Annotated in this window: 53 protein-coding genes (2 of these 53 running past the window's edge); 28 read left to right on the top strand and 25 right to left on the bottom strand. The window is 72.8% G+C overall.

All coding sequences use genetic code 11. From position 1 onward, the window contains the following. On the bottom strand, positions 1 to 394 hold the 5' end (the start) of the coding sequence (locus RF647_RS06600; RefSeq protein ID WP_368811033.1) for a PAC2 family protein. 515 nt of this gene lie to the left of the window's left edge; the window shows 394 of its 909 coding nt (coding positions 1–394); its start codon is at positions 392 to 394; its stop codon lies beyond the left edge, outside the window. A gap of 75 nt (positions 395 to 469) precedes the next feature. Here RF647_RS06600 and RF647_RS06595 point away from each other — a divergent pair, with 75 nt between their 5' ends. The 16 genes from RF647_RS06595 (at position 470) to RF647_RS06520 (ending at position 19699) form a co-directional block, all read left to right on the top strand. Further along, positions 470 to 1180 (top strand): HAD family hydrolase, encoded by a 711-nt coding sequence (locus RF647_RS06595; RefSeq protein WP_368811032.1) that lies wholly within the window; start codon positions 470 to 472, stop codon positions 1178 to 1180. Next, positions 1177 to 2310: a site-2 protease family protein gene (locus RF647_RS06590; protein ID WP_368811031.1), complete on the top strand. Its 1134-nt coding sequence runs from the start codon at positions 1177 to 1179 to the stop codon at positions 2308 to 2310. Before RF647_RS06595 ends, RF647_RS06590 begins: the two co-directional genes overlap by 4 nt. 125 nt (positions 2311 to 2435) lie before the next feature. After that, entirely contained in the window at positions 2436 to 3560 is a 1125-nt protein-coding gene (locus RF647_RS06585) for a tRNA (adenine-N1)-methyltransferase (RefSeq protein ID WP_368811030.1), read from the top strand. 74 nt (positions 3561 to 3634) lie between these two features. After that, positions 3635 to 5368 carry a proteasome ATPase gene (gene arc / locus RF647_RS06580; protein WP_368811127.1) on the top strand — a complete coding sequence of 578 codons (1734 nt, stop codon included), beginning with the start codon at positions 3635 to 3637 and terminating at the stop codon, positions 5366 to 5368. Next, positions 5365 to 7002 (top strand): depupylase/deamidase Dop, encoded by a 1638-nt coding sequence (gene dop, locus RF647_RS06575; protein ID WP_368811029.1) that lies wholly within the window; start codon positions 5365 to 5367, stop codon positions 7000 to 7002. The genes arc and dop overlap by 4 nt, the downstream gene beginning before the upstream one ends. 35 nt (positions 7003 to 7037) lie before the next feature. Continuing rightward, a complete protein-coding gene (locus RF647_RS06570) occupies positions 7038 to 7247 on the top strand; it encodes a ubiquitin-like protein Pup (protein WP_368811028.1) in 210 nt (69 codons plus the stop codon). A 5-nt stretch (positions 7248 to 7252) separates the two neighbouring features. Continuing rightward, positions 7253 to 8698, top strand: a complete 1446-nt coding sequence (gene pafA / locus RF647_RS06565; protein ID WP_368811027.1) for a Pup--protein ligase — start codon at positions 7253 to 7255, stop codon at positions 8696 to 8698. Positions 8699 to 8822: 124 nt separating this feature from the next. After that, the gene (locus tag RF647_RS06560; protein ID WP_368811026.1) at positions 8823 to 9782 is read left to right on the top strand and encodes an FKBP-type peptidyl-prolyl cis-trans isomerase; all 960 of its coding nucleotides are present in this window, start codon (positions 8823 to 8825) and stop codon (positions 9780 to 9782) included. Positions 9783 to 9872: 90 nt separating this feature from the next. Further along, entirely contained in the window at positions 9873 to 10268 is a 396-nt protein-coding gene (locus RF647_RS06555) for an FKBP-type peptidyl-prolyl cis-trans isomerase (protein WP_017833513.1), read from the top strand. An 11-nt stretch (positions 10269 to 10279) separates the two neighbouring features. Further along, complete coding sequence (locus RF647_RS06550) at positions 10280 to 12355, top strand: helix-turn-helix transcriptional regulator (RefSeq protein ID WP_368811025.1); 2076 nt, start codon at positions 10280 to 10282, stop codon at positions 12353 to 12355. Positions 12356 to 12378: 23 nt separating this feature from the next. Continuing rightward, complete coding sequence (locus tag RF647_RS06545; protein ID WP_017833515.1) at positions 12379 to 12747, top strand: hypothetical protein; 369 nt, start codon at positions 12379 to 12381, stop codon at positions 12745 to 12747. After that, the gene (gene tatA / locus RF647_RS06540) at positions 12740 to 13048 is read left to right on the top strand and encodes a Sec-independent protein translocase subunit TatA (RefSeq protein ID WP_368811024.1); all 309 of its coding nucleotides are present in this window, start codon (positions 12740 to 12742) and stop codon (positions 13046 to 13048) included. Before RF647_RS06545 ends, tatA begins: the two co-directional genes overlap by 8 nt. 132 nt (positions 13049 to 13180) lie before the next feature. Continuing rightward, complete coding sequence (gene tatC / locus RF647_RS06535) at positions 13181 to 14074, top strand: twin-arginine translocase subunit TatC (protein ID WP_368811023.1); 894 nt, start codon at positions 13181 to 13183, stop codon at positions 14072 to 14074. Positions 14075 to 14145: 71 nt separating this feature from the next. After that, positions 14146 to 16983: a DEAD/DEAH box helicase gene (locus tag RF647_RS06530; RefSeq protein WP_368811022.1), complete on the top strand. Its 2838-nt coding sequence runs from the start codon at positions 14146 to 14148 to the stop codon at positions 16981 to 16983. Positions 16984 to 17061: 78 nt separating this feature from the next. Then, positions 17062 to 18765, top strand: coding sequence for an amidohydrolase (locus tag RF647_RS06525; RefSeq protein ID WP_368811021.1), 1704 nt, complete (start codon positions 17062 to 17064; stop codon positions 18763 to 18765). 196 nt (positions 18766 to 18961) lie between these two features. Continuing rightward, the gene (locus RF647_RS06520) at positions 18962 to 19699 is read left to right on the top strand and encodes a polyprenol monophosphomannose synthase (RefSeq protein ID WP_368811020.1); all 738 of its coding nucleotides are present in this window, start codon (positions 18962 to 18964) and stop codon (positions 19697 to 19699) included. Between the two features lie 84 nt (positions 19700 to 19783). Here the strand turns inward: RF647_RS06520 and RF647_RS06515 are convergent, their stop codons facing one another. The 3 genes from RF647_RS06515 to RF647_RS06505 all read right to left on the bottom strand — a co-directional run bounded on the left by RF647_RS06515 (position 19784) and on the right by RF647_RS06505 (position 21930). After that, on the bottom strand, positions 19784 to 20119 hold the full coding sequence (locus tag RF647_RS06515; RefSeq protein ID WP_031283042.1) for an RNA polymerase-binding protein RbpA: 336 nt from the start codon (positions 20117 to 20119) through the stop codon (positions 19784 to 19786). 139 nt (positions 20120 to 20258) lie between these two features. Next, the gene (locus RF647_RS06510; protein WP_368811019.1) at positions 20259 to 21374 is read right to left on the bottom strand and encodes an SPFH domain-containing protein; all 1116 of its coding nucleotides are present in this window, start codon (positions 21372 to 21374) and stop codon (positions 20259 to 20261) included. A gap of 64 nt (positions 21375 to 21438) precedes the next feature. Continuing rightward, entirely contained in the window at positions 21439 to 21930 is a 492-nt protein-coding gene (locus RF647_RS06505; protein WP_133410170.1) for an NfeD family protein, read from the bottom strand. 263 nt (positions 21931 to 22193) lie between these two features. Here RF647_RS06505 and RF647_RS06500 point away from each other — a divergent pair, with 263 nt between their 5' ends. After that, positions 22194 to 22568, top strand: a complete 375-nt coding sequence (locus RF647_RS06500) for a hypothetical protein (RefSeq protein WP_368811018.1) — start codon at positions 22194 to 22196, stop codon at positions 22566 to 22568. A 10-nt stretch (positions 22569 to 22578) separates the two neighbouring features. Here RF647_RS06500 and RF647_RS06495 read toward each other — a convergent pair whose 3' ends face one another. Next, positions 22579 to 24000, bottom strand: a complete 1422-nt coding sequence (locus RF647_RS06495; protein ID WP_368811017.1) for an alanine racemase — start codon at positions 23998 to 24000, stop codon at positions 22579 to 22581. A 366-nt stretch (positions 24001 to 24366) separates the two neighbouring features. Next, positions 24367 to 24555 carry a hypothetical protein gene (locus RF647_RS06490; RefSeq protein WP_368811016.1) on the bottom strand — a complete coding sequence of 63 codons (189 nt, stop codon included), beginning with the start codon at positions 24553 to 24555 and terminating at the stop codon, positions 24367 to 24369. A gap of 448 nt (positions 24556 to 25003) precedes the next feature. Between RF647_RS06490 and RF647_RS06485 the strand changes: the two genes are divergently transcribed. Both RF647_RS06485 and RF647_RS06480 read left to right on the top strand, forming a co-directional pair. Then, positions 25004 to 25420 carry a DUF3054 domain-containing protein gene (locus RF647_RS06485; protein WP_368811015.1) on the top strand — a complete coding sequence of 139 codons (417 nt, stop codon included), beginning with the start codon at positions 25004 to 25006 and terminating at the stop codon, positions 25418 to 25420. Between the two features lie 50 nt (positions 25421 to 25470). Next, entirely contained in the window at positions 25471 to 25749 is a 279-nt protein-coding gene (locus RF647_RS06480) for an Lrp/AsnC family transcriptional regulator (protein ID WP_017833527.1), read from the top strand. Positions 25750 to 25881: 132 nt separating this feature from the next. Here the strand turns inward: RF647_RS06480 and trpD are convergent, their stop codons facing one another. Continuing rightward, a complete protein-coding gene (gene trpD / locus RF647_RS06475; RefSeq protein WP_368811014.1) occupies positions 25882 to 26940 on the bottom strand; it encodes an anthranilate phosphoribosyltransferase in 1059 nt (352 codons plus the stop codon). A gap of 249 nt (positions 26941 to 27189) precedes the next feature. On the opposite strand from trpD, the gene RF647_RS06470 reads away from it, so the two are divergent. From RF647_RS06470 to RF647_RS06455, 4 genes are all read left to right on the top strand, one after another. Continuing rightward, the gene (locus RF647_RS06470) at positions 27190 to 27828 is read left to right on the top strand and encodes a heme-copper oxidase subunit III (RefSeq protein WP_368811013.1); all 639 of its coding nucleotides are present in this window, start codon (positions 27190 to 27192) and stop codon (positions 27826 to 27828) included. 59 nt (positions 27829 to 27887) lie between these two features. Beyond that, entirely contained in the window at positions 27888 to 28679 is a 792-nt protein-coding gene (locus RF647_RS06465) for a c-type cytochrome (RefSeq protein ID WP_017833530.1), read from the top strand. A 73-nt stretch (positions 28680 to 28752) separates the two neighbouring features. Further along, positions 28753 to 29847 carry a Rieske 2Fe-2S domain-containing protein gene (locus RF647_RS06460; RefSeq protein WP_368811012.1) on the top strand — a complete coding sequence of 365 codons (1095 nt, stop codon included), beginning with the start codon at positions 28753 to 28755 and terminating at the stop codon, positions 29845 to 29847. Then, positions 29847 to 31508 (top strand): cytochrome bc complex cytochrome b subunit, encoded by a 1662-nt coding sequence (locus RF647_RS06455; RefSeq protein WP_368811011.1) that lies wholly within the window; start codon positions 29847 to 29849, stop codon positions 31506 to 31508. The genes RF647_RS06460 and RF647_RS06455 overlap by 1 nt, the downstream gene beginning before the upstream one ends. Positions 31509 to 32594: 1086 nt before the next feature. On the opposite strand, the gene RF647_RS06450 is transcribed toward RF647_RS06455, so the two are convergent. The 5 genes from RF647_RS06450 to RF647_RS06430 form a co-directional block, all read right to left on the bottom strand. Beyond that, positions 32595 to 32999, bottom strand: coding sequence for a cytochrome c oxidase subunit 4 (locus RF647_RS06450; RefSeq protein ID WP_368811010.1), 405 nt, complete (start codon positions 32997 to 32999; stop codon positions 32595 to 32597). A 2-nt stretch (positions 33000 to 33001) separates the two neighbouring features. Then, a complete protein-coding gene (ctaD, locus tag RF647_RS06445; protein ID WP_368811009.1) occupies positions 33002 to 34714 on the bottom strand; it encodes a cytochrome c oxidase subunit I in 1713 nt (570 codons plus the stop codon). A gap of 9 nt (positions 34715 to 34723) precedes the next feature. Continuing rightward, entirely contained in the window at positions 34724 to 35605 is an 882-nt protein-coding gene (gene coxB / locus RF647_RS06440; protein ID WP_368811008.1) for a cytochrome c oxidase subunit II, read from the bottom strand. Positions 35606 to 35854: 249 nt separating this feature from the next. Beyond that, positions 35855 to 36226: an iron-sulfur cluster assembly accessory protein gene (locus tag RF647_RS06435; RefSeq protein WP_017833990.1), complete on the bottom strand. Its 372-nt coding sequence runs from the start codon at positions 36224 to 36226 to the stop codon at positions 35855 to 35857. Between the two features lie 84 nt (positions 36227 to 36310). Continuing rightward, positions 36311 to 37732, bottom strand: a complete 1422-nt coding sequence (locus RF647_RS06430; protein WP_368811007.1) for a dipeptidase — start codon at positions 37730 to 37732, stop codon at positions 36311 to 36313. Between the two features lie 62 nt (positions 37733 to 37794). Between RF647_RS06430 and RF647_RS06425 the strand changes: the two genes are divergently transcribed. Next, positions 37795 to 38400, top strand: coding sequence for a DUF3043 domain-containing protein (locus RF647_RS06425; protein ID WP_368811006.1), 606 nt, complete (start codon positions 37795 to 37797; stop codon positions 38398 to 38400). A gap of 150 nt (positions 38401 to 38550) precedes the next feature. Here the strand turns inward: RF647_RS06425 and RF647_RS06420 are convergent, their stop codons facing one another. Beyond that, positions 38551 to 39639, bottom strand: coding sequence for a quinone-dependent dihydroorotate dehydrogenase (locus tag RF647_RS06420; protein ID WP_368811005.1), 1089 nt, complete (start codon positions 39637 to 39639; stop codon positions 38551 to 38553). A 96-nt stretch (positions 39640 to 39735) separates the two neighbouring features. Here RF647_RS06420 and RF647_RS06415 point away from each other — a divergent pair, with 96 nt between their 5' ends. Next, positions 39736 to 40794 carry an alpha/beta hydrolase gene (locus RF647_RS06415; RefSeq protein WP_368811004.1) on the top strand — a complete coding sequence of 353 codons (1059 nt, stop codon included), beginning with the start codon at positions 39736 to 39738 and terminating at the stop codon, positions 40792 to 40794. Here the strand turns inward: RF647_RS06415 and RF647_RS06410 are convergent. The 8 genes from RF647_RS06410 to RF647_RS06375 form a co-directional block, all read right to left on the bottom strand. After that, complete coding sequence (locus tag RF647_RS06410) at positions 40746 to 41540, bottom strand: isoprenyl transferase (RefSeq protein WP_017833985.1); 795 nt, start codon at positions 41538 to 41540, stop codon at positions 40746 to 40748. The two genes, RF647_RS06415 and RF647_RS06410, sit on opposite strands and share 49 nt — an antisense overlap. A gap of 2 nt (positions 41541 to 41542) precedes the next feature. Beyond that, positions 41543 to 42295 carry a DNA repair protein RecO gene (gene recO / locus RF647_RS06405; protein ID WP_368811003.1) on the bottom strand — a complete coding sequence of 251 codons (753 nt, stop codon included), beginning with the start codon at positions 42293 to 42295 and terminating at the stop codon, positions 41543 to 41545. A 126-nt stretch (positions 42296 to 42421) separates the two neighbouring features. After that, positions 42422 to 44167: a 2-isopropylmalate synthase gene (gene leuA, locus RF647_RS06400; protein ID WP_017833983.1), complete on the bottom strand. Its 1746-nt coding sequence runs from the start codon at positions 44165 to 44167 to the stop codon at positions 42422 to 42424. Between the two features lie 178 nt (positions 44168 to 44345). Then, entirely contained in the window at positions 44346 to 45815 is a 1470-nt protein-coding gene (locus RF647_RS06395) for an LCP family protein (protein WP_368811002.1), read from the bottom strand. A gap of 153 nt (positions 45816 to 45968) precedes the next feature. Beyond that, a complete protein-coding gene (locus RF647_RS06390) occupies positions 45969 to 47045 on the bottom strand; it encodes a GTPase Era (protein ID WP_368811001.1) in 1077 nt (358 codons plus the stop codon). Further along, positions 47038 to 48366 (bottom strand): hemolysin family protein, encoded by a 1329-nt coding sequence (locus RF647_RS06385; RefSeq protein ID WP_368811000.1) that lies wholly within the window; start codon positions 48364 to 48366, stop codon positions 47038 to 47040. Before RF647_RS06385 ends, RF647_RS06390 begins: the two co-directional genes overlap by 8 nt. Positions 48367 to 48372: 6 nt before the next feature. Next, complete coding sequence (ybeY, locus tag RF647_RS06380) at positions 48373 to 48879, bottom strand: rRNA maturation RNase YbeY (RefSeq protein WP_368810999.1); 507 nt, start codon at positions 48877 to 48879, stop codon at positions 48373 to 48375. After that, positions 48879 to 49964 (bottom strand): PhoH family protein, encoded by a 1086-nt coding sequence (locus RF647_RS06375; protein WP_368810998.1) that lies wholly within the window; start codon positions 49962 to 49964, stop codon positions 48879 to 48881. The genes ybeY and RF647_RS06375 overlap by 1 nt, the downstream gene beginning before the upstream one ends. Positions 49965 to 50254: 290 nt before the next feature. Here RF647_RS06375 and RF647_RS06370 point away from each other — a divergent pair, with 290 nt between their 5' ends. Beyond that, on the top strand, positions 50255 to 51181 hold the full coding sequence (locus RF647_RS06370) for a GerMN domain-containing protein (protein ID WP_368810997.1): 927 nt from the start codon (positions 50255 to 50257) through the stop codon (positions 51179 to 51181). A gap of 16 nt (positions 51182 to 51197) precedes the next feature. Here RF647_RS06370 and RF647_RS06365 read toward each other — a convergent pair whose 3' ends face one another. The 3 genes from RF647_RS06365 to hrcA all read right to left on the bottom strand — a co-directional run bounded on the left by RF647_RS06365 (position 51198) and on the right by hrcA (position 54205). Beyond that, positions 51198 to 51977, bottom strand: coding sequence for a 16S rRNA (uracil(1498)-N(3))-methyltransferase (locus RF647_RS06365; RefSeq protein ID WP_368810996.1), 780 nt, complete (start codon positions 51975 to 51977; stop codon positions 51198 to 51200). Next, a complete protein-coding gene (dnaJ, locus tag RF647_RS06360) occupies positions 51974 to 53125 on the bottom strand; it encodes a molecular chaperone DnaJ (protein WP_368810995.1) in 1152 nt (383 codons plus the stop codon). The genes RF647_RS06365 and dnaJ overlap by 4 nt, the downstream gene beginning before the upstream one ends. Positions 53126 to 53197: 72 nt before the next feature. Continuing rightward, the gene (gene hrcA, locus RF647_RS06355; RefSeq protein ID WP_368810994.1) at positions 53198 to 54205 is read right to left on the bottom strand and encodes a heat-inducible transcriptional repressor HrcA; all 1008 of its coding nucleotides are present in this window, start codon (positions 54203 to 54205) and stop codon (positions 53198 to 53200) included. A 174-nt stretch (positions 54206 to 54379) separates the two neighbouring features. On the opposite strand from hrcA, the gene RF647_RS06350 reads away from it, so the two are divergent. Both RF647_RS06350 and RF647_RS06345 read left to right on the top strand, forming a co-directional pair. Then, on the top strand, positions 54380 to 55243 hold the full coding sequence (locus RF647_RS06350) for a DUF3097 domain-containing protein (protein WP_368810993.1): 864 nt from the start codon (positions 54380 to 54382) through the stop codon (positions 55241 to 55243). Positions 55244 to 55398: 155 nt separating this feature from the next. Continuing rightward, positions 55399 to 55863 carry a DUF4870 domain-containing protein gene (locus RF647_RS06345; RefSeq protein WP_017833972.1) on the top strand — a complete coding sequence of 155 codons (465 nt, stop codon included), beginning with the start codon at positions 55399 to 55401 and terminating at the stop codon, positions 55861 to 55863. A 94-nt stretch (positions 55864 to 55957) separates the two neighbouring features. Here RF647_RS06345 and hemW read toward each other — a convergent pair whose 3' ends face one another. Beyond that, on the bottom strand, positions 55958 to 56902 hold the 3' portion of the coding sequence (hemW, locus tag RF647_RS06340; RefSeq protein WP_368810992.1) for a radical SAM family heme chaperone HemW. Its footprint extends 300 nt past the window's final position; only the last 945 of its 1245 coding nucleotides appear in the window; the start codon falls outside the window, past its right edge — the gene reads right to left on this strand; it ends in the stop codon at positions 55958 to 55960.

The following is a 56902-nucleotide window of genomic DNA, read 5'->3' as shown; positions in this document are numbered from 1 at the left end:
GCAGCTCAGCGGTGAAGGAGCGCCACCGGTAGGAGGGCTCCCAGCCGTGCAGCAGCACGAGGTCGAGGTTCGTGCCTGGCACGGTGGCGGTGGAGAGCCGGGTCGTGGGCCAGACGATCTTCACGTCGCCGGTCGCCCCCCGGCGCACGAGGGGCCGGGAGAACTGGTAGTCGTAGTAGTCGTCCGACGTCACCTCGAAGACGTCCTTCGCCCCGTAGTGGGCGGCCAGGAACTGCACGGCGTCGGTGGCGGCGTCACCGGCGTCGTTCCACCCCTCGAACGCGGCCACCAGCACGGTCACGCGCTCCTGGTCACCGTCCTCGCGGACCACGCCGAACGGCCCCGCCTGGGGGCGGGGGAACGTCTCGTCGAAGTTGTTGCTCACGGAACCCACACTACGCGCCGGGACATCGACGGCAAGAGGCCCCGGCACGGGGACCCCCGTGTTGCGGCCACTACGATGGAGGCCATGTCCAGCCTCCCGTCCGCGTCCCCCGACGACCTCCTGCCCACCGCCGTGCTGTTCGACATGGACGGGACCCTGGTGGACACCGAGCCGTACTGGATCGAGGCCGAGATCGAGCTGGTCCGCTCCCACGGGGGCACCTGGACCGAGGCCGACGCCCTGGCCATGGTCGGCACCGGGCTGGAGGACGCCGCCGCCGTGTTCCAGCGCCAGGGGGTGCGCCTGGGGATCCGGGAGATCGTGGACCGGCTCATCGGCCGGGTCGCGGCCCGCACCCGGGAGCGGGTCGTCTACAAGGAGGGGGCGCCGGAGCTGGTCGACGCCCTGCGCGAGCGCGGCGTGCCCCTGGCCCTGGTCACCAGCAGCGAGACGCTCCTGGCCGAGGTCGTCCTGGACGCCTTCGGCGGCCCGGGCGTCTTCGACGTCGTCGTCACCGGCGACCTCGGCCACCCGGCCAAGCCGGCCCCCGATCCCTACCGGATCGGCGCCGCCGGTCTCGCCGAGCGCGCCGGCCGGCCGCTGGCGCGCGCCGGCATGGTGGCCGTCGAGGACTCCCGCACGGGCATCCGCTCCGCGACCGCCGCGGGGATCTTCACCGTGGGCGTGCCCAACATGGTCCCGCTCGACGACGCCGGCGCCGACCTCGTGCTGCCGAGCCTCGCCGGCGTGGGTCCCGAGGACCTCGGCCGCATCGTGGCCGGGGCCCGCACGTGAGCCGCCCCCGCAGCGAGGGCATCCCCCTGGGCCGGATCGGCGGGGTGCCCATCACGCTCTCCTGGTCGTGGTTCGTGATCGCCGCGGTCACCGTGCTCCTCTACACCCCCGTGCTGATGACCGCCTACCCGCGGCTCGGCGCGCTCAACTACGCCGCGTCCCTGGGCTTCGCCCTGACCCTGGCCCTGTCCGTGCTCCTGCACGAACTGGCCCACGCCTGGACGGGCCGGGCCTTCGGCTGGCCCACCGGCCGGATCGTGCTCAGCCTGCTCGGCGGCCACACCCACTTCGGGGACGTGCGCAGCACCCCGCTGGCCTCCGCCGTGGTCTCGCTGGCCGGACCGGCCGTGAACCTCGCGCTCGGCGCGGCCGGCTGGACGCTGCTGCGCACCGGGGAGCCGTCGCCCACGCTCGGCTGGGTGCTGCTCGACCTCACCACGTGGGCGAACCTCATCGTCGGTGTCTTCAACGTGCTGCCGGGCCTGCCCCTGGACGGCGGCCGCGTGGTGGAGGCCCTGGTCTGGGCGGTCACCGGCCGGGAGCACCACGGCACAGTGGTGGCCGCCTGGACGGGCCGGCTGCTCGCCGTGGGCCTCGTCGTCGGGGCCGGGGTCACGGGCCTGTGGAACCAGCCCGTCGCCCTCGTGCTCGTCGTCCTCATCGCCGGCTTCATGTGGCAGGGCGCCGGCGCCTCCCTGCGCGGGGCGGCCGTCCTGTCCCGCGTGCACGGCGTCAGCGCCGCCGCGCTGGCCGAGCCCGCCGTGGCGGTGCCGGAGGGCGCCTCCCTGGCCCACACCGACCGGCTGGTCACCGACCACCTCGCCCGCGCCGCCGCCCCGGGCGGCCCGGTCCCGCACGTGCTGGCCGTCTCCCCGGACCGGCAGGTCGTCGGTCTGCTCCTGCCGGCCGCGGCCGACGCCGTGCCCCCGGCCCGGCGGGCCGGGACCCCGCTGACGTCCGTGCTCCAGCACCTGCCCGCCGACGCCGTGCTCGACGCCGGGCTGCGCGAGGAGTCCCTGCTGCGGGCCGTCGCCGCCCGGGAGTACTCCCACTACGTGGTGACGGGACCCGACGGCGCCCTCGTGGGCGTGCTGCGCACCGCCGCCCTCGAGCGCCTGCTCGCCGGCTGACGCCGGGCCCCCGCCCCGGCCCCCCGCGCCGCGGTGACACAATGGGGGAGGACCCCGGGCCGGCGGAGCCTCCGCCGGCCCCCGCACGACCAGACCAGACCACGCCCTGCCCCGAGAGTGAGCCGATGACCGGAACCGCTGACCACACCGCCGCCCCTGCACCCGCGTCCCCGCGGGGCGCCGCCAACCGGCGCGGGCCCTTCCGGGCCGGGGAGCGCGTGCAGCTGACCGACGAGCGCGGCCGGATGAACACGGTCACGCTCGCGGACGACGGCGAGTTCCACTCCCACCGCGGCGTACTCAGCCACGGCGAGCTCATCGGCCGCCCGGAGGGCACCGTGGTCGAGAACTCCGCCGGGTTCCGGTACCAGGCCCTGCGCCCGCTGCTCAAGGACTTCGTGCTGTCCATGCCGCGCGGCGCCGCGGTGGTCTACCCCAAGGACGCCGGCCAGATCGTCACGATGGCCGACATCTTCCCGGGCGCCCGGGTGGTCGAGGCCGGTGTCGGCTCCGGCGCGCTGTCCATCTCCCTGCTGCGCGCGGTGGGCGACGAGGGCCGGCTGCACTCCTTCGAGCGGCGGGCGGAGTTCGCCGACATCGCCCGCGGCAACGTGGAGACCATGTTCGGCGGCCCGCACCCCGCGTGGCAGATCAGCATCGGGGACCTCGCCGAGGAGCTCGGCGAGCACGAGGCGCCCGGCTCCGTGGACCGTGTGGTCCTCGACATGCTCGCCCCGTGGGAGTGCCTCGACGCCGTGGCGACGGCCCTGACCCCCGGCGGGGTGGTCATGTGCTACGTCGCGACCGTCACCCAGCTCTCCCGCACCGCCGAGGCGATGCGCGCCGACGGCCGCTTCACCGAGCCCGACGCCTCCGAGACCATGGTCCGCGGCTGGCACGTCGAGGGCCTGGCCGTGCGCCCCGACCACCGCATGGTCGCCCACACCGGCTTCCTGCTCTCCGCCCGCCGGCTGGCCGACGGCTCCGAGCGGCTGGCACCCAAGCGGCGGGCCTCCAAGTCCGAGTACAGCGAGGAGGACCTGCAGGCCTGGACCCCCGTGGCCCTCGGCGAGCGGGACGTCACCGACAAGAAGCTGCGCCGCGCCGGCCGCGATGCCCTCGGCCTGGCCGAGCGCGCCGCCCGCGCGACCGCGCCGGCCGACGCCCCCGGCACGACGCCCCCGCCGGCACCGGCACCGGAGTCCGCACCGGCTCCCGCGCCCGAGCAGCCCCACGAGGAGCGCCCGTGAACGAGACCTCCCCGCAGCAGACCACCGGACCGGCCGGCACCGGACCGGCGGACGCCGAGCAGACCCGCCGGGCCCTGACCAACGCCCAGCGGCAGGTCAACATCCTGCGCGACCAGAAGCGCGCCCTCGACAAGCAGCTCGCCGCCGCCGGCACCCAGAACCAGAAGCTCGTCCGGCTCCTCGACGCGACCCGCACCGAGATCGCCCAGCTCAAGCGCGCCCTCGAGAACGACCTGGTCCCGCCCCTGAGCCAGGGCACCGTGCTGCAGGTCAACCCCGGGCGCACCCCGGTCGGCGAGCAGACGGGCAGCGGTCCCGCCGTCACCGACCGCACGCTCGACGTCCTCGTGGCCGGTCGCCGCATGCGCGTGGCCCTCAGCCCGCTCGTGAGCTTCGCCGCCTGCGAACCGGGCCGCCAGGTCCTCCTCGACCAGAACTACACCGTCGGCGCCGTCCTCGACTACGAGCAGACCGGCGAGATCGCCACCGTCAAGGAGATCGTCGACCACGACCGCGTCCTCACCGTGGGACGCTCCGACGAGGAGCGCGTCCTGCTGCTCTCCGGGCTCCTGCGCCGGAGCCGCCCGGAGATCGGAGACGCGGTGTCCATCGACCACCGCACCGGCTTCGCCCTCGAGCCCATCGAGCGCTCCGACGTCGAGCAGCTGGTCCTCGAGGAGGTCCCCGCCGTCTCCTACGACGACATCGGCGGCCTCGGCCCCCAGATCGAGCAGATCCGCGACGCCGTCGAGCTGCCCTTCGTGCACCCCGAGCTCTACCGCGAGCACGGGCTCACCCCGCCCAAGGGCATCCTGCTCTACGGGCCCCCCGGCAACGGCAAGACGCTCATCGCGAAGGCCGTCGCCCGCTCCCTCGCCGAGCGAGCCGCGGACCGCGCCGGGCGCGGGAAGGCCCTGGGCTACTTCCTCAACATCAAGGGCCCCGAGCTGCTGGACAAGTACGTGGGGGAGACCGAGCGCCAGATCCGCTCCATCTTCCTGCGCGCCCGCGAGCAGGCGGCCCGCGGCATCCCCGTGGTCGTGTTCTTCGACGAGATGGACTCCCTGTTCCGCACCCGGGGCTCGGGGCTGTCCTCGGACGTGGAGACCACCATCGTCCCGCAGCTGCTCACCGAGATCGACGGCGTGGAGCGCCTGGACAACGTTATCGTCATCGGCGCCACGAACCGCGAGGACATGATCGACCCCGCCGTGCTGCGCCCGGGCCGGCTCGACGTGAAGATCCGCATCGACCGCCCGGACGCCGAGGGCGCCGCTGAGATCCTGCGGCTCTACGTCACCGAGGACCTGCCGCTGCGCCAGGACGAGGTCGACGCCGCCGGCTCCCGCGCCGGGGCCGTCGCCGCCCTCGTGGACGCCGCCGTGGCCCGGATGTACGAGAAGAGCCCCGGCACCCGGTTCCTGCACCTGAGCTACCGGGACGGCACCGAGGAGACCCTCTACTTCAGCGACTTCACCTCCGGGGCGGTCATCCGCAACGTGGTGGACCGGGCCAAGAAGCAGGCCATCAAGGACCTGCTCACCACCGGGGTCCGCGGCCTGGGCCGCGACCACCTGGTCCGCGCGGTGGACGAGGAGTTCCACGAGCAGCAGGACCTGCCCAACACCTCCAACCCGGAGGACTGGGCCCGCATCTCGGGGCGCCGCGGCGACACCATCACCGACCTGCGCGTGGTCCTGCACCGCGACCCGCACCCGGCCGGCCCCGGCGGGCGCCACGCCCCGGCCGGACCGGCGCCGACCGGTCCGACGCCGGCCGGACCGGTCCCGGGGGAGGGGCCCGCGTGAGCGTGCGCCGCGTCATGGGCGCCGAGACCGAGTTCGGCGTGCTCGCCACCGGCAGCCCGCACGCCAACGCCACCGTGCTCTCCAGCCAGGTGGTCACCACCTACGCCGCCCTCGTGCGGCGCCGCCTCGGCGCGTCCCGGACCGCCGCCGGGTGGGACTACCACGGCGAGACCCCCCTGGAGGACGCCCGCGGCTTCACCGTCCCCCGCGAGCAGGCCGACCCCTCGCAGCTCACCGACGTCGCGCCCGTGCTCACGGCCGAGGAGGTCGCCGCCGAGGCCCTCCGGGAGATCGGGTCCCACGCCGAGTCCCTGGACTGGCGCCAGGTCGTGATGAACACCGTCCTGCCCAACGGCGCCCGCCTCTATGTGGACCACTCGCACCCCGAGTACTCCTCCCCGGAGGTCACCACCCCCCGCGACGCCGTCCTGTGGGACGCCGCCGGGGACCGGGTGGCCCTCGACGCGGTCCGGGCGATCGCCGCGAGCGCCGCCACGACCGGCCTCGACGTCGTGAACCTCTACAAGAACAACACCGACAACAAGTCCGTCTCCTACGGCGCCCACGAGAACTACCTCGTGCCCCGCGCCGTGCCCTTCGCCGCCCTCGCCGCCGGGCTGCTGCCCTTCTTCGCCTCCCGGCAGGTGGTGTGCGGCGCCGGTCGCGTCGGCATCGGGGACCGCGGCGGGCGCCCGGGCTTCCAGATCAGCCAGCGCGCCGACTTCTTCGAGCGCGAGGTCGGCCTCGAGACCACCGTCCACCGGCCCATCGTCAACACCCGCGACGAGCCCCACGCCGAGCGCACCCGCCACCGGCGCCTGCACGTCATCATCGGCGACGCCAACCTCTCCCACACCTCGAGCCTGCTGAAGTTCGGCACCACCTCCCTGGTCCTCGGCCTGATCGAGGCCGGTGCCGCCCCGGACATCGCCCTCGCCGACCCGGTGGCCGCCCTGCAGGCGATCAGCCACGACCCGGGGCTGACCGCCACCGTCCTGCTCCGGGACGGCCGGCGGCTCACGGGCGTCCAGCTGCAGCGGCTCTACCTCGAGGCCGCCCGGGCGCACGAGCACGCGACCGGGGGCCCCGACCCGGACACCCGCGAGGTGCTCGAGCTGTGGGCGGAGGTCCTCGACGCCCTCGAGACGGACCCCCTGTCCCTCGCGGACCGCCTGGACTGGGTCGCCAAGCACGCCCTGCTGCTGGGCTACCGGGAGCGCGACGGTCTGGCCTGGGACGACCCGCGCCTGACGCTGATCGACCTGCAGTACGCGGACGTGCGCCCGGAGAAGGGCCTGCACCACCGGCTGGTCGCGGCCGGCCGGATGCGCACCCTCTTCACCGCCGACGAGGTGGAGCGCGCCGTCGGCCTGCCCCCCGCCGACACCCGGGCGTGGTTCCGCGGCCGGCTGATGACCCGCTTCCCCGACGACGTCCTCACGGCCAACTGGGACTCGGTCTCGCTCACCCTGCCCGGCGTCCGCCGCGGCGCGCGGATCGCGATGCCCGAGCCGCTCGAGCTGAGCCGCGAGGACGTCGACCCCCTGCTGAGCGCGGCACCCGACGCCGAGCACCTCGTCCGCGCCCTCGCCGCCGCCCGACCCGCCCTCGTGCACACCGGCTCCCTCAGCTGAGCACCCCGACCACCATCCCCAGGAGGAACCCCGTCATGGCCCAGGAACGCATCTTCGGCACCGGCGCCCAGCGCCGCGAGGAGTCCGAGCTCCCCGAGCCCGGAGCTCCCGCCCCCACGGCACCCACCGCCCAGTCCCAGACCAGCGCCACCAGCGCCGACGACCTGCTCGCCGAGATCGACGGCGTGCTCGAGTCCAACGCCGAGGAGTTCGTGAAGGGCTTCGTCCAGAAGGGCGGCCAGTAGCCCCCATGGACCGCAGGATCTACGGGGTCGAGACCGAGTTCGGCCTCACCCACAGCGCCCCGGGCGCCCGTCCGCTCAGCCCGGAGGAGGCCGCGCGCACCCTCTTCCGCCCCGTGGTGGCCTGGGGCCGGTCCTCGAACGTGTTCCTGCCCAACGGCGGGCGCCTCTACCTGGACGTGGGCTCCCACCCCGAGTACGCCACCGCGGAGTGCGCCACGCTCGAGGACCTCGTCGCCCAGGACAAGGCCGGCGAGCTGATCGTCGACGACCTCCGGCGGCAGGCCCAGGACGCCCTGGCGGAGCAGGGGGTGGGCGGGCAGCTGTACCTGTTCAAGAACAACGTGGACTCGCGCGGCAACTCCTACGGCTCGCACGAGAACTACCTGATCGCCCGGCGCACCGAGTTCGCCCGGCTCGTGCAGATCCTCATCCCGTTCCTCGTCACCCGCCAGCTGCTCGTCGGCGCCGGCAGGGTGCACCCCGCCGGGCCCGAGGACTTCGGCGCCGTCCGGATGGGCGACGACGCCCGGACGCCCAGCTACTCGTTCTCCCAGCGCGCCGACCACATCTGGGAGGGCTCCTCCTCGGCCACGACGCGCTCCCGGCCCCTCATCAACACCCGGGACGAGCCGCACGCCGACGCCGAGCACTACCGCCGGCTGCACGTCATCGTGGGCGACTCGACGATGTCCCAGACCACCACGGCGCTGCGGATCGGGACCACCGACCTCGTGCTGCGGATGATCGAGGCCGGGCAGATCCTGCCCGACCGCACCATGGCGGACCCCGTCCGGTCCCTGCGGGAGGTCTCCCACGACCTCAGCGGCACCCGCCCGGTCCTGCTCGCCGACGGCACCCGCCGCTCCGCGCTGGACCTGCAGCACGAGCACCTGGAGTCCGTGCGCCGGTTCGTGGACCGCGAGGGGGCCCACCACGACCGCGTGCCGTGGGTGCTCGACCTGTGGGAGCGGGCCCTGGACGCCGTGACCCGCCAGGACACCTCGGCGATCGACACCGAGATCGACTGGGCGATCAAGAAGAAGCTCCTCGACGGCTACGCCGCCCGCGACGGCCTGGACCTCTCCGCGCCCCGGATGGCGCAGCTGGACCTCGCCTACCACGACACCGCCCCGGAGCGGGGGCTCTTCAACCTCCTGCAGCGCCGGGGACAGGCCGCGAGCTTCGTCCCGGACGAGCGGGTCCAGGAGGCCGCCCGCACCCCGCCCGCCACGCGGGCCGCCGTGCGCGGCCGGTTCATCGAGGCGGTGCTCGCGTCCGGGCACGAGTACACCGTCGACTGGGTGCACCTCAAGGTCAACGACCGCGGCCGGCGCACGGTGCTGTGCAAGGACCCGTTCGCCGTGGAGCACCCGGAGGCCGACGCCCTGATCGCCGCCCTCGGCGAGCGCGACACCGCGGAGCGGGCCCACGGGGACGCCCCCGTGGTCTGAGCCGCGCCGCGGGAGCGCCCCGTCCAGTCAACGCCCAGCGCCCTGCACTAGGCTGGCCGCCGTCCCGGCCCGAGCCGTCCGACCCCACCGCCCCCACCCGGCCCGACCCCTGAGGAAGACACCCGTGCGAAAGACCCTGACCACCTCCGGCGCCGCCCTGTCCCTGGCGCTCGTCCTCACGGGCTGCTCCGGGCCCGGCGTCGACTCCGTGGAGCTCAGCAACGAGCCGGACCCGGGCACGGCCCCGTCCGTCACGTTCGAGACCCCGCTCAACGCTGAGGAGGCCGGCGCGAAGGAGCTGCGCGAGGGCGACGGGGAGGAGCTCGCCGAGGGCGACACCATCCTGCTGCAGGCGGCGCTCTTCAAGGGCTCCGACGGCACGTCCATCGGCGAGACCTACTCCCGCGGCGCCGGCCAGGTGCTCCAGCTCGAGCAGGGCCTTCAGGAGTCGATCCCGGAGATGTACGACGCGCTCGTGGGCGCCAAGGAGGGCGCGATCATCGCCTACTCCTCCCCGGAGACCTCCGGGGCCGCCGGCGACGAGTCGACCTCCGTGGAGGTCTACGAGGTCGTCCGGAAGATCCCCACCGAGATCGAGGGCGACATGCAGGACAGCCCCCGGGGCCTGCCGGAGATCACCGAGAACGACGAGGGCGTGCCGGCCGTGGCGAAGCCGGAGGGCAGGGCCCCGAAGAAGCTCGTCTCCGAGTACCTCATCGAGGGCGACGGCGAGGAGGTCGCCGAGGGCGACACCGTCATCGCGCACTACGTGGGCGTCAAGTGGTCCGACGGCGAGACCTTCGACTCCTCCTACGAGAACGGCGCCCCCGCGTCCTTCCCGCTCGACAACGTCATCGAGGGCTGGCAGGAGGGCCTTAAGGGCAAGAAGGAGGGCTCCCGCGTGATCCTCTCCGTGCCCGTCGGCCAGGCCTACGGCACGGAGAAGGACCTGGGCGAGGACTCCGACTACCCGGCCGGCAGCCTGCTCTTCGTCGTCGACATCCTGGCGGCCGTGGACACCCCCGAGGCGCCGGCCGAGGACGAGGCCTCCGCCTCGCCGTCCCCCTCCGCGACCGAGGAGTAGCCCCCGGTCGGCTAAGGTGGCCCGGTGGGCCCCCGAGGCCCCTCCGATCCCGACGACCACCGGTCGACGACCCGACGAACAGGAGCACCCATGTCCTTCGGAGAGCGCAAGCTCGACCGCAGCAAGCCCGAGATCGACTTCCCCGAGGGGGAGGCCCCGACCGAGCTCGTCAGCACCGACCTCGTGGAGGGCACCGGCGCCGAGGCGACCCCCGGCAAGCAGATCTCCTGCCACTACGTGGGCGTGACGTTCTCCGCCGGCGAGGAGTTCGACGCCTCCTGGAACCGCGGCCAGCCCCTCGACTTCACCGTGGGCATCGGCCAGGTCATCGAGGGCTGGGACAAGGGCCTGCTGGGCATGAAGGTCGGCGGCCGCCGCCGGCTGGAGATCCCCGCGGACCAGGCCTACGGCTCCAGGGGCGCCGGCGGGGTCATCGGCCCGGACGAGGCCCTGATCTTCGTGGTGGACCTCCTGGACGTGCGCTGAGGACCCACCGGATGGCAGCCCGATCGACGGAGCGGCTCCTCAACCTGCTCATCGCCCTGGTCTCCCGCGAACGCGGGTACACCCGCGCCGAGCTCCGGGAGGCCGTTCCGTCGTACGCGGAGTCCGCGTCCGACGAGGCGTTCGAGCGCATGTTCGAGCGCGACAAGGCGGAGCTGCGCGACCTCGGCTACCCCATCGAGGAGGTCTCCGAGGACCCCCTGTTCCCCGACGACACGCACGGCCACCGCTACCGGATCCCGCGCGGGTCGTTCACGCTGCCGCCGCTGCAGTTCACGGCGGAGGAGTCCGCGGTGCTCGCCCTGGCGGCCAACGCCTGGACGGACGCCTCCCTCGGGGAGCTCGCCCGCCGGGCCCTGCGCAAGCTCGAGCCCGCCATCGGGGGCCTGCCGGAGGACGACGCCCCGCCGCTGCTGCAGCCCACCCTCACCGCCCACGAGCCGTCCTTCGAGCCGCTGCTCTCGGCCGTGGTGCGCCACCGCGAGGTCCGCTTCGACTACCTCGCCCGCAGCACCGACCAGCTCACCACCCGGCGGCTGCGGCCGTGGGGCATCGGCTCCCGCTACGGCAACTGGTACGTGGTCGGCTGGGACCTGGACCGCAAGGACTCCCGCACGTTCCGGCTGTCGCGGATCATGTCCGACGTCACGGTCACCCGCAAGGAGTTCGACCCGCCCGAGGGCTTCTCCATGAACGCGTCGCTGTCCCAGATGGTCTCCCACGCCCCCGCGCGCACCGTGGAGGTGCTGGCCCGGCCCGGCCACGCGCACATGCTGCGCCGGATGGCCGCCCGGCAGGAGCCCGGCGTCGGCGCCGGGGACGGCGTGGACCGGTGGGACCGGCTGCACATCCCCTTCGCGGAGACCGAGATCCTCGCCGAGGAGATCGCCGCGGCGGGCCCCGGCGTCGTCGTGCCCCGGGACGGGGACGGCACCGCCCCCACCATGCAGGCCGAGGTGCGCGCCGCGGTGGTGCGCCGGCTGCGGAGCGCCGCGTCCGCCGTGGCACGGTTCCGCGGCGTGCAGGTCGACTGGAACAACAAGTCCCGCAAGGGCACGCGCAACAAGCTCTCCACCGCGGACCACCTCTCGCGGCTGCTCGAGATCGTCCGCTGGGTCTACGCCCACCAGGGCGCGGAGCTCGAGGAGACCGCCCGCCGGTTCGGGATCACCGACCAGGAGCTGATCGCGGACCTCAACACCCTGTTCGTGTGCGGCAAGCCCGGGCACATGCCGGACCAGCTGATCGACGCGTCCTGGGACGACGGCCACGTCTACCTGTCCAACGCGGACGAGCTCTCCGACCCCGTTCGCCTCACGCAGCCGGAGGCCTCCGCGCTGCTCGTGGGGCTGCAGACGCTGCGCACCGTGCCCGGCGGGGACTCCGAGGCGGTCGCGTCCACGATCGCGAAGGTCGCAGGCGCGGCGGGGGACGCCGGGGTGCTCGCCAACGCGGTGGGCGCCCGCCCCATCACGGACACGCCCGCGCCCGCCCTCGCCGACGTCATGTCCGCGGTGCGCCGCGCCGTGGAGCAGCGCCGCCGGATCCGGATCAGCTACGTGGTCCCGTCCCGCGACGAACTCACCGAGCGGGTCGTGGACCCGGTCCAGGTGTTCTCCTCCAACACCCACTGGTACGTGCGCGCCTGGTGCCTCGGCTCCGAGGGGATGCGCAACTTCCGGCTGGACCGGATCTCCGCCGTCGAGGACGCCGGGCCGGCGGGGGAGCGCCCCGCCGCACAGGAGGCCGCCGCCGCGTCCCCGCCCGCCCCCGGCACCCCGGACACCGTGGAGGTCGTGCTCGTCACCGACCGGCGCAGCCGGTGGATCGCCGACCAGTACCACGCCACCCGCACGGCCGTGGTCCGGGTCCCCGGCGGGGCCCGCACCGGGCCGGCGGCGGACCACGAGGCCGCGCTCATCGGGTTCCAGACGGCCGAGGCCGTGTGCGCGCTCGTCACCCGCTACGGCGGCCAGCTCGCGGTCATCGGGCCCGACGACGTCGTGGCGCAGGTGGAACTCTGGGTGAACTCTGCGCTCGGCACCTACGGGGCGTCCGAGCCGGCCTGATCCGCCCGCCTATACTGGAGGGCATGCTCTGGTGGTCCTGGGTCCTGCTGTGGACGGTCCTCGTCCTGCTCGGCGCGGCGTTCCTCGGACTGATGCTGTGGCGGCTGGTGAAGACCTTCTTCGTCCTGCTCCGGGACACCGAGACGGTGGCCGGGGAGTTCGCCCAGCGGTGGGACGACGCGGCCGCCGGGGTGCAGCGCCCCGTCCGGGCCGCCCCGGATCCGGCCCTGTTCACACCGGTGGGGCAAGCCGTGGCCGACTACCGGGTCGGCCGTGACCAACGAGAAACCGCCCGTCTGAGACGCCGCATCGAGCGCAAGGACCGGATGGGCCAGCCGCAGCGGATCAGCGACCTCCGCCGGGCTGAACGGAAAGGAATGTTCCATGGGTAGGCTCTTCGACAGCCCCTTCATGATCCTGATCATCCTGCTGGTGATCCTGCTGCTGTTCGGCGCGCCCAAGCTCCCGGGCATGGCCCGCAGCCTCGGCCAGTCGCTGCGCATCTTCAAGTCCGAGGTCAAGGAGATGAAGAAGGACGACCAGCCGGACGGCTCGGACGTGGTCATCGACGGCAAGGCCGTGGCGCCCGGCCGGGACGGCACCACCGACCGTGACCCCGGCGCCACCGGCACCGCCTCCGGCACGGACACCCCGCGCGACCCCGAGCAGCACCCCGGCCGCCCTCCGGCCTGACCCCCGCCCCCCTCTCCCGGCGTCCGCCGCCGCCCCGATCCGCCGCACCGGCCGGTCCGCGCCCCCGCCCGGGGAGCGGACCGCCCGACCGGCCCCGCCGCCCCGGGCGGCCCCCGAGTCCCGAAGGTCCCCATGTCCTCGCAGTCCCCCCGCGGTCCGAAGAAGCGCCGGACCGCGCGCAAGGCCAATCCGCAGGCGCAGATGGCCCTGGCCGAGCACCTGCGGGAGCTGCGCAACCGGCTGATCAAGTCCGCGGTCGCCACCGTGGTGGGCATGGTCGGCGGGTTCTTCCTGTACATCCCGTTCATGGCCTACATCACCGAGCCCCTGCAGCGGCTGGCCTCCGCGGAGGGCAGCGAGGCCTCCATCAACTACTCCGCGGTGGGCTCGTCCTTCAACATCATGGTCGAGGTCTCCCTGGTGCTCGGCCTGGTCCTGGCCAGCCCCGTGTGGCTCTACCAGCTCTGGGCCTTCGTCACCCCGGCCCTGCACCGGACCGAACGGCGCTACGCGGTCGGCTTCCTGGCCGCGGCCGTCCCGCTCTTCCTGGGCGGGGTCGCGGTCGCCGTGCTCACCCTGCCCACCGCCGTCTACGCCCTCACCGCCTTCACCCCGACGGGCGGGACCAACTTCATCTCCGCGGACGTGTACCTGCGGTTCTTCCTCCAGCTGATCCTGACCTTCGGCGTCGCCTTCGTGCTGCCCGTCTTCCTGGTGGGCCTGAACATGCTGGGCGTGCTCTCCGGGCGCACGGTGCTCAAGAGCTGGCGGATCGTCGTGGTCCTCGTGATGGTCGTCTCCGCGATGGCCGCCCCGGGCCCCGACCCGATGACCATGTTCTACCTCGCCGTGCCGCTGCTCACGCTCTTCTTCGTGGCCGTCGGACTGTGCCTGCTCCTCGACCGCCGGCGGGCCCGGAAGGAGGCCCGCCTCGCGGCGGGCACGGGGGCGTCGGCCGACCTCGCGACCCCCGCCGACGAGCTCGGCCGTCTCGGCCACGACCCCGAGGGCGGGTTCCGAACCTGACCCGCTCGGCCCGTCGCGAACGGGCCCCCGGTGGACCCGTCCACGTCCGGGTCGAGCAGTAGGGTGGACGCATGTCCTCCTACGCCGACCGATACCTGGCCGCCAAGCAGCGGGCCGCCCACGCGAGGACCGAGCTCGCCGTGTTCCAGCACCGGCTCGAGTTCGAGATGGACGACTTCCAGACGACCGCCTGCGGGGCCCTCGAGGAGGGGCGGGGGGTGCTCGTCGCCGCGCCGACCGGCGCCGGCAAGACCGTGGTGGGGGAGTTCGCCGTCCACCTGGCCCTGTCCCGCGGGCAGAAGGCCTTCTACACCACGCCCATCAAGGCGCTCAGCAACCAGAAGTTCCACGAGTTCTCCCGGGCCTTCGGCGCCGAGCGGGTCGGCCTGCTCACCGGCGACACCTCGGTGAACTCCGAGGCGGACGTCGTGGTGATGACCACCGAGGTCCTGCGCAACATGCTGTACGCGGACTCGCCCACCCTGCTGAACCTGGGCTTCGTGATCATGGACGAGGTGCACTACCTGGCGGACCGCTTCCGGGGCGCCGTGTGGGAGGAGGTCATCATCCACCTGCCGGACAGCGTCCAGCTGGTGTCCCTGTCCGCGACCGTCTCCAACGCCGAGGAGTTCGGGGCCTGGCTGGACACGGTGCGCGGCGACACGGACGTGGTGGTCTCCGAGCACCGGCCCGTGCCGCTGTGGCAGCACGTCCAGGTGGGCGGGCGGCTGCTCGACCTGTTCCTGGACGACACCACGGTGGAGGAGGCCGCCGAGCGGCTCGAGGGGCCCGGCAGCGACGAGCCCGACGTCAACCCCGAGCTGCTCCAGCTCGCCCGCGCCGAGCACCCCCGCGGGGGCCGCCGGGGCGGCCGCGGGCCCGGGGGACGCTCCCGGGACCGGTTCTCCCGCCGCAACGGCGGCGAGGGCTTCCGGCCCAGCCCCGAGACGCGCCGGGTGTCCCGCCCGCAGCTGATCCGCCGCCTGGACGCCGAGGGCCTGCTGCCCGTCATCACCTTCATCTTCTCCCGCGCCGGGTGCGACGCCGCCGTGCAGCAGTGCGTCGCCGCGGACATCCGGCTGACCGGCGAGAAGGAGCAGCAGACCATCCGCGCCCGGGTGGCCGAGACCGCCGCCTCGCTCGAGGCCGCGGACCTCAACGTCCTCGGCTTCTACGAGTGGCGCGACGGCCTGCTGCGCGGCGTGGCCGCCCACCACGCGGGGATGCTGCCGGCGTTCAAGGAGCTCGTGGAGGAGCTGTTCGCCGAAGGGCTCGTCAAGGCCGTCTTCGCCACGGAGACCCTGGCCCTGGGCATCAACATGCCGGCGCGCTCCGTGGTGCTCGAGAAGCTCGACAAGTTCAACGGCGAGTCCCGGGTGGACATCACGCCGGGGGAGTACACCCAGCTCACCGGGCGCGCGGGGCGCCGGGGGATCGACGTCGAGGGCCACGCCGTGGTGCTGTGGCAGCCCGGGATGGACCCGCACGCCGTCGCAGGACTCGCCTCCAAGCGCACCTACCCCCTGAACTCGAGCTTCCGGCCCACCTACAACATGTCGGTGAACCTGGTGGCCCAGTTCGGCGCGCACCGCTCCCGCAAGATCCTCGAGTCCTCCTTCGCTCAGTTCCAGGCCGACCGCTCCGTGGTGGGCCTGGCGCGCCGGGTCCGCTCCCAGGAGGAGTCCCTCAAGGGCTACGAGGAGGCCATGACCTGCCACCTCGGGGACTTCTCCGAGTACGCCGCCCTCCGCCGGGAGCTCAAGGACCTGGAGCGCGCCGAGGAGAAGGCCGGCTCCCGGCAGCGGCGCTCGGACGCCGTCGCGTCCCTGCACGACCTGCTGCCCGGGGACGTCGTGGAGATCCCGCGGGGGCGCAACGCCGGCTACGCCGTGATCCTGTCCACCGACCCCAACCGGGACGACCCCCGCCCCTCGATCCTCACCCTCGACCACCAGCTGCGCCGGGTGGGGGCCCAGGACCTGGACGGACCCCTCGAGCCGGTCTCGCGGATCCGGATCCCCAAACAGTTCACGGGCCGGACGCCCAAGGAGCGGCGCGACCTCGCTTCGTCCGTGCGCAACGCCCTGCACGAGCACCGGCCCCCGCGCGGCGGCGCCCGAGGGCACACCATCCAGTTCGACCGCGGCACCAGCGCCGCCGAGCGGCGCATCACGGAGGTCCGCAAGGCCCTGCGCGGCCACCCCTGCCACGGCTGCTCGGACCGCGAGAGCCACGCCCGCTGGGCCGAGCGCTGGTGGACGCTGCGCCGGGACACCGACGGGCTGCTGCGCCAGATCGAGAGCCGCACCAACACGATCGCCAAGACCTTCGACCGCGTCTCCGAGGTGCTGGGCTCCTTCGGCTACCTCGAGACCCTCCCGGACGGGGAGGTCCGGCCGACCCGCGCCGGCGAGCAGCTGCGGCGGATCTACGGGGACCGGGACCTGCTCCTCGCCCTGAGCCTGCGCGACGGCTTCCTCGACGACCTCGACCCCGCCGCCACCGCGGGGCTCGTGACCCTGCTCGTCTACCAGGCCAAGCGCGAGGAGCAGGGGATCCAGCCGGTCCTGCCGTCCGCCGCCATGGACCGGGCCGCACAGACCGTGGTGCGCAACTGGTCCCTGCTCACCGACCGCGAGCAGGAGCACCACCTCCCGGCCACCGCGGAGCCGGAGTTCGGGCTCGTGGAGGCCATGCACCTCTGGGCGCGCGGGGCGACCCTGAGCGCGGCCCTGTCCGGCACGGAGCTCGCCGCCGGCGACTTCGTGCGCTGGGCCAAGCAGGTGATCGACATGCTCGACCAGCTCGCCAAGATCGACCTGCTCGACGCCGGCACGCGCGCCCAGTGCCAGCGCGCGATCGCGCTGGTGCGCCGCGGCGTGGTGGCCCACTCCGCGTTCGAGGACTGACCGCGCCCTCCCGCCCCGTCCACCGGCACGACCGACCCGCACGACCCCTGCGCACCACCGCCCCCGAACAGGAGACCCGTGAGCACCACCGTCCCCGCCCGTCCCGTCCCCGCCCGTCCCGTCCTCTACCGCAACGGCTCCGTCTACAGCCCCGCGGACCCTTTCGCCACGGCCCTGCTGGTCGACGGCGCCCGCGTGGCCTGGGTCGGCTCCGAGGAGGCGGCGCAGTCCCTGCAGGACTCCTCCATGGACGTGGTAGACCTCGACGGGCGGCTGCTGGCCCCGGGGTTCGTGGACTCCCACGTGCACGTGACCGAGACCGCGCTGGCGCTGTCCACCCTCGACCTCACGGCGGTCGGCTCCCTGCACGAGGTGCTCGACGCCGTGGCCGGCGCCGCGCGCACGAGCACGGGCCCGGTCCTCGGCTCCGGCTGGGACGAGTCCGTGTGGCCGGAGCGCCGGGCGCCGACGGCGGAGGAGCTCGACCGGGCCGCCGGCGGGCGCGAGGTCTACCTGACCCGCATCGACGTCCACTCCGGGGTGGTGTCCTCGTCCCTGGCCCGGCGGCTGGGCCTCGCCGGCACCGACGGGTGGCTCGGCGACGGCCGCGTGGAGAACCTGGCCCACGACCGGGTGCGCGCCGCGGCCCTCGACTTCGACGCCGGGCGCCGCGCCGAGCTGCACCGGCGCGCCCTGCGGCACGCCGCGGCCCAGGGCTACGTGGCCCTCGTCGAGGCCAACGCCGAGCAGGTCGCCCCCTTCGAGGACCTCGTGCGGCTGACGGCCCTCGCCAACCACGGGGTCGGCGCCGAGGGCGCGACTCCCCGCGTGCTGCCGTACCGGGGGGAGCTCGTGGCCACGGCCCAGGAGGCGCTGGCGGTGGCGGAGCGGTTCGACACCGCCCTGGCGGACCTGCTCGGACGCGCCGTGGAGCGGCGGGAGTCGCTCGTGGGGCTCGCCGGGGACCTGTGCGTCGACGGCGCCCTGGGCTCCCGCACCGCCGCCCTGCGCGCTCCCTACGCCGACGCCCCCGGCGACCTGGGGGACCGCTACCTCGACGCCGCGGCCGTGGCCGCCCACCTCGCCGCGACCACGGAGGCCGGTCTGCAGGGCGGCTTCCACGTCATCGGGGACGCCGGGATGGACATCGTCCTCGACGGCCTCGACCGCGCCGAGGCGCTTGTGGGGGAGCGGGCCCTGCACAGCGCCGGCCACCGCCTGGAGCACGCCGAGATGATCGACCCGGAGGGCATCGAGCGGCTCGCCCACCACGCCGTGACCGTGTCCGTGCAACCGGGCTTCGACGCCGCCTGGGGCGGACCGGGCGGGCTCTACGAGCAGCGCCTCGGGGCCGACCGGGCGGCCGCGATGAACCCGATGGCCTCCTTCTACCGTGCCGGGGTCCCGGTGGCCCTCGGCAGCGACGCCCCCGTGGTGCCGCTGTCCCCGTGGGAGACCGTCCGTGCCTGCCTCCAGCACCACGACCCGGACCAGCGGATCTCCGCGCGGGCCGCGTTCCTCGCCTCCACCCGGGGCGCGTGGCGGGCCGCCCGGCACCCCGACCCCATGCAGGGCCAGCTCGCGCCCGGCACCCCGGCCACGTTCGCCGTCTGGGACGTCGAGGCCCTCATGGTGCAGCAGGCCGAGGGGACCGGCTCCGCCTGGAGCACCGACCCGCGCGCCCGCACCCCCCTGCTCCCCGCGCTCGACGGCGCGTCCCTGCCCGTGTGCCGCCAGACCGTGCTTGACGGCGTCGAGCTGTACCGCTCCGCCGGGTTCTGAGCCGCGGGGCGCCCGGCCGCCCCGCGCGGATCGGATCTTGGTCGCAGGCGCGGGGCAGGTTAGGCTGGGCAACTGCTGCCGGGTGGGCTCGCTCGTCCTTAGAAAACAGGCCGGCATCCCCTCAGGGCCGGACTGGTCCGAAGACGAGGGAGCCTGCCCTGTGGTGCGGCAGGCAGACCTCGAAAGGAACCACCCGGTGCGCGTACTGACCGTCATCCCCACCTACAACGAACACGAGTCCCTTCCGACCGTGATGGACCGGCTCCGCCAGGCCGTCCCGGACGGGCACGTGCTGGTGGTGGACGACAACAGCCCGGACGGGACCGGCCGTCTCGCCGACGAGATGGCCGTCGAGGACGGGAACATCCACGTCCTGCACCGCACCAGCAAGGAGGGCCTCGGCGCCGCGTACATCGCCGGCTTCCGCTGGGGCCTGGCCCGGGACTACGACGTCCTGGTCGAGATGGACGCCGACTGCTCCCACCAGCCCGAGCAGCTCCCGCTGCTGCTGGACGCCGTGGAGCGCGGCGCCGACCTGGCCATCGGCTCCCGCTACGTCCCCGGCGGGCGCACCGTGAACTGGCCCCTGCAGCGCCAGCTGCTCTCGCGCGGCGGCAACCTCTACGCCCGGACGCTCCTGGGCTCCCGGATCCACGACATCACCGCCGGCTACCGCGCCTTCCGCCGCGAGACCCTCGAGCGGATCGGTCTCGAGACCGTCGACTCCAAGGGCTACTGCTTCCAGATCGATCTCGGCTGGCGCACCGAGCGGGCCGGCCTGAGCGTCGTCGAGGTGCCCATCACCTTCGTGGAGCGCGCCGAGGGCGAGTCCAAGATGAGCCCGGACGTGACCCGGGAGGCCGTCGTGCGCGTGGCCCAGTGGGGGCTCACCGCCCGCGCCAGGACCCTGGCGGGCAAGCTCACCCGCCGCTGAGCCTCTGACCGGCACACCGCCCGGCACATGCGGAGGGCCCCACCTGAACCGGGTGGGGCCCTGCGCATGTGCCGGGCGACAGGATCAGATCGCGTGCTTCTCCCGGTAGAACTCGACGCGCTGGGCGAGGATCTCCTCCAGCTCGTCCGTGCTGCGCCGCTCCAGGAGCATGTCCCAGTGCGTGCGCTGGTGCTTCTCGTTGGGGTTCACCGGCTTCTCGCCGTTGACGATGATCGCTTCCTTGCCGGTCTTCGACACCCACACCGGCGGGATCTCGGCCTCCGCCGCGAAGGTGACGGTGACCTTCTCGCCGTCCGCGGTGCGGTACTCGACGCGCTGGCGCGGGGCCGGCTCGACACCGGCCTCGGTCTCCATGGACTGGGAGCCCAGACGCATTCCCCTGAGGCTGCGGTCGCTCATTGTGGTGGTTCCTCCATAACTGACGGTGGCCACGGCAGTGGCGCACGCTCGGGCTGACGGCGGGTCGCACGGACCCGGGATCCGCTGGGTGCAACGCACGGGCTCCCGGGGTTGTTCCCCGGGGCCCGGGCCCGCCGCGTCAGCGGGCGGCCGGGCCGTCCTGCGGGGGCATCGGGTCGTCGAGGCGCACGGGAGCCTCGGGGTCGATGGTCGAGGGCCGGGGGATGGTGAACTCGTCCGGGTCGACGGTGGTGCGCTCCAGGTTGGGCTGCAGGTCCTCCTCCGTCACCCGGACGGCGTCCGGCTTCACGAGGGGCTCGTCCTCGGACTCGGGCTCCGGCATCTCGTCCGCGTCCGACCAGGTCCGGTCCGGGCCGTCCTCGTCCGGCCTGGAGAGGAAGTCGCCCACGCCCCGCAGGGCGTCGCCGAGCTCGGCGGGGATCATCCACACCTTGTTGGCGCTGCCCTCGGCGACCTTGGGCAGGGTCTGGATGTACTGGTAGGCCAGCAGCTTCTGGGTCGGCCGGGCCCGGTGGATCGAGTCGAAGACCTTCCGGATGGCCTGGGCCTCGCCGTCCGCGCGCAGGATCGCGGCCTTCGCCTCGCCCTCCGCGGACAGGATGGCCGCCTGCCGCTGGCCCTCGGCCATGAGGATCCGCGACTGCTTGTCGCCCTCGGCCGTGAGGATCACCGCGCGGCGCTCCCGCTCGGCGCGCATCTGCTTCTCCATCGAGTCCTGGATGGACGGCGGGGGAGTGATCTCCTTGATGTCCACCCGCGACACCCGGATGCCCCAGCGCCCCGTGGTGGAGTCCAGGACCCCGCGCAGCTCGGCGTTGATCTTGTCGCGGGAGGTCAGCGCCTCCTCGAGGTTCAGACCGCCCACCACGTTGCGCAGGGTCGCCGACGTCAACTGGTCGGCGGCCTGGATGTAGTCGACGATCTCGTAGGTGGCGGCCCGCGGATCCATGACCTGGAAGTAGACGACCGTGTCGATGCCGACCACGAGGTTGTCCTCCGTGATCACGGACTGCGCCGGGAAGGACTGGACCTGCTCGCGCAGGTCGATGAGGGGCAGGAGACGGTCCACGAACGGGATGAGGAAGTGCAGACCGGGGGTGAGTGTGCTCTGGTACTTGCCGAGTCGCTCGACGATCCCGGCCCGGGCCTGCGGGATGATCCGCACCGACCTCAGCAGGATGATGAAGACCAGGACGACCAGGATGACGAGCAGGACGATGACGGCTAGGTCCACGGGTGCCTCTCTCGGTGGCGCCGCTCCGGGCGGCGTTCCCGCCGGGCCGGTGCGGTCTTGGGGGTCAGAAGGACGGGCGCGGCGCCGGCCCGCCGTCGGCGGCCGGAGCGGGGTACGGGGCCACGAGGACGGTGGCGCCCTCGATGTCGTGGACGAAGACGTCGGTGCCGGGGGGCAGCTGCTCGCCGGTGACGGAGCGGGCGCTCCAGGTGTCGCCCTCCAGGCGCACCAGCCCGCTGCGGCCGGTCACGGGGTCCAGGACCTGGCACGGGAGGCCGATGAGCCGGGCGGCGTTGGACGCGGTCCCGGGCGTGGACCGGTTGAGGCGGCGCAGGGCCACCGGCCGCACCACGAAGATGAGCAGCACCGAGGCGAGGGCGAACGTCACCACCTGGAGCACGAAGTTGTCCGTCACCCAGCTCACCGCGAAGGCGAGCAGCGCGGCGGCGGACATCATCAGGAACAGGAAGTCCAGGGTGAGCATCTCGACGGCGGCCAGAGCGATCACGACGATCAGCCACAGGACCCACGAGTTCTCGACCAGCCACTCCCACATGTCCGTCCCCGGCCTTCCGATCCGCGTCCGCGAGGGCACCCTCGCCTTGGACCCATTCTGCCCCATGGGCCTGACAGGACGCTGGAGCGGCGTGGCGGCCGGGCCGCGGCCGGCGTCCCCGGAATAGGCGCTGTTCCGGGGGCGTTGGGATCTCTACGGTGGTCGCACCGGGCTCTCCGGGGACCGCAGGACGCCACCGTCCGTCGGTCCGGCCCGGTGCCGGTCCGCCCCCACAGACCCCGGCACGCGGGAGGAGGAGATCCATGAAGCTCATCACCTCGGTGGCGGTCTCCGCCGCCGGCGCCTGGCTCGCCGGGACGGCGACCGCCGTGGTCGGCCTCTCCGCGCTGCAGTCCCGGCTGCCCGCCCTGATCGCGCGGGGCGTTCCCGCCGAGCCCGACTTCGAGCGCGCGTTCGTCCTGCTCGGCACGGGTCGCTGCGCGCCCGGCGACGACCGGGCAGAGGTGCTGCGGGCCCGGCTCGAGGAGTCCTGCGGCCGGCCCGTCGTCTACGTGGACCTCACCGTCGGGCCGGAGGTCTCCGCGCGCCGGGCCGCCCGCACCCGGGAGCTGGCGCGGGACTTCCACGCCGACCTCGTGCTGGACCACGACGTCGAGGACCCGGCCGGTCGGTCCTGAACGGCGCCGGTCACCCGCCGGTGGTCGTCACCGGCAGCAGCGCGGTGGCGTCGAGCAGGTGGAAGGCCTCCGCGCTGAAGTCGATGGCCACCTCGTCCCCGGCGGCCGCCTCCGGCACCTCGGACAGGTCGAGGGTCAGGACCGTGCCGTGGTCGAGCAGCACCGGGACCTGCTTGCCGCCGACCGTGTAGGTCAGCTCGTTCTCCCGGGACGGGATGTGGTTGACGAGACCCACCTTCTGGGGTGCCGTGGTCGGCTCGGTGCACCCGTAGTCGATGCACCAGCCCGCGGGGAGCGTCTTGACCTGGCTCAGCTCCGTGGTCCAGGAGTAGAGGGTCGTCTCCGGTGGGCTGCTGGCGAAGAACATGCCGCCGACGCGCAGCAGGTCGTAGTAGAGGGAGTCGATCTCCTGGTCCAGCACGTCGCTGGCCCCCGCGTGGATCAAGGCGTCCTGCCCGAGGCCGGCGTCCCGGATCGCGGCCACCGCACCGTCGAAGCGGTTCTTCTGGGCCACCGTGGTGTTGGCCGTGTCGTTGCGCTCGATGGCGTCCTTGTCCTCCGCCGTGACGGTGGAGAAGTGCGTGGCGATGCCGGCGAGCTCCAGGTGCGGAGCGTCCTCGACGGCTCGGGCCAGGGGGAGCGCCTCCTCGGGCACGACGCCCTCGCGCCCCATCCCCGTGTCGACCCACAGGTGGACCTTCAGCGTCCCTCCCGTGGTGGACAGCACCTGCTCCGCCGCCTCGACCCAAGCGGGGTCCGTGGCGGCGACCTCGACGTCGTAGTGCATCAGCAGCGGGATGTCCTCAATCTGGGCGACGTAGAGCACCGCGATCTTCGCCTCGACGCCGGCCTCGCGCAGGGCGATGGCGTCGTCGAGCTTCGGCACGAAGATGTAGTCGACCTCGGCGGCGTCCTCGATGACCTTCCCGAACACGTCCACGGGCTCGCCGTTCTTGAGCACGGCGCCGAGCTGGACGTTCGACGGGAAGTCGGCCCGGATCGCCTCGGCGTTGCTCCGCACGGTCTCCGTGTTCACGGTGAGGAGGGGGACGTCCTGCGTGCCCTGCGTCGTGTAGGTATAGGCGGTCTTCTCCCCGACGTCGCTCCCGCCGGAGGCGAAGGAGACCTCCACCGTGCCCGGGGTCGCTCGTGCCGGGGCCACGCAGGCGTGGCGCGCGGAGCGGTCGTCGAACTCGCACTCGACCTCCGCCTCGCCGAAGCGGACGGTGACCGGGCCGTCGGTGCCCCCGCCGGTGTCCGCCAGGACCAGGTTCCCGCCCTGCAGACCGCCGTGCGAGGGGGAGAGGGCGACCGATCCGGAGGAGGTCGCGGGGGGCGCGTCCGAGCCTTCGTCCTGTCCGCAGCCGGCCAGCGCCAGCACCGACAGGGCCAGCACGGAGGTCACCAGCCGGCGCCCCCGGCCGTCCGTCACGATCACAGTGTTCCGTCGTCCCACGGATGTCCTCCCCTTGAACCAAGAATTTGCCGACGCGAATTCAGGTCGGCCACGGCGAGCGTATCGGCGGCCGGCCCCTGAGGCCGGGTCGACGGGGGAATCCCCCCCACAAGTGGCCACAAAAGGAGGGCCGGGCGGCGCAACACGAGGACATCGGCACGCTGACGGCGTCGACAGGGGAGAGGCCCCGGTCCGGTTCGGAGCGGAACACGGTCGGCCCGCCGTGTCGTGGCGGTGCTGCGGCCCAGTGCGTCTAGTGCGTCTAGTGCGTCTAGTGCGGGAACACGAACTCGCCGATCAGCAGGGACAGTGCCAGCAGCGCGGGCAGCACGCCCAGGAGGACTAGCACCGACCGCTCACCGTGGCGGAACCATGCGACCAGCGCGGTGACGCCCCGGCGATCATCGTGCCCAGCGCGAGGAGCACCGGCGCGACGACGACGAGCGCGGGCTCGGTGCCGCTGTCCTGTCGGACGACTGTCAGGACGGGCCCGACCGCGCCCAGCACGAGCCCGGCGGCGGAGAGGCCCACGGCCCGCCGGAACGACGGCGTGCACGGACACGGATGCCGAGCTCTGCGACTCCCTGACAGCCTGCTCCGTAAAACGCCGATAATCGACATTATGTAAAGTAACGCGGAGCGGAGGCTCCCCTCCGGTGCGTTCCACCCGCTATGTACCACCCCGACGCGCCCCCTGTCGCGCACACCTCCGCTGCTCGTCGCACCGGCCGCTCCACCGGGATGCCAAGGCGCATGACAACGCGCCTCTCCTCGGCCCCCAACCCGTCCTGACCCGCATTCCGTCACGGGTCCGGCACCCGAGGCCCTCCGGCGGCCCTCCGTGGCCTCCGGGCCCGGACCATCGACCCCTGGTGGAAGGTTGAGACTTTTTTCGCCCGCAGCCCTCAACTCTCAAGGTGCACCTAAGGCTTCAGGAGTCCCGGATCGCGGCCCGTGGACGCCGCACTAGACTGCCAGCATGCACACGTCCGCCCCCCTCACCGCCCGCCCCGAGGAACGCACCACGCACTCCGGCCCCTGGGCGGCGGCGCTGACCGTGGACGTGCTGCTCGTCCTGCTGTTCGCCGGCCTGGGCCGCAGCACCCACGCCCTGGACGCCGCCGGCCTCCTGATCACGGCGTGGCCGTTCCTGGCCGGGCTCCTGCTGGGCTGGATCGGGTGGCGGGTGCACCGCGCCCCGTTCGCCGTCTGGCCGCGGGGCGTCGCGCTGTGGTCGACGACCGTGGCCGTGGGCATGGCTCTGCGCCTGCTCGTCGGCGAGGGCACGGCGCCGAGCTTCGTCCTCGTCACGCTCGCGGTGCTCGGCGTCTTCCTGCTGGGCCCCCGCGCCCTCGTCTCGGGGCTGCGCGCGGCCCGCTCCCGCCGCCCGCACTGACCCCACCGTCCCGCCGGTCCTGCCGGCCCCGCTCCCGCGAAAGGTGCCCCATGCTCACCGCCATCGTCCTCATCAAGACCTCCGCCGACCGGATCCCCGAGGTCGCTGAGCAGATCTCCGACATCCCCGGCATCAGCGAGGTGTACTCCGTGACCGGCGACTGGGACCTCATCGCGATGGTGCGCGTGCACCGGCACGAGGACCTCGCGGACGTCATCGCCGACCGGCTCTCCAAGGTCGAGGGCGTCGTGGGCACGAACACCAACATCGCGTTCCGGACCTACAGCAAGCACGACCTGGAGGCGGCCTTCTCGCTCGGCATCGACTGACGGCCGCCGACCGCCCGGCCTCGTGCCACCGGGCCGGAGCCCGCGCAGCGGTCGGGCGCACGGGCAGCAGGAGGCCGGCGGGGAACGCCCCGTCGGCCTCCGTCGTCGTCGGCACTCCGCCGGTGCGGCGCCTCAGCGTGCGGTGTGGGCGATCCAGCGGTCCAGGACGGCGCGGGCCGCGCCACTGTCCACCGACACCTCCGCGCGCCGCACCGCCGCGGCCATCCGGTCCTGGAAGGACCCCTCGGCGCCGGTGTCGAAGGCCACGAGGCCGGCGGCGGAGTTGAGCAGCACGGCGTTGCGCACGTGCCCCTTCTCCCCCGCCAGGACCCGCTCGACCACGCCCGCGTTGTACCCGGCGTCCTGGCCGCGGAGGTCCTCGATCGTGGCCCGGGGCATGCCGAGGTCGAGCGGCTCGAGGTCGTGGTGGTCGACCCGCCCGTCCCGGACCTCCCAGACCTCGGAGCGCGCCGTCACGGTGAGCTCGTCGAGGCCGTCGCCGCCCCGGAAGACGAGGGCCCGGTCTCCGCGGGCCGCGAAGACGCCCGCGATCAGCGGCGCCAGCGAGCGGTCGGCCACGCCGACGGCCGAGGCCTCGACCCGCGCCGGGTTCGTGATTGGCCCCAGGAAGTTGAAGGCGGTGGCCACGCGCAGCTGCGCCCGGGCCGCCGCGGCGAAGCGCATCGACGGGTGGAACGTCTGGGCGAAGAGGAACGTGATGCCCACGTGCCGGGCCGCGGACTCCACCATCTCGACCGGCAGGTCCAGCCGCACCCCGAGCGCCTCCAGGACGTCGGCGGAGCCGGACTTCGAGGACGACGCGCGGTTGCCGTGCTTGACGACCTTGGCCCCGGCGCCCGCGCACACGAGGGCGGACATCGTGGAGATGTTGACGCTGGAGAGCCGGTCGCCGCCGGTCCCCACGACGTCCAGGGCCGGGCCGGGGATGTCGACGGGCCGGGCGTTGCCCACCATGGCGTCGGCCAGCCCGGTCAGCTCCTCGACCGTCTCCCTCTTCGCCCGCAGGGCCACGAGGAAACCGGCGATGACGACGTCGGACACCTCGCCCGACATGATCGTGTCCATGGCCCAGTAGGCCTGGTCGCGGGTCAGATCGGTGCCGGAGATCAGGGCGGTGATCAGGTCCGGCCACTCGAAGTGCGGGGCGGTCGTCGGTGTCGTCGTGTTCACGCCCCCGATCGTATCGCCCGCCGCCGGACCGGCCCGAACGGGCGCCTTGACGTGGGACGCCCCTCGCCGAGGACTTGTGACACGGATCGCATCCGGGTCCCGGAGGCCCCCGGATCCCCGGCCTCCCGCGGCCGGACGCGTGAGGAGACGGCGCGCCTCGTCAGCGGGGGCCCTCGGCGCCCGGACACGCGAACCGCCCGACCCCGCCCCTGGTTGGTCCACCGGGAGTTTTGGCGACATAATGTCTCTGTGACGACTGCAACCCATACCCCAGCCAAGCCGGTAGGCGGGTCGATCAACCGACCCAACCTCACCTCAGTGGGCACCATCGTGTGGCTCGCTTCCGAGGTGATGTTCTTCGCCGGCCTCTTTGCCATGTACTTCACCCTGCGCTCCACCGCACCGGAGCTCTGGGCCGAGGAGTCCGCCAAGCTCAACATCCCGCTGGCCCTCGCCAACACCATCGTCCTGGTGCTCAGCTCAGTGACCTGCCAGTTCGGCGTCTTCGCGGCCGAGCGCCTCCAGCCCCGCCGGGCCGGCGGGCTGTTCGACGTCCGCCGGTGGGGAATGGTCGAGTGGTTCGCCCTGACCTTCCTCATGGGCGCGGTCTTCGTGGCGGTGCAGTCCTTCGAGTACGCGGAACTGGTCGCCCACGGCATCAGCATCCCGGCCAACTCCTACGGCTCCGCCTTCTACATCACCACGGGCTTCCACGCCCTGCACGTGACGGGCGGTCTCATCGCGTTCCTGTTCATCATGGGGCGTGCCTTCATCGCCAAGCGCTTCGGGCACTTCGAGGCCACCTCGGCGATCGTCGTGTCCTACTACTGGCACTTCGTGGACGTCGTCTGGATCGTGCTGTTCCTCGTGGTCTACTTCCTCCGGTAGGCCGCGCCGTCCGGAGGACGCACCAAGCAAACCAACACCGAGTTAAAGGAACGTTTGACGTGAAGGCACTTTCGCAGCAGCGACGTCACCCTCTGGCCGTCCTGGTCCTGATGGTCCTGGCCCTGCTCCTCAGCGGTGGGCTCTACGCAGTCGCCACCACCACCAACGAGGCCAAGGCCCAGACCGAGTCCTACACCGCGCAGGACATCGAGGAGGGCGAGAAGCTGTTCGTCGCGAACTGCTCCACCTGCCACGGCCTCGACGGCGCCGGGACCCCCTCCGGCCCGTCGCTCGTCGGCGTCGGTGCCGCCGCCGTCGACTTCCAGGTCGGCACCGGCCGCATGCCCATGCAGGCCAACGGGCCCCAGGCCGAGCAGAAGGCGGTCCAGTTCAACGACGAGCAGGTCCGCCAGTTCGCCGCCTACGTGGCGACCCTCGGCGCCGGCCCGGGCATCCCCGAGGAGCAGTACCTGGACGTCTCCCAGGGCAACGCCGCCAACGGTGCGAAGGTGTTCCTCGCGAACTGCGCCATGTGCCACAACGCCGCCGGTGCCGGCGGTGCGCTGACCCGCGGCAAGTACGCCCCCTCGGTGATGGACGTCGAGGAGAAGCACATCTACGAGGCCATGCAGACCGGCCCGCAGAACATGCCGGTGTTCAACGACGCGAACATCACCCCCGAGGAGAAGCGGGACGTCATCACCTACCTGAAGACCCTCGAGGACAACCCCAACCCCGGTGGATTCGGGCTCGGCGCCCTCGGCCCGGTGTCGGAGGGCCTGTTCGTCTGGACCATCGGGCTCGCCGTCATCATCGGGTTCACCGTCTGGCTCACCTCGCGCTCCGCCTGACGGGCCGTGCCGGCAGCGGATGTCGGACCGCGAAGCTACGATCAACTGCACCAAGAGAAGAATGAGGGACCACATGGGAAGCCACAGTGACGGCACTCCCCACCAGTCGGGAACCGTTGCCACCACGGGCACCACGGCAATGGAGCGTTTCCCCGACCCCGGACTGCCCCCGCACCGCCCGCGCCTGACGGACATCGACTCCACGGCCGCCAAGCGCGCCGAACGGCAGGTCGTCCTGCTGTTCTTGATCTCGATCCTCGGATCGATCCTGTTCTTCGTCGGATACTTCGGCGTCCGCGTGGACGGACCCATCTACGACGTCACGAACACCGAGCCCACGCAGGCCCTCCAGCTGCAGAACCTGCTGCTCGGCCTCGGCGTCGCCCTGGGCATGTTCGGCATCGGTCTCGGCGTGGTCCACTGGGCCCGCACGCTCATGCCGGACCACGAGCTGGTCGAGAACCGGCACGCGGTGCGCACGGAGGAGCAGCGCGCCGAGGCGCAGAGCATCCTGACCACGATCTACGACGAGTCCGGGATCAAGCGCCGGCCGCTTCTGCGCAACACCCTCATCGGCGCGGCCGTGCTCGCTCCCCTGCCGTTCGTCGGCATGCTGCGGGACCTCGGCCCGACCGATCTGGACGTCCTCAAGGAGACCCTCTGGGACGAGGGGATCCGTCTGGTGCGCGATCCCTCCGGCACGCCCATCAAGGCCTCGGACGTCACGCTCGGCTCCACGTTCCACGTGGTCCCCGAGAATTTGAGCGCCATCGGGCACAACGAGGGCTACCTCGACGAGAAGGCCAAGGCCGTGGTGCTGCTCATGCGCCTCGACCCGGACACCGTCAATGTCTCGCCCGAGCGGGCCAACTGGAACGTCGACGGCATCTTCGCCTACTCGAAGGTCTGCACCCACGTCGGCTGCCCCGTCGCGCTCTACGAGCAGCAGACCCACCACCTGCTGTGCCCGTGCCACCAGTCCACGTTCGACCTCGCGAACGAGTGCGAGGTCATCTTCGGGCCGGCTGCCCGGCCCCTTCCCCAGCTGCCGATCACTGTGGACGACGAGGGCTACCTCGTGGCCCGCAGCGACTTCCAGGAGCCGGTCGGTCCGACCTACTCGCAGCGCGGTACCCATGTCGAGGAGATGCAGGGTGAGGCGAACTGATGTCCACGTCCACTGATTACGAGTACAAGCCCCAGACGGGCGCCGGCCGGATTGCGAACTTCGTCGACACCCGTGTCGGCATGTCGCCGATCGTCAAGGAGTTCGGCCGGAAGATCTTCCCGGACCACTGGTCCTTCATGTTCGGCGAGGTGGCGCTGTACACCTTCGTCATCCTGCTGCTCTCCGGCACGTTCCTGGCCCTGTGGTTCGAGCCGTCGATGGCGGCCCTGGAGTACGAGGGCTCCTACGTCCCGATGCAGGGCGTGGAGATGTCAGCGGCCTACGCGTCCTCGCTCGACATCTCGTTCGACATCCGCGGCGGGCTCTTCCTGCGCCAGATCCACCACTGGTCCGCGCTGGTCTTCGCCGCCGCCGTGGCCGTGCACATGCTGCGCGTGTTCTTCACGGGGGCCTTCCGCCGGCCGCGCGAGCTCAACTGGCTCGTCGGCGTCGCGCTCTTCCTGCTCGCGATCGTCGCCGGCTTCACCGGCTACTCGCTCCCCGACGACGTGCTCTCCGGCAACGGTCTGCGCATCGCCGACGCGATCTTGAAGGCACTCCCCATCGTGGGCGCCTACCTGTCGATGTTCCTGTTCGGCGGCGAGTTCCCCGGCCACGACATCATCGCGCGCCTCTACATCCTCCACGTGCTCGTGATCCCGGCGATCATCCTGATGCTGATCGTCGTCCACCTGTTCATGGTCGTGGTGCACAAGCACACCCAGTTCCCCGGCCCGGGCCGCACCGAGAACAACGTCGTCGGCTTCCCCGTGGGTCCGATCTACGCGGCGAAGGCCGGCGGGTTCTTCTTCATCGTGTTCGGCATCATGGCCCTGATGGCGGGCACCACCACCATCAACGCGATCTGGAACTACGGTCCGTACGACCCCTCCCCGGTGCAGGCCGGCTCCCAGCCCGACTGGTACATGGGCTTCACCGACGGCGCCGTGCGCCTCATGCCCGGTACCTGGCCGTTCAACTGGGAGTGGACGTTCTGGGGCATGTCGATCCCGATGAACGTGCTGCTGCCGATGGCGCCGCTCGCGGTGCTCTTCGGTCTCATGGCCGCGTGGCCCTGGATCGAGCGCTGGGTCACGAAGGACGACCGGGAGCACCACATCCTCGACCGTCCCCGGAACGCTCCGTTCCGGACCGCCATGGGCGCCGCCGGCGTGACGTTCTACACGATCATGCTCATCGCGGCCAGCGGCGACCTCATCGCCACGCACTTCAACCTGGCCGTCAACGACGTCCTGTACTGGCTGCGTGCCCTGTACTTCCTGGGCCCGGTCCTGGCCTTCATGATCACCCGCCGGATCTGCCTGGCGCTGCAGCGCAAGGACCGGGAGATCGTCCTCCACGGTCGTGAGACCGGACGGGTGCAGCAGCTCCCCCACGGTGAGTTCATCGAGGTGCACGAGCCCCTCGACGAGTACAAGCGGTACCGACTGGTCAACATGCCCGACTACCAGGTCGAGCCGGCCCAGCCGAACGCGAAGGGCAAGATCACGGCCACCGAGAAGACGCGCGAGCGGATCAGCCGCTTCTTCTTCGAGGACCGTGTCGCCCCCGTCACCCCCGCCGAGCTCGAGGCGGCGCACCACCACCACGAGGCCGACGCCCTCACCACGGGTTCCCAGGACCGGGAGCTCGTGCGCTGAGCCGGCAGCACGCCTGACTGGGCCCCGAGAGGATCACTCCTCTCGGGGCCCTGTCGCATCTGTGGATCCGTCACCGGCGGTCGGACACAGCGGAGACATGACCGCCGGACTTCTCCGGCGGCCCTCAGCGCCGTTCCGGGGGGACAGAACCTGCGAACCGCATTCTCCCGGGTCTGCTGCCCCGGAGGCCCGCAGGACCGCGTCCAGGCTTTCCTGCCGGGGCGGTGCGGCCGCGGGGGTACCCAGTGGAGCCCGAGACTCCGCCGGAGCCCGCATCCGGATCGGCACCGGTCTGTCGATGCACTGGGCCGAACCCGGAGCCGTGCCATGGCCGCCGCGCGGTCGGGGAGAGCCCGTGCCAGGGCGGGTCGGACGACCGGGGGCGGTTGTCGCTGCCGTGCTCGCCGACGTCTCCGGCGGCCCCCACGTGAGGCGGGCTGGTCCGGCGCCGGACGGACGCGGGAGGACACTCCGTGCCCTCGGGCATCGCGGGACCAGCGGTGCGGCGGTGACGCCCCCCGTCGGCCATCAGGACGGTCCCGCTCGGGACACCGTGCCGCTCGAGGCGCACCGTGACCAGGCCGATGACGTTGTACGGACGGTTGCCAGGGTGCACCGCCCGGGGATGGCCCTGCGCTCCGAGCTGTGCCCGGTGCAAGAGGTGCCATCCCGGCATCATCCGTCCGGTTGCGCAGGAGCCCCTGAACGACGCGCCGAAGCCTCTGGACGACGCGTCGGGCCGCACCGAGCGGAGTGACCGGGCCGTTGCTCCGGACCGTGTCGTCGAGGTCGCGGACGGCAGCGGGCACCGGTTCCCGGAAATCCGGGCCTTGGCCCTGGCTCTACCGCAGGCTTCGCCTCAGGCTTTGGAGCACGTGGTACCCGTCGCACGAAGCGTCATCGCCGGCCGTCCCAAGGCCTTGCAGCGGCAGCGGCTGCCCCGCCGTCAGCCCGTCCACAAGGACGCTGTGGTCGCCCAGGTCTCCCCCGGGAAGGGCCACGGCCGCCCGCAGCGCGGGGACGCGAAAGGCCCCGGACACCTGGGTGTCCGGGGCCTTTTCGTCGGTCGGTGTTCAGCCGACCGGGTCAGTGGGCGTGGTCGCCCCGGGAGTGCTCGAAGATCAGCCCCAGCAGGCCGAGCACCGCCACGGGGACGGCCAGGCCGAGGATCCACCAGCCCATGGCCAGCGCGGTGAACGCGAGGGCGCAGCCGGTGCCGAGCAGCAGGGGCCACCAGCTCCACGGGGAGAAGTGACCGTACTCGCCGGCGGACTCGACGATCTCGCCGTCGAGCTTGTCCTCGGGCAGGACGCCACCGGTGTTGCGATCCACAAGCCACAGGTAGACCGCCAGCATGAAGGACATGATGCCCACGGCCAGCAGCCCGGGAAAGCCCACGAGCTCGTCGAATCGGGTCAGGAATCCGTAGACGACGCCCGCCAGGAGGCTGAAAGCGCCCAGGAGGAGCATCAGTTTGATGGTCAGTTTCATGCTCAGCCCTTCCGCGTGGCGATGGCGCCGTCGTCGACCGGGGACTGCTGCGGGGACTCCGCGGCCAGCTCCGGGTGGTGCAGGTCCAGTGCCGGCCGCTCCGAGCGGATCCGCGGCAGCGAGGTGAAGTTGTGCCGAGGCGGCGGGCAGGACGTCGCCCACTCCAGCGACCCGCCGAAGCCCCACGGGTCGTCGACCTCGACCTTCGTACCATTGCGCCAGGTGGTGTAGACGTTCCAGAACCACGGGATCATCGAGACGCCGAGCAGCATCGCCCCGACCGTGGAGATCTGGTTCATCCAGGTGAAGTTGTCCTCCGGCAGGTAGTCGGCGTAGCGGCGCGGCATGCCGTCCACGCCCAGCCAGTGCTGGATCAGGAAGGTCATGTGGAAGCCGAGGAACAGCAGCCAGAAGTGGATCTTGCCGATCCGCTCGTTGAGCATCTTGCCGGTGAACTTGGGCCACCAGAAGTAGAACCCGGCGAACATGCCGAACACCACGGTGCCGAAGATGACGTAGTGGAAGTGGGCGACCACAAAGTAGGAGTCCGAGACGTGGAAGTCCAGCGGCGGGGTGGCCAGGATGACACCGGTCAGGCCGCCGAAGAGGAACGTGAACATGAAGCCCAGGACCCACAGCATGGGCGTCTCGAAGGTGATCGATCCCTGCCACATCGTGCCGATCCAGTTGAAGAACTTCACGCCGGTGGGCACCGCGATCATCATCGTCATGAACGCGAAGAAGCTCAGCATCACAGCACCGGTGACGTACATGTGGTGGGCCCACACGGTCACGGACAGTGACGCGATGGCAATCGTGGCGAAAACCAGGCCCTTGTAGCCGAACAGCGGCTTGCGGGAGAAGACCGGGATGATCTCGGAGACGATGCCGAAGAACGGCAGGGCGAGAATATAGACCTCCGGGTGGCCGAAGAACCAGAACAGGTGCTGCCACAGCACCGCTCCCCCGTTGGCCGGGTCGAAGATGTGCCCGCCCAGGGTGCGGTCCATGCCCAGTGCGAACAGCGCGGCCGCCAGCGGCGGGAACGCCATAATTACGAGCAGCGAGGTGATGAGCACGTTCCACGTGAACAGACCCATCCGCCACACGGTCATGCCGGGGGCGCGCATCGCGATGATCGTGGTGATGAAGTTGACGCCGCCCATGATCGTGCCGAAGCCGGACAGGGCGAGGCCGAACACCCACAGGTCTCCGCCCACCCCCGGGGTGAACGAGGCGTTGCTCAGCGGGGTGTAGGCCGTCCAGCCGAAGGAGGCCGCGCCCTGCGGGGTGAGGAACCCGGCGGTCGCGATCAGCGAGCCGAACAGGAAGAACCAGAACGCCAGGGCATTGAGCCGCGGGAACGCGACGTCGGGTGCGCCGATCTGCAGCGGGACGATGACGTTGGCGAAGCCGACGAACAGCGGGGTGCCGAACATCAGCAGCATCAGCGTGCCGTGCATGGTGAACAGCTGGTTGTACTGCTCCTTGGTCTCCAGGATCTGCATGCCCGGCTGGAAGAGCTCGGCGCGGATCATCAGCGCCATGACACCGGCGAGGCAGAAGAAGGCGAAGGAGGAGATCAGGTACATGTACCCGATCGTCTTGTGGTCGGTGGACGTGATCCAGCTGACGACCATCCGTCCCTTAGAGCGGGGCACCACGCGCGGAGCGACCGTGGCTGCCTCGTCCCGTGAATACTCGAGTGTGGACACCGGTACTCCTTAGTTGTTAAAAGATTCTTGCTGCTGGTCGTCCGCGCCCGGGTAGGAGTCGCGGCTGTACTCCTCGCCCAGGGCCCCGGTCTGGCCGGCGTCGCGCAAGGACTGGATGTGGGCGTCGTACTCGGCCTGGCTGACCACGTTGACGTTGAACAGCATCTCGGAGTGGTACTCGCCACAGAACTCGGCGCACTTGCCGAAGTACTCGCCCTCACGGCCCGTGGTGATGCTGATGTTGTTGGTGCGCCCCGGGAACATGTCGGCCTTCTCGAGGAAGGCGGGGACCCAGAAGGAGTGGATGACGTCGCGGGAGGTGACCTGCAGCTCGACGTCGCTGTCGACGGGCAGGTACAGGGTGGCCACCCGCTCGGGGACGCCCTCCTCGCCGTCGAGGTGGCCCTGGATGCCCGTGTCCCAGACGTCGTCGGTCAGGTAGTTGAAGTCCCAGGCCCACTGCTTGCCGTAGACCTGGACGGTCACGTCCGGGTTGTCGTGCAGGGCGGTGATCTCGGCCTGGGTCCGCTCGGTGAAGAAGAACAAGGACATGATCAGGGCGATCGGGACGATCGTGTAAAAGACCTCGAGAGGGGCGTGGTACGCGACCTGGCGCGGGTAGCCGGTCTCGTTCTTGCGCCGGCGGTAGGCGATCATGCACCAGAGCATGAGGCCCCAGGTCACCAGTCCCACGACGAGGGCCGCGATCCAGGACCCGACCCACAGGTCGAGGATCATGTCGGCGTTGTCGGTGGTGCCACGCTCGGTGGGCATCCAGCCGAGCTTCGCCTCTTCCGAGCAACCCGTCAGCGCGGTTGCTGCCAGGACTGCTACCGCAGACACCTTCGCCGTGCGGCGCCGGAGGCTGTCGGTTCGTGTGTGCGAACTCACAGACGGCCCTTCCTCTTCTTCTCGTGCTCGTCGTCTGCGCGCCGAAGGCCCCGATTCGAAGAGCCCGGACACAGTCAGGTGGAATGTTTCCCTTCGAGCTTACCCCGTGTCGCTGACATCTGGTGACACAGTGTCAGCTTCCGCGCGGCGCTCGGAGGCCCCTCCTGGAGCCGTCTGCGGGACCCCTGGGAACGCCGAGAGGCCCGCCGTCCGGACGGACGACGGGCCTCTCGGAAGGAGCGGACGGACTCAGTGGAAGGAGTCGCCGCAGGCGCAGGATCCCCCCGCGTTGGGGTTGTCGATCGAGAACCCCTGCTTGGAGATCGTGTCCTCGAAGTCGACCGTGGAGCCCTCGAGGTAGGGCACGCTCATCTTGTCCACGATGACCTCGACGCCGCCGAAGTCCCGCACGGAGTCCCCGTCCAGGATGCGCTCGTCGAAGTACAGCTGGTAGATGAGGCCCGAGCAGCCGCCGGGCTGGACCGCCACGCGCAGCCGGAGGTCGGTGCGGCCCTCCTGCTCGAGCAGGGCGCGGACCTTCTGGGACGCGACGTCGGTCAGCTGGACGCCGTGGGTGGGCAGGCCGTCCACTGCGGCGCCGTTCTCGGTCGTGACGCTCATGATGCTCACTTTCTGTGGAGGGGTGCCGCACGGGGTCGGACCGGCGGCGGGTCTGTCACGGGCACAACGGATGGGCGATCGGGTTCATTCCCGGATCCGCTGCCCCGGGCGGGCGGTGGCGTCGAGGGCGAGCAGCATCAGCGTCTCCGCGACCACCGCGCGCTCGAACTCCGCCAGGTGCAGTGACTCATTGGCGCTGTGCGCCCGGGAGTCCGGGTCCTCGACCCCCGTGATAAGGATGCCGGCCTCAGGATAGACCTCCAGGAGGTCCGCGGTGAAGGGGATGGAGCCGCCGATGCCCGTCTCCACGGCGGGCCGGCCCCACGCCTCCCCCAGCGCCCACCGGGCGATCCGCGCGGACTCCGAGCTCATGTCGGTGCGGAAGGACTGTCCCGTCTCCTCGACCTCGAAGCGCACGCGCGCGCCGAACGGGGCGTGCTCCTCCACGTGGCGCCGGAGGGCCTCCGCGGCCTCGGCGGGATCCTGGCCCGGCGCCGTGCGCAGGCTCAGCTTCGCGCGGGCGGAGGCGGCGATGGTGTTGGCGGCGGTGTCCACGGGCGTGACGTCCATGCCCGTGACCGACAGCGCGGGCTGCGTCCAGAGCCGGGAGGCGATCGAGCCGCGCCCGGCCAGCCGGACGCCCTCCAGGACCGCCGCGTCGGCCCGGAACCGCTCCTCGTCGTAGACCAGGTCGGTGCGGTCCTCGGCGAGCAGCCCCTCGACGGCGACCGCGCCGTCGTCGTCGTGCAGGGTGGCGATGAGCCGGGCCAGCAGCGTGGGTGCGTCCAGGACCGGGCCGCCGTACATGCCCGAGTGCACGGCGTGCTCGAGCACGGACAGCTCCACGACGGCGCCGACCATCCCGCGCAGGCTCGTGGTCAGGGCGGGCACCCCGACCTCCCAGTTGGCGGAGTCCGCGATGACGATGACGTCCGCGGCCAGCCGTTCCCGGTGGGCCTCCAGGAAGTCCCGGAAGGACGGGGAGCCGGCCTCCTCCTCCCCCTCCACGAAGACGGTCACGCCGAGGCCGAAGTCGTCGCCGCGGTGGGCGGTCGCGGCGCGCAGGGCAGCGGCGTGGGCCATCACCCCGGCCTTGTCGTCGGCTGCGCCCCGCCCGTAGAGGCGGCCGTCGCGCTCCTCGGCGACGAACGGTTCGGAGTCCCACAGCTCGCGCCGGCCCGGGGGCTGGACGTCGTGGTGGGCGTAGAGCAGCACGGTCGGCCGGCCGGACGCAGGCCGGCGGTGGGCGACGACGGCGGGGTGTCCCGGCCCGTCGCCCAGGGGCACGCGCAGGATCTCCACCTCCTCCAGGCCGGCGTCCGCGAGCACGCCGGCCACGGCCACCGCACTGCGCTCGAGGTGCGCGGCGTCGAAGGACTCCCAGGCGATGCCGGGGATCGCGACCAGCTCGACGAGCTGCTCGAGGGTCCGCGGCATGTCCGCGCGCACGGCCGCGCGCACGGTGTCGACGGGCACGGGGACGGTCGGGGCACAGGGCTCGCTCATGGCACCCACCCTATGTCCGGGGCCCGGCGGGGACCGGCAGGTCCGTCGGCTATCCTTGACTGGTGTTTGGACGCAAGAAGGAAGCAGACCGCGCAGGGTCCACGTCGGTGACCGCTGCGGCCGCCCCCACGGAACCGGTGGCCGCCCCGCGGCAGACCCCGGGCAAGGGGCGGCCCACGCCCAGCCGCCGGCAGCAGGAGGCGTCCCGGCGCCGGCCCCTGGTCCCGGAGGACCGCAAGGCCGCGAAGGCGCAGTCCCGCGACGCCGCGCGCGAGCAGCGGATGCGGGCGCAGGCCGGCATGGCGGCCGGGGACGAGCGGTTCCTCGGGCCGCGGGACCGCGGCCCGCAGCGGCGGTTCGCGCGGGACTGGGTGGACTCCCGGATCAACGTGGGCGAGTACCTCATGGTCGTGGCGCTGCTCGCGCTCGTCATCCTGTTCTTCCCCGTCCAGGACGTGGCCACCTACGGCGTCTACGTCATCTGGGCGCTGATGATCCTGGGCATCGTGGACGCCGTGCTGTCGACGGCCCGGATGAAGAAGGCCATGCAGGCGAAGTTCGGGACCGTGGAGCGCGGCGTGCGCTGGTACGCCGCGATGCGCTCCTTCACGATGCGCCGCCTCCGCCTGCCCAAGCCCCAGGTCGCCCGCGGGGAGCGCCCCTCCTGAGCCCCCGCCGGCCCGCGCCCGGCGCAGGGCCCGGCCGCGACAGGACTGCCCCCGGACCGCACGGTCCGGGGGCAGTCCTGTTCCCGCCGACGGGGCGGCCGTCGGGACGGGAGCCGTCAGCCCCGGTGAGCCGTCAGCTCGGGTGAGCCGTCAGCTCCAGGCGCGGCCCGCCCGGCGCGCCAGGCCCTGGTTGATGCGGCGCGCCCAGAAGGGTCCCTCGTAGAGGAAGGCGGTGTAGCCCTGCACGAGGGTCGCGCCGGCGTCGAGGCGCTCCTGGACGTCCTCCGCCGTGGTCACCCCGCCCACGGAGATCAGCACCAGCCGGTCCCCCACGCGCTCGCGCAGCAGCCGCAGCACCTCGAGGGAGCGCCGCCGCAGCGGGGCCCCGGAAAGCCCGCCGGCCCCGTGGGCCTCGATCTCGGCGGGATCGGTGGCCAGCCCGAGGCCGGTGCGGGCGATGGTCGTATTGGTGGCCACGATGCCGTCCAGGCCCAGGTCGAGGGCCAGGTCCGCGACGGCCAGCACGTCCTCGTCCGACAGGTCCGGGGCGATCTTCACGAGCAGCGGGACGTGCCGGTCCGCGGCCTCGTCGGCCGCGCGGCCCACCGCGCCGAGCAGCGGCCGCAGGCTCTCGATCTCCTGCAGCTGGCGCAGTCCCGGGGTGTTGGGCGAGGACACGTTGACCACGAGGTAGTCCGTCAGGGGGGCGAGGACCCGGGCGCTCTGCAGATAGTCGTCCACCGCGTCCTCCAGCGGCACCGCCTTGGTCTTGCCGATGTTGACGCCGAGCACCGGACGGGCGCGGCCGCGGTGGTCCGCCTCGAGCTCGCGGCGCGCCTGCGCGAGGCGCGGGGCCACGGCCGCCGCGCCCTCGTTGTTGAAGCCCATCCGGTTGATCACTGCCCGGTCCCGGACGAGCCGGAACAGACGGGGCCGAGGGTTGCCCGGCTGCGCCTGGGCGGTCACGGTGCCGATCTCGACGTGCCCGAAGCCGAGGTCGGTGAGGGCGCCGATCCCCTCGCCGCCCTTGTCGAAACCGGCCGCCAGCCCGAACGGGGACGGGAACCGCAGGCCCAGCGCCTCCACCTCGAGCGCGGGATCGGGCCGGGTGTAGACCCGCAGCGCGGTGCTGATCCGGGCGGCGCGCGCCGCCCGGATGCCGAGGAAGCCGACCCGGTGGGCCCGTTCGGGGTCCATCCGGGAGAAGACAGCCGTGAAGAACGTAGGGTAGAGGCGCATGGTCCCAGTCTTCCACAGGGCACTCCTCCGGCAGGGCGGCCGCGGAGGGGCTTGACGGACCGGCGCCCCGACGGACCGCCCGCACGAGGAGAGGGCATGGGCGCTCCCCCGGACCCGTGGGTCCCCGACGTGCTGGGACCCGGCTTCCGCGCGCGGACCGTGGACCTGGACCCCGGCTCCGCCCCCCACTCCACGGCCACGGTGGTCCGCTACCGGCCGGGGGACGTCCCGCCCGTGCCGGGCCGGTTGCGCGGGGCCGTTCTGTACCTGCACGGCTGGTCCGACTACTTCTTCAACGCCGAGCTGGCCCGGACGTGCGCGGCCGCGGGCTACGCGTTCTACGCCCTGGACCTGCACGGCTACGGCCGGAACCTCACCGACGAGGTGCTCGCCGTGGAGGAGGGCCGCCCGGGCCACACCACGGACCTCGCGGACTACGACGACGACATCGCCGCGGCGCTCGACGTGATGGCCGAGGACGGTCTGCCCGGTCCCCGGGGGCGGCTCGTGCTGATGGGCCACTCGACCGGGGGGCTCACCGCGGCGATGTGGGCCTCACGGCACCCCGACCGGCTCGACGGACTGGCCCTCAACGCCCCCTGGATCGGCAGCCACGGCTCCGACGCCGTGGGCGCCGCCCTGCGCCCCCTGATGGCCCGGCTCGCCGAGCAGCGCCCGGACTTCCCGGTGCGGGCCCGGCTGCGCAGCCACTACTACCGGGTGATCAGCGAGCACGCCGAGGGCGAGTGGCCGATCGACGCCCGGTGGCGGCCCGAGACCAGCTTCGACATCACCCCGGGGTGGCTCAACGCTGTCCTTCAGGCTCAGGGTGAAGTCGCGAAGGGCTTGAACCTTCACCTTCCAGTGCTGGTGCAGACCTCGGCCCGCTCGTGCATCCGCCCCTGGTGGAGCGAGCGGATGCGCTCGGCCGACACCGTGCTGGACGTCCGGCAGATCCGCCGGCACGCGCCCGATCTGGGCACCGACGTGACGCTGCGCTCCTACGAGGGCGCCGTCCACGACGTGCACCTCTCCCGGCAGGCCGTGCGCCGGGCCGCGCAGACGGATCTCGCCGCCTGGCTGCGCGGTCTGCGACGGCGCCGGCCTCAGGCGGAGGCGCCAGGCCCGGCGACGCGGTCGACGGCTCCGCCGTAGCGCCGGTCGCGGCGGGCGTAGACCTCGACGGCCTCCCACAGGGTGCGGCGGTCGACGTCCGGCCAGAGCACGTCCTGAAAGACGAGCTCGGCGTAGGCGGACTGCCACAGGAGGAAGTTGGAGATCCGCTGCTCCCCGGAGGAGCGCAGGAAGAGGTCGACGTCCGGCAGGTCGGGCTCGTCGAGGTAGCGCTGGACGGTCTTCTCGTCGATGCTGCGCGGGTTCAGGACGCCTGCCCGGGCGTCGGCGGCGATGGCGGCCGCGGCGTCGGCGATCTCGGCCCGCCCCCCGTAGTTCACGCACATGGTGAGGGTGACGACGTCGTTGTCGCGGGTGGCCCGCTCCGCCTCCTCCAGGCGGTTGATGACCGAGCGCCACAGGCGGGGCTTGCGCCCGGCCCACCGGATCCGGATGCCCCACTCCTGGAAGGTGGGAAGCTGGCGCTCCATGACGTCGGCGGTGTAGTTCATCAGGAACGTCACCTCGTCCAGGGAGCGCTTCCAGTTCTCGGTGGAGAACGCGTAGGCGCTGACGTACGGGATGCCCATCTCGATGGCCCCGGCCATCACCTCGATCAGGGCCGCCTCCCCCGCCTTGTGGCCCTCGTTGCGCGGCAGTCCGCGCTGGTTCGCCCAGCGCCCGTTCCCGTCCATGACCACGGCCACGTGCTGGGGCACGAACTGCCGCGGGATCGGCGGGGCGCTGGCGCCGCTGGGATGGGCGGGCGGGGCGGCAAAGCCGGGCATGGTCAGCTCCGTTCCACGAGGTTCAGGGACCGGACGGCCCTCTCCAGGTGCCACTGTACGTAGGTAGCCACGATCCCGGCGGCGACCCGGGCCGTGCGGGGCTCCACGGCGTCGATGCGCTCCCACGCCCCGGTGAGCAGGGCGGAGAGGTGCTCGACGGTCGCGGGGTCGGGGGCGGCGGCCCCCGGCGGGCGGCAGCCCGGGCAGACGGCGCCGCCGAGCGGGGCCGAGAACGCCTCGTGCGGTCCGGGGGCGCCGCACCGGGCGCAGTCGGTGAAGCTCGGGGCCCACCCGGCCGTGGACACGGCGCGCAGCAGGTAGGAGTCCAGGACGGCCCCGGGTTCGTGCAGCCCGCGGGCCAGGGCGGACAGGGCGCCGACGAGCAGCCGGTACTGCTGGGCCGCGGACTCGTCGTCGTTCTCCGTGAACTTCTCGGCGGCCTCGGTCATGGCCGCGGCGGCGGTGTACTTGGCGTAGTCGGCGGCGATGACCGACCCGTAGCCGCGCTTGCCCAGCGCCTGGGAGACGATGTCGAGGTTGCGACCGGTGACCAGCTGCAGCTCGGCGACGTTGAACGGCTCGAGCCGGGAGCCGAAGCGGGAGGTCGTGCGCCGCACGCCCTTAACCACGGCCCGGACCTGCCCGTGGTCCCGGGTCAGGAGCACGACGATCCGGTCGGCCTCGCCGAGCTTGTAGGTGCGCAGCACGACGGCGTCGTCCCGGTAGCTGCGTGATGCGAACGTCGTCCTGGCCACCGGATCATTCTCCCACGCGGGGCGGACGGCGCAGGCCGACGGCGCAGCGGGACGGGCGGGGCGGGACGACGACGGCGGGCCGCCCCACGTCCGGGGCGGCCCGCCGTCGCACGGTGCGGTGGGCGCTCAGCCCTGGGCGTCCCGCACGGCCCGGTTGACCGCCGAGACGAGGGCCTTCAGGGACGCGCGGGTGGTGTTCGCGTCGATGCCGACGCCCCACAGGACGCGGTCCCCCACGGCGGCCTCGACGTAGCTGGCCGCCTGGGCGTCGCCGCCGGCCGAGAGGGCGTGCTCGCTGTAGTCGAGCACGCGCACGTCCACGCCCTCGGACGCGAGGATCGTCTGCAGCGCCTCGATGGGGCCGTTGCCCTGCGCCGTGCGGTGGTGCTGGACGCCGTCAACGTCCAGGCCGATCTCGAGGGTGCTCTCCCCGTCCTCCTCGGAGGTCGTGGTGATGTTGGTGATCCGGTACCGGCCCCAGCGCCCGGCGTCCCCGTCTTGGACAGTGGGCAGGTACTCGTCCGCGAACACCTTCCACAGCTCCGCGCCGGAGACCTCCCCGCCGGAGGTGTCGGTGTGCTCCTGCACCACGCGGGAGAACTCGATCTGCGCCCGCCGCGGCAGGTCCAGCCCGTGCTCGTTGGCGAGCAGGTAGGCCACCCCGCCCTTGCCGGACTGCGAGTTCACCCGGATGACGGCCTCGTAGGTGCGGCCCAGGTCCTTGGGGTCGATGGGCAGGTAGGGCACGGCCCACACCAGCTCGTCGACGCCCCGGCCCTGCTCCTGCGCGTCCCGGGCCATCCGGTCGAAGCCCTTCTTGATGGCGTCCTGGTGGGAGCCGGAGAACGCCGTGAACACGAGGTCCCCGCCGTAGGGGGCCCGCTCGGGGACGGGCAGCTGGTTGCAGTACTCCACGGTCCGGCGGATGTCGTCGATGTCGGAGAAGTCGATCTGCGGGTCCACGCCCTGGGTCAGCAGGTTCAGGCCCAGGGTCACCAGGTCCACGTTGCCGGTCCGCTCACCGTTGCCGAACAGGCAGCCCTCGATGCGGTCGGCGCCGGCCAGGTAGCCCAGCTCGGCCGCCGCCACGCCGGTGCCGCGGTCGTTGTGCGGGTGCAGGGAGACCACGGTGGCGTCCCGGTTGTAGAGGTTGCGGCACATCCACTCGATGGAGTCGGCGTAGACGTTGGGGGTGGCCATCTCCACGGTGGCGGGCAGGTTGAGGATCATCTCCCGGTCCCCGCCGATCTCGAAGGTCTCGGCCACGGCGTTGGCGATGCGCGCCGCGAACTCGAGCTCGGTGCCGGTGTAGGACTCCGGGGAGTACTCGTAGGTCACGGACGTGTTCTTCAGTTGCTCCTCGTACTTCAGGCACAGCCGCGCCCCGGTGAGGGCGATGTCCACGATCCCGTCCATGTCCTGGTCGAAGACCACGCGCCGCTGCAGGGTGGAGGTCGCGTTGTAGAGGTGCACGATCGCCTTGTCGGCGCCGTCGATGGCCTCGTAGGTGCGCTCGATGAGGTGCTCGCGAGACTGCGTCAGGACCTGGATCGTGACGTCGTCGGGGATCCGGTCCTCCTCGATGAGCCGGCGCACGAAGTCGAAGTCGGTCTGGGAGGCGGAGGGGAACCCGACCTCGATCTCCTTGTAGCCCATCCGCACGAGCAGCTCGAACATCTTGAGCTTGCGGTCGGAGTTCATGGGGTCGATCAGCGCCTGGTTGCCGTCCCGCAGGTCCACGGCGCACCACCGGGGCGCCTCGGTGATCACCCGGTCCGGCCAGGTGCGGTCGGAGAGGTCGAACGGGAACTGCTGCTGGTACGGCACGTACTTGTGGATCGGCATGCCGGAGGGCTGCTGGTAGTTGCGCATGGAAGGGGCCTGTTCTGCTCGAGACGTCTGCGGGTGGCCGGGCATCAGGAACTCCGCAACGGGAGGCCGGCCATGCAGTCGTCGGGTCAGGCCCCGTTGCGGCACGTAAGGAGGAGGAGCGTCCCGGTCCGCATGTGTTCAACCTATCACGGGGCGTCCGGCGCGCCGGGTCGCGTCCTCACCAGTCGCCGGCCGCCTGCTGGCAGGTGTACTGCTCCGCGGTCTGGCCGTTGAGCTCCCCGGGCAGCCCCGCTCCGAGCTCGAGCCGGTCCCCCTCGCGGAAGTCCTGGCCCACCGAGACGAACACACCCACCACGTCGGTGGTCGGCACGATCTGCGAGGAGGGGACGCCGAGCAGCTCGGCGACCTCGACGGCCGCCTCGTACCACCCCGCGCCGAAGAAGATCTGCGTGCCCGGCAGCTCGGTGGCCTGCGGGCCGGACTCGACAGCCGTGTAGCCCTCGTCCTCGAGCACGTCGGCGATGTCCGCGTCCCGGCCGTCGACGCCGGAGACGTTGGCGACCGTGAGCGGGACCGTGGCCGGGTCGACCGTGGGGGCCGGGACGGCGGCGTCGGGCGACGGGGTCGCGGAGGAGGTCGGCTCGTCGGCCGGCTCCGCGGAGGGCGACGTGAGCGGCCGGTCCGCGCGCAGCGCCTCGAAGAGGTGCTCGGCCGGGTCCGCGTCGAGCTGGAGCCGGTTGGGGTCCAGCGCGTAGGGCTCGGTGGGCGCCGTCACGAAGACCATGCTGCCCAGGTCGATCCCCCTGACGGCCGTGCCGAGGCCGACCACCGTCGGGACGGAGCCGAGCCCCTCGTCGACGTGCAGGTTGCGGGTGGCGACGTCGGCGATCTCGTAGAGCTTCGGCAGGTCCGAGAGCGTCCCCTCATCCTTGATCTTGCGGGCCATGGACGCGAGGAACGACTGCTGGGAGCGGATCCGGCTCGTGTCCCCGCCGTCGCCGAAGGCGGCGCGGCTGCGCAGGAACGCCAGGGCCTGCTCGCCCTCCACGGAGGAGACGCCGGCGGGCAACTTCAGCCCCGACTTCGGGTCGTCGACGGCGTCGTTGACGCACACCTCGACGCCGCCCACGGTCGAGGACAGCTCCTTGACGGCGTTGAAGTCGGCGAGCATGAAGTGGTCGATCTTGAGGCCGGTCATCTGGTTGACGGTCGCGACCGTGCACCCGGGGCCGCCGTTGGCGATCGCCGAGTTCAGCATCGCGTCCTCCTCCGCCGGGTGGACCTCGCCGGACTCGGGGTCCGTGCAGCGCGGGATGTCCGCGACCAGGTCGCGCGGCAGGGACACCACGGTCACGCCGCTGCGGTCCTCGCTCACGTGCACCAGCATCATGACGTCGGTCAGGCCGGCGCCGGCGCTGTCCTCGTCGTCGCCGTACCGGTCGTTGCCCTCGCCGTCACGGGTGTCGGTGCCCATCACGAGGATGTCCAGCGGGCCGGCCTCGGGCCCGGTCCCGTCGCCGAGGTCGAGCGGGGAGGTGTCCAGGTTGGACTGCAGCCGCCAGGTCGCGGCCACACCGGCCCCGAGGACCGCGAGCAGGACGACGACCAGCCCGACGGCGGCCCAGCGCTTCCGGGACCATCGGCGGGCGCGGTGGCGTCCGTGGGCGGCGGGGGGCGTAGAGGACACGGTGACTCTCTCCTGGCAGGCCCCGGGCTCGGGGTCCGGGGTCGGGGGGACGGCGCCCGGCCGGGGCGCCGGGTGTCATGGTAGTCGCCCGCCCCGGGACTAGGGGCGGGCGACGCGGCGGGGTGGGGGCGCGATCCGGGGGCGCGGGGTGGCTCAGAAGCCCAGGCGGGACAGCTGCTTGGGGTCGCGCTGCCACTCCTTGGCGATCTTCACGTGCAGGTCGAGGTAGACCTTCGTGCCCAGCAGCGCCTCGATGGCGGTCCGGGACCGGGTGCCGATCTCCCGCAGCCGCGCGCCGCCCTTGCCGATGATGATGGCCTTCTGCGACGACCGCTCTACGTAGACGTTGACCCGCACGTCGAGCAGCGGCCGGTCCGCGGGGCGGCCCTCACGGGGCACCATCTCCTCGACCACGACCGCGAGGGAGTGCGGCAGCTCGTCCCGCACGCCCTCCAGGGCGGCCTCCCGGACGAGCTCGGCGACCATCGTCATCTCGGGCTCGTCGGTCAGCTCGCCGTCGGGGTACAGGGCCGGGGACTCCGGCATCCTGCCGATGAGCAGCCCGGCGAGGGCGTCGACCTGGAAGCCGTCCACGGCGGAGACGGGGATGACGTCGGCCCAGCCCGGGTCGTCGGCGTCGGGACGGGGCGCGTGCGCGGCCGCGGAGCGGTGGCGCGGCTTGCGGGCGGCCCGTTCGGCGCGCTCGGCGCGGACCTGGTGCTCGGCCTCCATGACGGAGCGGCCCAGCTCGGTGACCGCCAGCAGCTGCTCGGCGAGCTCGGCGCGGGAGACGGTGTCCGTCTTCGTGACGATCGCCACGACCGGCTTGTTGCCGGAGGCCGCGAGCTGCTGGGCGATGAATCGGTCCCCGGGGCCGATCTTCTCGTCGGCGGGCACGCAGAAGCCGATGACGTCGACCTCGGCGAGGGTGTCCGCCACGAGGTCGTTGAGCCGCTCGCCGAGCAGCGTCCGCGGCCGGTGCAGGCCCGGGGTGTCCACGAGCACGAGCTGGCCCTCGGGTCGGTGCACGATGCCGCGGATGGTGTGCCGCGTGGTCTGCGGTCGGCTCGAGGTGATCGCGACCTTCTGCCCGACCAGGGCGTTGGTGAGCGTGGACTTCCCGGCGTTGGGGCGGCCGACCAGCACGGCGAAGCCGGCGCGGAACGGGACCGGCTCCCCGGTGGTGGGCTCGCCGGCCCCGGGGGGCACGGCGGGTGTGGGCTCAGACATGGTGGTGGGTCTCCTCCTCGGACTCCTGGGCGGGCTCCACGGCCGTGGAGCCCGGGGGGACCCAGTCGGGGTCCCGGCGGACCTCGAGCTGGCCCACCCGGTTGCGCCGGCCCTCCAGGGTGACGGCCTCGAGGACGATGCCCTCGACGGTGGCGCTGGAGCCCACGATGGGCACCCGGCCGATGGACTTGGCGAGCAGGCCGCCGGCCGTGTCCACCTCGTCGTCCTCGAGGTCGAGGCCGAACAGGTCGCCCAGGTCCTCGACGCTGAGCCGGGCGGAGACGCGGTAGCGGCCGTCGCCGAGCTCGGCGACCTCGGGCTTCTCCCGGTCGTACTCGTCGACGATCTCGCCGAGCAGCTCCTCGATGAGGTCCTCGAGGGTCACCAGCCCGGCGGTGCCGCCGTACTCGTCGACGACGATCGCCACGTGGATCGACTCGAGCTGCATCTCGCGCAGCAGCTCGTTGACCTTCTTCGACTCGGGCACGTAGCGGACCTCGCGGGCGAGCTCGGAGAGCCCCGTGAGCCGCAGCCCGGTGCCCAGCCGGTGCACCCGCTCGGCGAGGTCCTTCTGGTACAGGATGCCGAGGACGTCGTCGGCGCTCTCGCCGATCACCGGGATGCGTGAGTAGCCGGAGCGGAAGAAGAGGTTCAGGGCGTTGTCCACGGTGTCGTCGTCGTCGACGGAGACCATGTCGGTGCGGGGCACCATGACGGCCCGGACGTTGGTGTCGTCGAGGTCGAAGACCGAGTGCAGCAGCTCCGCCTCGTTGTCCTCGATGAGGGCCTGACCCGTGGACCGGTCCACGAACTCGAGCAGCTCCTCCTCGGTGAGGTAGCCGGGGGCGATGTTCCCCGCGTCCCGGGTGCCCGAGGAGCCCAGGCGCACGAGCATCCCGGGGACCGGCCCGAGCACGATGCGCAGCAGGCGCACCAGGCCGGCGGTGGCCCGGACCGTGCCGGCGGCGTGGCTGCGCCCGACCTGGCGCGGCGAGACCCCGGTGAGGACGAAGCCCACGGCGGCCATCACCACGGTGGCCAGGAGCCCGGCGAGCCAGACGTCGTCGAGGCCGTCGAACATCGCGAGGGCCACCGCCACGGCGGAGGCCGTCTCGAACCACACGCTCCAGAAGCGCAGGGCCTGCAGGTGCGCGGTGGGCGTGGCCAGGATCCTGGCGGCGGACGAGTCGGGGGCGTCCCGGGCGATGGCCTCGGCGTCCGCGCGGGGCAGGTAGGTGAGGCCCGTCTCGGCGGCCGTGAGGACGAACGCCGTGCTCAGGAACACGATCGCCGCGACGACCAGGACGGCAGTGGTCATCATGGGGCGCTACTCCATGGTCTCGACCGGCGCGGGCCGGCCGAGGAAGTCGGTGAGCAGGTCCCGCTGGAGGGCGAACATGACCTGCCGCTCCTCGGGCTCGGCGTGGTCGTGCCCCAGCAGGTGCAGGATCCCGTGGGTGGTGAGCAGGCACAGCTCGTCCGCGACGGTGTGACCGCCGGCCTCGGCCTGCCGGCGGGCGACCGGGGGGCACAGCACGATGTCGCCCAGGGTGCCCTCCGCGGGCTCCTCCGGGGTCCCCGGGCGCATCTCGTCCATGGGGAAGGAGAGCACGTCCGTGGGGCCGGGCAGGTCCATCCACTCGATGTGCAGGCGGGCCATCTCGTCCTCGTCGACCACCGCGATGGACAGCTCCGCGTCGGGGTGGACGTGCAGGCGCTCCAGGACGTGGTCCGCGAGCCGGCCCAGCAGCTCGACGTCGACCGCCTCCCAGGCCGCGCGCTCCCCGGCGGGGACGTCCTGCGGGTCGACCTGCAGGTCGAACTCGACGGCCATCAGGCCTCCGTCCCGTCCGGGGCCGGGGCCGCCGGCGCGGCGTCGCGGGCGGCACGGGCGTCGTCCTTGCGCCGGCGCCGTTCGTTGCGGTGCCGGTTGGTCGTGTCGAAGGCGTCGTAGGCGCTGACGATCCGGCCCACCAGCTCGTGGCGCACCACGTCCTCCGCGGTCATCTCCGTGAAGGCGACGTCCGGGACGCCGCTGAGCACGTGCTGGACCTGGCGCAGGCCCGAGGACGCGCTGCCCGGCAGGTCCACCTGGGTGACGTCCCCGGTGACGACCATCTTGGAGCCGAAGCCGAGCCGGGTGAGGAACATCTTCATCTGCTCGGGCGTGGTGTTCTGCGCCTCGTCGAGGATGATGAACGCGTCGTTGAGGGTGCGGCCGCGCATGTAGGCCAGAGGGGCGACCTCGATGGTGCCCGCCTCCAGGAGGCGGGGGATCGAGTCCGGGTCCATCATGTCGTGCAGCGCGTCGTAGAGCGGGCGCAGGTACGGGTCGATCTTCTCGCTGAGCGTCCCGGGCAGGAAGCCCAGCCGCTCCCCCGCCTCCACGGCGGGGCGCGTGAGGATGATCCGGGAGACCTCCTTGGCCTGCAGCGCCTGGACGGCCTTGGCCATGGCCAGGTAGGTCTTGCCGGTGCCGGCGGGACCGATGCCGAAGACCACGGTGTGCTCGTCGATGGCGTCCACGTAGGTCTTCTGGTGCAGCGTCTTGGGGCGGATCTTGCGGCCGCGGCCGGAGAGGATGTTCTGGGTCAGGGCGCCGCTGGGGCGGGCGGTGAGGTCCCTGCCGATCAGCTCGAGCAGCTGGGTGATGACCTGGGGGGTGACCGCGGTCTCGCGGCCGGCCAGGACCTTCAGCTCGTCGAAGAGGGTGGCGACGATCTGCACGGGCCCGCTGGGGCCCTCGATGCCGAGCTCGAGTCCGCGCGGGCTGGTCGTGAGGCCGGGGAACGCCGTCTCCACCTGGCGCAGGGTGTCGTCCCCGGAGCCGAGGCACCGGACCATCGTCTCGCGGTCGGGGAAGGTGATGACGGTGCGGGCCGTCAGGGGGTGCGTGGTGCCGGGCAGCGTCTCAGTCATGGGTCCGGCCGCGCGGGCCGTGCTCTCGCTCTCTCGTGGGTCGCCGTGGTAGGGACGGCGGACGGGACTCGTCCTCTCCCCAGGGTACCGCGCGGCTCCGGCACCGGAGGTCGCCGGCCGCACATTGCGATTTGGTATCGGTCACGCCCGCCGGGGCTCCTCGGCTGGGGGCGTCCACGGGCCCTGTGCTGGAATGGTCCGGTCCTCCGGCAGGGGGACGGGTGCGGCCTCCCCCCGGTGCCGGCACCGCCCCCCACCCGATCCCGGAAAGCCGAGGTGCGCGTCCCCCCATGGCCACTGCCCGTTCCCGGCCCCGGTCCACCCGCGGCCGGCTCCCCGTGCTCGCCCTGTCCGCCGTGGGCGCCCTGGTCCTCGGCGCGTGCGGCACCGGCCCGGAGCCCGCCCTCGAAGGCACGGTCAGCGCGTCGGGCGCCGCGCCGGCCTCGTCCACCACGGCGAGCACCGCGGACGGCCGGGTGGCCACCACGAAGCTGCCCGTCTACTGGGTGGGCCGTGCGGACGGCGAGGAGCGGCTGTTCCGCGAGTTCCGGGAAGCTTCCGAGGCTGCCGCGGCCGTGGACCCCATCGCGGCGGCGGCGGCGCTGATGACCGGGGCGACCCCGGAGGACCCGGACTACCGGACGCTGTGGTCCCCGGTGGACCGGGTGGGCGCCTCGACGTCCCCGGGCGGGACCATCACCGTGGACCTGCCCTCCGAGGCCTTCCGCCCGGACCTGGAGGACCGCGAGGTCCGGCTGGCCCTCCAGCAGCTCGCGCACACGGTGACCGCCACGGCGGCCACGGCGGGCCTGCTGCCGGAGGGCTCCGCGGCCGAGGTCGTGGTGCTCGTGGACGGCCGGCCCGACGAGGAGGTCTTCGGGTCCGTGCGCCTCGACGGCCCCCTCCGCCCCGACGAGGCGCTGGAGGCCCCACTCTGGCTCGACGAGCCCCGGCAGGACGAACGGTCCGAGGGGACCCTCACCCTCTCGGGACGGGCGCTGGACGAGGTGCGGGACTGCCGGTGGACCGTGGCCGGACCGGACGGGGAGCGCGTCTCGAGCGGCGCGGCGGACGAGGTCCCCCGGGGCGACGGGACCTCCGGGTTCCGGGCCGAGCTCGAGCTGGAGCCGGGCCCCTACGTGGTGACGGTCGTCGGCCGGGACGCCGAGGGCGGGACCGTGCGCGACGACAAGGACGTGGAGGTCGTCCCCGGCTGAACCGGCCGCCCGGGCCTCAGGAGGTCCCGGACGCCCAGCGGCCGAGCGCGGCGCTGAGCACCGCCAGCGCGGCCGGTCCGGCGGTGGAGCTGCGCAGCACCTCCGGGCCGAGCCGGACTGCGAGGGCCCCCGCCCCGGCCAGGACCTCGAGCTCCGCCGGTGCGACGCCCCCCTCGGGGCCCACCACCAGGACGATCCGCTCGGCCCCCGCCCACGGGGCGCCGGCGGCGCCGGCCAGGTCGGCGAGGGAGTCGTGCGCCTCCTCGTGCAGGACGAGGCCGCGGGTCCCCGGCTCCCCGAGCAGGCGGGCGAGCTCGCGGGTGGTGGACAGGGGCAGCACCTCGGGCCAGACGGCCCGCCGCGACTGCTTGGCGGCCGCCGCGACGGTGTGCACCCACTTCTCGTGGCTCTTGGCGGCGCGCTCCTTCTTCCACCGCACGATGGAACGGTCGGCCTGCCAGGGCACCACGGCGTCGACGCCCAGCTCGGTGGCCGTCTCCACGGCCAGCAGGTCCCGGTCGCCCTTCGCGAGGGCCTGGGCGAGGACGAGCCGGGGCGTGCGGGCGGGCTCGGTGGTCACCGAGACCACGCCGACCTCCATGCTGTCCCGGTCCCCCGCGCGCAGCTCCCCGGTGGCCCGGGTCCCCGCGCCGTCGACGAGCTCGAGCCGCTCACCGGGCGCGAGCCGGCGCACGGTGACGGCGTGCCGGGCCTCCGGGCCGGTGACGGTGAGCGCCGCCCCGGGGCCGAGACCCGCGAGCCGGCCCGGCTCGACCTTGAAGACCGGCAGGCTCACAGGTCGGAGAACCGGTCCTTGAGCCGGGAGAAGAAGCCGCCGGAGCCGGCCGGGGAGTTCAGGGTGGTGCCGGTGGACTGGTCCTCACCGCGCAGCCGGGACAGCTGCTCGAGCAGCTCGCGCTGCTCGTCGTCGAGCGCCGTGGGGGTCTCGACCTCGAGGTGGACGAACAGCTCGCCCCGGCCGCCGCCGCGCAGCCGGGTGGCCCCGAGCTCGTGCAGGGTGACGGTGTGGCCGGTCTGCGTGCCGGGGGCGACGGGCACCTCGCGCTCGCCGTCGAAGGTCTCGAGGGTCACGGTGGTGCCGAGGGCCGCGGAGGTCATGGGCACCCGGACGCGGGCGTGCAGGTCGTCGCCCTGGCGCTCGAACGTGGGGTCGGGATCGACCTTGAGCTCCACGTAGAGGTCGCCGTTCGGCCCGCCGGCGGTGCCGGCCTCGCCCTGACCCGAGAGGCGGATCCGGTTGCCGGTCGAGACGCCGGCGGGGATCTTGACGGTCAGCGGGCGGCGGTCGCGCACGCGGCCCTCGCCGTAGCACTCGTGGCACGGGTGCTTGATGACGGTGCCGAAGCCCTGGCAGGTGGCGCACGGCGCCGCCGTGACCACGGTGCCGAGGATCGACTGGACCTGGCGCTGCACCTGGCCGGATCCGTGGCAGACGTCGCAGGTCTCGGGCTGGGTGCCCGCCTGGCAGCAGGTGCCGTCGCAGGTGGGGCAGACCACGGCGGTGTCCACGGTGATCTTCTTCTCCGTGCCGAAGACCGCGTCCCGGAGGGTGACCCGGACGTTGATCAGGGCGTCCTGGCCCTGGCGGGTGCGGGACGCGGGTCCGCGCCGGCCGGAGCCGGCGCTGCCGGCGCCCTGGAAGAAGGTGTCGAAGATGTCGGCGAAGCCGAACCCCGTGCCGGGGAAGCCCCCGCCGAAGCCGGTGTCGGTGCCGTTCTCGTTGCCGGTCGCGTCGTAGACGCGCCGCTTCTCGGGGTCGGAGAGGACGTCGTTGGCGTGGGAGAGGCGCTTGAAGTCCTCGGCGGCCTCCGGGCCGGGGTTGACGTCGGGGTGCAGCCGGCGGGCCTTCTTGCGGTAGGCCTTCTTGATCTCTTCCTGGCTGGCGTCCCGGGACACGCCCAGGGTCTCGTAGTGATCGCTCACCGTGGTCCGTTCTGTCGAGAGGTCTGTGGTGGGTTTCGCTGGTGGGCCCCGGTGGACGGGGCCCGCGGGGGCTCAGCCCCCGAGGATACGGGAGAGGTAGCGGGCGACGGCGCGCACGGCGGCCATCGTGGACGGGTAGTCCATGCGCATGGGGCCCACGACCCCCACCTTGGACTGCGGCCCGTAGCCGGTGGCGACGACGGCGGCCTCGGACAGGGGGCCCTCGGCGTTCTCCGTGCCGATCCGCACGGCCACCCCGCGGGCGTCCTGCTCCATCTCGGAGAGCAGCCGGAGCATCACCACCTGCTCCTCGAGGGCCTCGAGGACCGGGCCGATGCTCAGGTGGAAGTCCCCGGTGGAGCGGGCGAGGTTGGCGGTGCCGGCCATGACCATGCGGTGCTCGGCCCCGCCCGCCGCGAGGGCGCCGACGGCCTCCCCCACGGCGGCGGCGGCCGGCTGCAGCGGCGGGGCGGTGCTCGCGGTCATCGCCGCGAGGGCGTCCGGCACCGCGGTCAGGGAGCGCCCGACCACGGCGGCCAGCACCCGGGCGCGCAGCTCGAGCAGCTGGGACTCCTCGAGCGGCGCCCGCAGCACGGCGACGCGCTGCGCCACCCGGCCGTTGGTCGGGATGAGCACCACCAGCACCCGGCCGGCGCCGAGGTCCACGACCTCGACGTGGCGCACGGTGACCCCGGAGGCGTGCGGGTACTGCACGACCGCGACCTGCTGGGTGAGCTGCGCGAGCAGCCGCACGGTGCGCTCCATGACGTCGTCGATGTCCGCGGCGTCGTCCAGCAGCCGCTGGATGGCCCGCCGTTCCGGGCCCGAGAGCGGCTTGACGGCCGCGATCTGGTCGACGAACGTGCGGTAGCCCTTGTCCGTGGGGATCCGGCCCGAGCTCGTGTGGGGGGCCATGATCAGGCCCTCCTCCTCGAGCGCGGCCATGTCGTTGCGCACGGTGGCCGAGGAGACGCCGAGCCGGTGCCGGTCCACGAGGGCCTTGGAGCCGACCGGCTCGCGGAAGTGCACGTAGTCCTCCACGATGGCCTGCAGGATCTGCAGTCGTCTCGGATGGTTCACGTCGCTCCTCCCCGGTTCGTCCACGCCCCCGAAGATGCCCTGGCACTCGGGTGGCCGCAGTGCCAACGGCGTCCAGTGTAGCCCCCGTGTCCGACGGCCGGTCGCCCCCGCGGTTTGGTACGCTTCCGGCTGATCCGCGCCGGACGCGCGGCACCGCGACCCGGGAGGACGACCATGAGCCACCACGGCTGGGGGCCGCGCAGCCTCGACGACGACGCCCTCGCCCGCCGCCGGCCGGTCTCCTCGGAGGTCCCGGTCGCCCCGGGGATGCTCCTGGAGGACGTCACGACCGGCTGGGTCGGCGCGGTCGTGTCCCTGGAGACCATCGGCGGGATGCGCGTGCTGGGGCTCGAGGACCGGAGGGGGCGGGTCAAGGCGTTCCCCCTGGGGCCGGGGTTCCTGCTCGAGGGCGAGCCCGTGGTCGTCGTCGAGCCCCGCCGGGCCCCCGCGGCGCGCAAGCCCTCCCGCACGCGCTCGGGCTCCGTGGCCGTCGAGGGGCTGCGCGCGAGCACCGCGAAGGCCTCCCGGGTGTGGGTCGAGGGCTACCACGACGCCGAGCTGGTGGCCAAGGTGTGGGGCCACGACCTGGCGGTCGAGGGCATCGTCGTGGAGCCGCTGCACGGCATCGACGACCTGCCCGCCGCCGTGCGGGAGTTCGGGCCGGGCCCTGGGCGACGGCTCGGCATCCTCGTCGACCACCTCGTGGCCGGCTCCAAGGAGTCGAGGATCGCCGCGGAGACCATGCGCCTGCCCGGCGCCGCGGGCAACGTCCTGGTGCTGGGCCACCCCTACGTCGACATCTGGCAGGCGGTCAGGCCGCGCACCCTCGGCATCGACGCCTGGCCCGTGGTCCCGCGCGGCACGGACTGGAAGACCGGCACCGCCGCCGCCCTCGGGTGGCCGCACCGCACCCCCGGCGACCTCGGCCGGGCCTGGCAGCACATCCTGTCCCGCGTGGACAGCTACGCCGACCTCGAGCCGTCCCTGCTGGGCCGGGTCGAGGAGCTCATCGACTTCCTCACCGCCCCCGGGGCCTGACCCGCCGCTCCGCGTGCACGGGCAACGCCCAGCAGATCGTCACAAAGGCACACGTGCGCGGGGCCGATCCTCCGCCCTCCGGGCCGGTCGATAGGATGGTCGTGTCCCACCCACCGTCCGCGGCCCCGCCGCGGTCCCACCGCCGAAGGACATCCGTGCCCGTGCAGACCGACCCCCGATCGAGCCGCGACAACGCCGGGGCCCCGTTCGAGGGCCTCTCCCCCGTGGCCCAGCCGCTGACCGTCACCGAGGACCACCAGTGGGCGACCCTGGCGCACTTCGGCGGCGTCATCGGCTTCCTCCCCTCGTTCCTCGTCCACCGCGTCTTCCGCGGGCGCGGCCCGTTCACGGAGCAGGAGTCGATGGAGGCCATGAACTTCACACTGCTGCCGACCCTCGTGGTGGTCACCGGGATCCTGCTCGCCCCGGTGCCGTTCATCGGCTGGTTCTTCGCGCTCGCCGCCGCCGCCGCGTGGCTGCTGCTCGCCGTCGGCTCCCTGATCGGCGGGGTCCGGGTCAACCGCGGCGAACCGCACCTCTACCGCTTCAACACCCGGCTCTACGACCGGCTCGTCGAGCGCCTCCGCGAGCGGTCCCGGGGGCGCGCCGCGCGCGGCTGACACCGGTCCGCGCCGGGGGCGTCCCGGACGGACGCATCCGTTCCCGACGGGTGCGTCCGCTCCTCGTGCGGGCGCCCCGGCCGGGGTGCCCGCGTCAGGCGAGCAGCCGCCGCACCACGGCGTCGCCGAGGAGGCGGCCCCGCAGGGTCAGCACCAGCGAGCCGCGCAGCGCCGCCGCGGGCTCCACCAGCCCGTCGGCGATCAGCCCGGCCACCGCGGTCCGCCCGCCGCCGGCCAGAGCGGTCGTGGGCAGGCCGTCGCGGATCCTGGCCTCCAGCATCACCCGCTCGAGGTGGCGGGTGTCGTCGTCGAGGATCTCGCGCCCGGCCGCCGGCGACTGTCGGGCCCGCACCCGGTTCGTGTAGGGCACGGGGTGCTTGAGGTTCCACCAGCGCGTCCCGCCCACGTGCGAGTGCGCCCCGGGGCCGATCCCCCACCAGTCCTGGTTGCGCCAGTAGGCGAGGTTGTGCCGGCTGCGGTGGGCGCCGGCGTCCGCGCCCTCGGCGGGCCGGGCCCAGTTGCTCACCTCGTACCACTCGAAGCCGGCCTCGGCGAAGACCCGGTCCGCGAGCTCGTACTTGTCGGCCTGGTCGTCCTCGTCGATCGGCGGGACCTCTCCGCGCCGCATCCGCGCCGCGAGCTTCGTGCCGTCCTCGATGATCAGCGAGTACGCGGAGACGTGGTCGGGCTCGTGACCCACCGCCGTGCGTACCGAGTGCTCCCAGTCGGCCAGGGACTCCCCCGGGGTGCCGTAGATGAGGTCCACGCTGACGCCCAGGCCGGCCTCGCGCGCCCACCGCACGGCCCGCGGCACGTTGTCGGGGTCGTGCGTGCGGTCCAGGACGGCGAGCACGTGCGGGACGGCCGACTGCATCCCGAAGGACACCCGGGTCACCCCCGCCGCCGCGAGCACCGCGAGGGACTCGGGCGTCACGGAGTCCGGGTTGGCCTCGGTGGTCACCTCCGCGCCCGCCGCGAGCCCGAAACTCTCCGCGGCCTGCGCCAGGACCGCGGCGAGGTCCTCGGCGGGCAGCAGCGT

This window comes from Kocuria sp. CPCC 205263 (assembly GCF_040981075.1).
Taxonomy (GTDB): domain Bacteria; phylum Actinomycetota; class Actinomycetes; order Actinomycetales; family Micrococcaceae; genus Kocuria; species Kocuria rosea.
The sequence above is the reverse complement of the archived record's forward strand: the minus strand, read 5'-3'. Positions and strand labels throughout refer to the sequence as shown.

What these genes read in the sequence shown, in the direction of transcription:
- RF647_RS06480 (WP_017833527.1), top strand. Translation starts at nt 25,471, where the DNA reads ATGCTCACCGCCATCGTCCTCATCAAGACCTCCGCCGACCGGATCCCC.
- RF647_RS06550 (WP_368811025.1), top strand. Translation starts at nt 10,280, where the DNA reads ATGGCAGCCCGATCGACGGAGCGGCTCCTCAACCTGCTCATCGCCCTG.
- RF647_RS06450 (WP_368811010.1), bottom strand. Translation starts at nt 32,999, where the DNA reads ATGAAACTGACCATCAAACTGATGCTCCTCCTGGGCGCTTTCAGCCTC.
- leuA (WP_017833983.1), bottom strand. Translation starts at nt 44,167, where the DNA reads ATGCGCAACTACCAGCAGCCCTCCGGCATGCCGATCCACAAGTACGTG.
- RF647_RS06415 (WP_368811004.1), top strand. Translation starts at nt 39,736, where the DNA reads ATGGGCGCTCCCCCGGACCCGTGGGTCCCCGACGTGCTGGGACCCGGC.
- tatA (WP_368811024.1), top strand. Translation starts at nt 12,740, where the DNA reads ATGGGTAGGCTCTTCGACAGCCCCTTCATGATCCTGATCATCCTGCTG.
- RF647_RS06500 (WP_368811018.1), top strand. Translation starts at nt 22,194, where the DNA reads ATGAAGCTCATCACCTCGGTGGCGGTCTCCGCCGCCGGCGCCTGGCTC.
- RF647_RS06435 (WP_017833990.1), bottom strand. Translation starts at nt 36,226, where the DNA reads ATGAGCGTCACGACCGAGAACGGCGCCGCAGTGGACGGCCTGCCCACC.
- RF647_RS06515 (WP_031283042.1), bottom strand. Translation starts at nt 20,119, where the DNA reads ATGAGCGACCGCAGCCTCAGGGGAATGCGTCTGGGCTCCCAGTCCATG.
- RF647_RS06390 (WP_368811001.1), bottom strand. Translation starts at nt 47,045, where the DNA reads ATGTCTGAGCCCACACCCGCCGTGCCCCCCGGGGCCGGCGAGCCCACC.
- RF647_RS06570 (WP_368811028.1), top strand. Translation starts at nt 7,038, where the DNA reads ATGGCCCAGGAACGCATCTTCGGCACCGGCGCCCAGCGCCGCGAGGAG.
- RF647_RS06410 (WP_017833985.1), bottom strand. Translation starts at nt 41,540, where the DNA reads ATGCCCGGCTTTGCCGCCCCGCCCGCCCATCCCAGCGGCGCCAGCGCC.
- RF647_RS06505 (WP_133410170.1), bottom strand. Translation starts at nt 21,930, where the DNA reads ATGTGGGAGTGGCTGGTCGAGAACTCGTGGGTCCTGTGGCTGATCGTC.
- pafA (WP_368811027.1), top strand. Translation starts at nt 7,253, where the DNA reads ATGGACCGCAGGATCTACGGGGTCGAGACCGAGTTCGGCCTCACCCAC.
- RF647_RS06350 (WP_368810993.1), top strand. Translation starts at nt 54,380, where the DNA reads ATGAGCCACCACGGCTGGGGGCCGCGCAGCCTCGACGACGACGCCCTC.
- RF647_RS06370 (WP_368810997.1), top strand. Translation starts at nt 50,255, where the DNA reads ATGGCCACTGCCCGTTCCCGGCCCCGGTCCACCCGCGGCCGGCTCCCC.
- ybeY (WP_368810999.1), bottom strand. Translation starts at nt 48,879, where the DNA reads ATGGCCGTCGAGTTCGACCTGCAGGTCGACCCGCAGGACGTCCCCGCC.
- RF647_RS06385 (WP_368811000.1), bottom strand. Translation starts at nt 48,366, where the DNA reads ATGATGACCACTGCCGTCCTGGTCGTCGCGGCGATCGTGTTCCTGAGC.
- RF647_RS06530 (WP_368811022.1), top strand. Translation starts at nt 14,146, where the DNA reads ATGTCCTCCTACGCCGACCGATACCTGGCCGCCAAGCAGCGGGCCGCC.
- tatC (WP_368811023.1), top strand. Translation starts at nt 13,181, where the DNA reads ATGTCCTCGCAGTCCCCCCGCGGTCCGAAGAAGCGCCGGACCGCGCGC.
- RF647_RS06375 (WP_368810998.1), bottom strand. Translation starts at nt 49,964, where the DNA reads ATGACTGAGACGCTGCCCGGCACCACGCACCCCCTGACGGCCCGCACC.
- RF647_RS06585 (WP_368811030.1), top strand. Translation starts at nt 2,436, where the DNA reads ATGACCGGAACCGCTGACCACACCGCCGCCCCTGCACCCGCGTCCCCG.
- RF647_RS06555 (WP_017833513.1), top strand. Translation starts at nt 9,873, where the DNA reads ATGTCCTTCGGAGAGCGCAAGCTCGACCGCAGCAAGCCCGAGATCGAC.
- RF647_RS06595 (WP_368811032.1), top strand. Translation starts at nt 470, where the DNA reads ATGTCCAGCCTCCCGTCCGCGTCCCCCGACGACCTCCTGCCCACCGCC.
- RF647_RS06420 (WP_368811005.1), bottom strand. Translation starts at nt 39,639, where the DNA reads ATGCGCCTCTACCCTACGTTCTTCACGGCTGTCTTCTCCCGGATGGAC.
- RF647_RS06455 (WP_368811011.1), top strand. Translation starts at nt 29,847, where the DNA reads ATGTCCACGTCCACTGATTACGAGTACAAGCCCCAGACGGGCGCCGGC.
- RF647_RS06545 (WP_017833515.1), top strand. Translation starts at nt 12,379, where the DNA reads ATGCTCTGGTGGTCCTGGGTCCTGCTGTGGACGGTCCTCGTCCTGCTC.
- RF647_RS06460 (WP_368811012.1), top strand. Translation starts at nt 28,753, where the DNA reads ATGGGAAGCCACAGTGACGGCACTCCCCACCAGTCGGGAACCGTTGCC.
- RF647_RS06430 (WP_368811007.1), bottom strand. Translation starts at nt 37,732, where the DNA reads ATGAGCGAGCCCTGTGCCCCGACCGTCCCCGTGCCCGTCGACACCGTG.
- RF647_RS06485 (WP_368811015.1), top strand. Translation starts at nt 25,004, where the DNA reads ATGCACACGTCCGCCCCCCTCACCGCCCGCCCCGAGGAACGCACCACG.